The sequence below is a fragment of the Okeania sp. SIO3I5 genome, assembly GCF_010672085.1.
Lineage (GTDB): Bacteria > Cyanobacteriota > Cyanobacteriia > Cyanobacteriales > Microcoleaceae > Trichodesmium.
In genome coordinates, this window is record NZ_JAAHHT010000052.1 from 1 (window position 1) to 46117 (window position 46117).

Sequence of the window (46117 nt, forward strand, 5' to 3'; positions counted from 1 at the left end):
TCTGTTAGTTTTCAGTATAGTAGGGGTTTGGTTACCAAACCCCTACTTATATCAAATTAATCCAACAATTTTACAAATAACGAGCTAAGATTAGAAACTCTAAGAAAGAGATAATTTCTGAATAATAATGCTATTTTTGATTGCCATCTCCCCATCTCCCCATCTCCATACTCCCTAATCTAAAGAAAATTTAGCCAGACTTTTGAGATTTGGTATTAGTTTAATAAACTAACTCTTGCTTGATAATCTTCTACAGATAATATTTGCCAATTAGCATTACCTGTTAATTCTAAAACTTGGTGATGATATTTTAACAAACTTAAACGATGTCCGACACTAATAAATGTGGTTTTAGTTGTTTGTAATTGTTGATAAAGTTCAGCTTCATTTTCTAAGTCTAAGGCACTTGTTGCTTCATCTAAAACCGCATAAGATGGTTGAGTCAATAATAGTCTGGCAAAAGCTAAACGTTGTTGTTCTCCTAAAGATAAAACATTTTCCCATTGTAACTCTACATCAAAACCACCTAATCTATCTGGTAAATCTTCTAAGTTAACAACTTTCAAAATTTTTCTTAATTCACACTCATCAAACTCCTGATTAATTTTAGGGTATAACAACTGTTGTCTTAAACTTCCTAAAATCATATAAGGGCGCTGAGGCAAAAATAACATTTCCTCCAAATTAGGGCGCATTAAACAACCTGTACCCGATTTCCATAAACCTGCTATTGCTCTTAATAAAGAACTTTTACCAACTCCACTTTTACCAACAATTAATAATCCTTGACTAGGTTGTAATGCTACCGATAAATCTCTCACCAGAGTCTTTTGATTTTCATTTATATCTTCATAATTTAGGGGAGTATTGAGAGTAATATTTTCTAGTGCCAGTCGAGAATTTTCTCTAATATCAATTTCCCTACTTTCTATTTCAGGTAATTTTTGCGTATCTTTTAATGTGTCTCTAAATTTAGACAAACGATTAATACCAGCAGCAAAAGCAGTTAAATTGTCGATTTGACTAACTACTAAAGAAAAAGCTCCTAAAACTTGACTAAAAGCAAAACCTGCTTGAGTAATATCTCCATATTTAATATCACCTGCAAAGTAAATAGGAGCCATTATTAAAGAAGGCAAAATTATGACTGCATATCGATAACTAGTAGTAAAGTAATCTACATTTCTCTGCCAACCAATGAGCAAATTAAAATTGCTAAAAACCCGAGCAAATCTTTGCTTAATTTGTAATGATTCTTGTTCTTCTCCTTGGTAAAAAGCAATTGATTCAGCATTGTCACGAATATGTACTAATCCATAACGAAAATCTGCTTCTCGTCTAAGTTGGTTGAAATTTAAAGTAATTAATTTCTTCCCAAAAATTACTGCTATTAGTGTTCCTGTAACAGCATAAAAAATTAGAAATATTGAGAGTAATTTTGATATAGACCACAGAATTCCGGTGAAAGAAATCACATCAATTACTGAATTAAGAATTGTCAGCAGAAAAGACAAACTTTGGTTAGTGAAAGATTTAATATCTTCTGCAATTCTTTGGTCTGGGTTATCAATTTTTCCCTCTGAGTTTATTTGATAATAAGACCTATTTTGTAAGTAGTTTTCGAGAAACTTATTTGTCATCCAATCTCGCCAATATAGTGCTAATTTTTGGCGTGTATAGGTGTAAACTACAACAATTGGAGTACCAAAAATAAACACTCCCGCATAAACAAATAGAAATCGCCAAAATGTGGATTGATCTTTTTCTGCTAGGGCAGTAGTAAAAAAGTTACCAACATAGCTAATAATTACATTTAAACCACTAACTGATAGAGATAATAATAAAAGTAAACTTAATAGTGCCCAAGGTTGCCAACGAGGTATAATTCGTCTTCTGCAGTACCAAAAAGCACTACCAGGAATAACTATCATTAAAATAATTAAAAATATCCAGCGTGAATTAATTATATTTTTAATTGTATTGACTAAACCCGGAGCAATACTATTGAATGATTCGCCAAATATCGCTTCACTACCTAAGCAGACTAAGCTAACAATTATAAAAACAGCAGCAAATAAAAATATTAAAAGTAGGAATAACAATCCTAAGAAAACTTTACTACCACCTCCTTCTAAAGGATAAAAATATGGTTGGGCAATCTGCAAAAAACTATGCCAAAGTTTTTGATTCAATTTATTCATTTTGATTTTTATAAAAATTCACAGTTTCGATAATAACCTATGTTTTTATATCTGTAAATATACAATAATTTTAGATATTAAAAAGCATGGTTCTTTATTACTAATTTACATAACTTTGCCTAGACTATAGTAATTCCCATACTGGTGAGATACAAAATTCGTAATTTTTAGGGAGTAGAAACGTTGCATACAATTTACCTACTGAATAGGGAATAGTAATTCGGCTTTGGTGGGAATACCAAACAAAAAAAATAACTCTACTTCAGTAATTTGAGAAACCCTATATTATGATAAAGTTTAATACTAATATTTATTCCCTTTTTTACTATAGAGTTTTCCAAAAATTCCTCAAAGTTTGTAGTTCATCAACTGAAAAACTTATGTAAACTATAGATATTTTCTAAGATTACATCCGTTTAATTGCACTACCTAATCTAACGATATAAAACGCAACGATTTTGGTTACGATTCATAGTTATTGCCGCCTTTTCATGTCGGCGACACCCATTTTCGCTGCGCGACATATTTGCGGAGGATTCCCTATACGAAAAAGCGGAAGCTCTGCGTTAGCAAAACCTACCCTACGCCTGGATTTAATATTCCTTTTACAAACAGTCTCCGATTTAGAATGAATAACCTAAGTATCATTAGACATCTCCAAAAATCAAAAATGAAATCAATTCAAGATATGAAATCAACAATTTCATTCCCTCACAGGAGTGCGCATTCCCTCACAGGAGTGCGCATTCCCTCACAGGAGTGCGCATCCCCTTGCGCCTGTCGGCGGCGCGGGGTCGCACCGCTTGCGACTATCGTCGTCGCGGGGTCGCACCGCTTGCGACTTGCCTCTTGCAGAGGAGCTTTGCTAAGGTCGTCGCGGGGTCGCACCGCTATTCCCTATTCCCTCACAACTGCCACGAAGTCTATTATTCACAGCTTTATTTTGGCAACATATTACTTGAGCAATAAAATTTTATCCAATAAATAATAATGGCTACAAAATTTACAAAAATTCTATTATCTTAGAAAAATTACAAACGGAAATTCATCATTACCGCAATCATCTAGACTATCTAGAAATTCGCCTCAAACAAAGTGAGATAACTACTATTTAATTCTGTGGTCTAAAGTTGAAAGTTAAATTCTGTTAATCGTCACTTTTCTTTTGCAGGTGGTATTCGCGCCCGCAATAAAGGAAGTTGGAGTTTCGTTACTTTCAACAATCTTTTAGAGCTATCAAATAGAACTCAAGAAGCAATTTCTCACACTAATTTAATCGGAAAAAAAACTACTCAACTAGCTCCTATTAGACCAGTCCAAGATTCTGTAAAAGTCAAATTAGGTCGCGCCCCCGTCCCATATCCTTAGAAGAAAAGCGACAATTAATTGAAAGTTATAATCAATTATTGTTAAATTTTGACACCCGAATTCAGACCACAAATATTACTTATTATGATCGCTTCACTATTACTTATTTTGTTAATTCCATCGGCAGTTGCATAGCACAGGAACGCCTAGACGTCAATGGCAAATTTAGAGCCATTGCCCGTGGAGAAGGGGATTTAGTTAAACAGGCAGTCCATTCTATCAGTTCTCGTTCTGATTATAACACCCTCTTTGACATCCTCCCCGGCGCTTAGGCACCGGGAAACAAACGAGCTGTAGCTCCGATGCGAGTTGACGTCTCACAGCCTGCTGCTATTCATTAATGGATAATGGATAATGGATAATTACCTCTCCCTAAAAGGGAGAGGTAAGACGCGGTAGGGAAAAAAATAAATTTTTTCCCCTTGAAAGGGGAGACTTTAAACCTGAATTATTTAATTATTTAATTATTTAATTATTTCGGTAAGGGTAGGAGTCAGGAGACTCGAGACTTGAGACTGGAGGAATGCGGTAGGGACGTTGCTTGAGCATTAATGCGTTTTCCTAAGGTCATGCTCCTATTCCATGTCGCGTAGCGTTAACGTTTGCGGAGCATGACAAACGGAAAGTTGTGCCCCAGCTAAACGTCCCTACAGGAGGCAGGAGTCATAATTATCCCTTGATTTTTCTTCCTAAGTCAACCCTTTCATCCTCACTTTATGCAGCTCTTGATTAAGGAAAACCTTGTACTTTTTCAAGACTTAAAAAAGCTAAAACCTTTAGAAAGTCAATGCTTTGAGATTTAATCAGTAAGCCCTATAGAAGCCCTAAGTGTATCTCTAGAAAAGAGGGAGTAGGGGAGTAGGGGAGTAGAGGAGTAGGGGAGTAGGGGAGCGCTTGTGTAGGCATTGCTCATTCATTGTCGGAGCTAGAATATTTACAACCCTACATTTTTTGAGTCCTGTACGGACTACACCTCCCAATAATAGATCCCAAATGGGTTCTATATAATAATACAGATTAATGGCCTAAAAACATAGACATTGTGTAGATATTTGTCTAGGATAGTCCATGTTTTTAAGCTGATTCAAGCAACATTAAAAAAAATACTGCTAGATTAACTTCTTGTAGTAGCTGGGGTGATGTGGGGAGAGGTATACCCAATCTCAAAAATCTTGCTATATCTGATTAGGTAGGGAAGTGGAGGGACAGATTAAGAGTAGAAGTAATAATTACTAACCGACTAACTAAATTGTCAAAAACAGAATTCTCTATTCTCATAAATTTAGTTTTCTACAGCAGGAGTAAATTCTTTTTTAAGGTACTGCAAGACAAAATCAATTGTTTCTTGTTGCAGCCATCCTTTTTGTACTGCCACCTCTCCAAAGCGTAAATTTGTTTGATGCTGTTCGATCAAAATAGAATATATTTGTTCTTCATTCAATAAATTTGCTAATTTCAGATATTCACCAACTGGTTTTTTATGATTATCTATTATTAGTTGAGGAAATATGTCTACAAAAAAATCTACCGTTTCTTGCTTAATTATTCTCCACATGACAGCAATTTCTCCAAATTTTAAGTGACGATTACCTACTTGATATTTTAATATTTCTTCCACCTGATTGTCTGTCATTAAACCAGCTTCTTGTAAAACCTCTCCTATGGGTTTGTGACACTGTTGCTCTTTTATCTGATTTTCTTGAGTTAATTCTCTTAAGTTAATAACCTTTTCTTCTTGGCTAATTCTTCTCATAATCCACAAAGGCCACAAAACAATAATTCCTAAATTTACTTGACTCGCTTGATTATTAACTACTTCTTTCTGTTTTTTAACATCTGCTTGATTTGCTAGGTAGCAAATTGAACCGGAAAAAAGATAAGACGTTGCTGAGTAGCACAGCATTATGAAAATTAGGGTAGTCATAGAATAGTATAACCATCTAGATTTTATACTATCTTACTCCGTATTTTTTGTGATGTCAACAAAAACTTTATTATTTAACCTTATAATTAACTGTAATTATACTTAAAATTGTATATTTTTCACCATTTACCATTTATTGACTAATATTGATTACTATATACTTACTCTATAAATATAGAAACTATGTAAGCATTCAGCATTCAGCTTTTCCTTTAGCTGATAGCTGACGGCTGAATGCTTACGAAACTATACATAAATTATTAAAGATTAAATAAATAATACTTAGATTCAATGAAAAACATTTCTACTCTACTTCCTGATTTTGTGAATCTTAACTTATACGAAAATATTACAAATTCAAATTTAACTTACATTAAACTTCAATAAAGATACTAGAATCAAAAAATGTAGCTTTTTTTTGAATTACTCTACTTTAGATATAGAAATAAAGATACACAATAAACTACATTTTTGACTTGTTGAACAAGTTTTGTATCAATTTTATAGTCAAAATTGTGAAAAAAAAAGGATACAAATAGCAAAATTTAAGTATGAAATCAGAGACTTAATTATGCTTTAATCTTTTACTATGTGCTATGGTATGGAAAAGTACATTTTAATAATCTAAAAGTACATTTTAATAATCTAATGGACAATAAATAAGTACTAACTTCTGTTGATGGAAAAATCTAGAAAAACTTAGGACACTATCTCTGTTTTTATTTCTCTTTCTATCTAGGAGTTAGATTTTTTTCCAGTATGAAAGTAAAGTTCAATAACTCCAGTAATTTACTTATATATATCTGACTTAAAGTGGTAAAAAAGTTAAAACATTAGATGAGAATAATCATTTTAATTAAGTTGCGGGTAGGTATAAACCCAGGGAGGTGATTAATAAAAAAATCAAACCACATCTACCAATCGTCATTTCAGTTATCAGTTATCAGTACCAACCGTTGAAGCTAGAAACTTGAAATACTGAAGTAGATTTTTATCATCCCCTGTTAAGGGGAGATTTGAGACTTGATTTTTTTATAAAATTCTAGGAAGTAGTTAAGTAAACAGATTAAAAACACATTTAATAATATTACTAATACTTCTTAATTAAAAGTCAAAAAAATATCAAGTAAATGAATTAAGAAAACTTGATTCATCAATTAAAATTGGGGTGCAGTCAGAAAAATTAATTTAGCTATCTCTAGATAGAGAAAAAGTTAAATAATTACGTTCTTAAAAACTGCGTAGTAGCCTCAACTGTTTGAAGAGATTAGTTATTTTTTTAATTAATAAAACAAGAAGGCTGAAAAAATGTCTAAAGAAATCTTGATTACTAGAGGAAAGGTAGTAATAGTCGATGAACAAGACTATGAAGAATTATCAAAATATAAATGGTATTTGATAGACGGGTTTGCTGCCAGAACAATCAAAAAAGATGACAAAAGAACCACTATCTATATGCACAGAGTTATAATGGATGCTCCTATGGGTGTATCTGTTTATCATATTAATCACAACAAACTAGATAATCAGAGAGAAAATTTACGTCTAGTCAAAGGAAGTGCGCGAATGCATAGGAGACCTAGTGTTAAACATTCATCTAAATACCGAGGAGTGTATTGGTGTAAAGATAAACGCAAATGGATAGCGGAAATTAAAGTATACAAAAAACAAATACGTTTAGGTCGTTTTGAGGTAGAAAAAGATGCAGCTATTGCTTACGATGAAGCAGCAAGAAAGTATTATGGTTCTCTAGCTAGAACAAATTTTACTACAAACAATGTAGAAATAATAGAAGAACCTTCCCTGGAAGTTAATAGAGATTATTGAGGATGATGCAATATCGGCGCTTTGGACGAACAGAATTATCAATGCCAGTATTTTCCTGTGGTGGAATGAGGTATCAATACCAATGGCAAGATGTTCCTAAAAATCAAATCCCACTAGACTATCAACAAAACTTAGAAAATACAATTCGTCGCTCCCTCGAATGTGGCATTAACCACATAGAAACTGCTCGTGGTTATGGCACATCTGAAATGCAACTAGGAGAAATTTTACCTAAACTACCACGGGAAAAACTTATTGTCCAAACAAAAGTTGGTCCAAGCGCCGACGCCCAAGCATTCCAAAGTAAGTTTGAGCAGTCTCTCCAATTTTTACAATTAGAACATATTGATTTGCTAGGCATACATGGGATTAACACATTAGAACTGTTAGACTACTCTCTTAGATCGGGAGGTTGTTTAGATGTAGCTAGAAAATTACAACGACAGGGAAAAGTCAGATTTATTGGTTTTTCTACTCATGGTCCTACTGATCTGATAATTAAAACTATAGAAACAAATCAATTTGACTATGTTAACCTACACTGGTACTACATTAATCAAGGTAATTGGCGAGCAATAGAAGTTGCTAAAGACTTTGATATGGGAGTATTTATTATTAGTCCTTCTGATAAGGGTGGTAAACTGTATCAACCACCACAGAAATTAATAGATTTATGCTATCCACTTAGCCCTATGGTGTTTAACAATCTATTTTGTTTGAGTCATCCCGAAGTCCATACATTAAGTTTGGGAGCATCAAAACCGACAGATTTTGATGAACACTTAAAAACATTAGAATTTTTAGATAAGGCTGATGAGATTCTATCACCCATATTAATCGGACTAGAGCAAGAAGCGATCGCTCAACTAGGAGAAATTTGGTGCAAAACTTGGCATATTGGTTTGCCTACTCTAGAAAATACTCCTGGTAATATTAATATTCCGGTAATATTATGGTTAAGAAATTTAGCGATCGCTTACGATATGTGGGAATATGCTAAAGGGCGCTATAATTTATTGGGTAATGGTAGTCATTGGTTTCCTGGTGCAAATGCTGAACAGGTAGAAAAATATGATTTGAGTAAATGTCTTGCTAAGAGTCCCCATGCTGATGAAATTCCAGATATTCTCCGAGATACTCATCAATTACTAGGAGGAATACCAGTGGAACGTTTGTCTAAAAGTTAATCTGTTTATAGTATTTTTTTGATTGAATGAGTTAACTACTTCCAGCTTATTTACAAGCAAGAGAAAATAGTAAATATTCTCTAAAATGCTAATTAACTCCTAGGAGGAAGACCTGTGAAACGTTTGTCTAAAAATTAATCTCTATTATAGCATTTTCTTGATTGGATAAGTTGACTACTTCCAGCTTATTTACAAGTAAGGGAAAATTCTAAATATTCTCCAAGATACTCATCAATTACTAGGAGGAAAACCAGTGGAATGTTGGTCTAAAAGTTAATCTGTTTAGAGCATTTTTTTGAATTGTGATGAGTTAACTATTTCCAGCTTATTTACAAGCAAAGGAAAATTTTAAGATTATAAGATACAAGTTAATAAATTCAGATACTTTTATTTCTTTCCCTAGGGAGTAAAAAATATATTTACAGGTAACAAAAAATTGGTATGAAATTTAACTTATTGCTTTGCCTACTCAAGAAAATGCTCTGATAAATATTAATATTCTTGTGATTTTATGGTTAAAAAATTTAGCGATCGCCTAAAATAGTTTATTGGCTAATTATAGTCATTGATTTACTTTTTTAGAGTTAGATACTTTTAATAAACAGCTTAACTAGGAATAAGAAATAGATCAAAGAAATTAATTTGAAATTAAAAAATACAGCCTGGTTATTTCAGTTATCAGTTATCACTTATCACTTATCAGTTATCAGTACCTCTAGCTGTTTGCGTAGCATTCCGTAGGAAAACTTCGGCATTGACATAAGGAATATTCTCTTTTTTTATCCCCTTAAAAAGAGAGGCTTTAAACCACAATCTTTCGGTAAGAATATTTATAATAAGTATTGTAGTTATTTTTGAGATAAATTTTAAGGATTACATACACAAAATAGTAAAAGTAGATTAAAATCTAAAGTGAGTTTTTATATTTTGCTGAAAAACATATTGCTCTCAACCAAGTTTTGTATAAAAATTTTGGCTTTAAGCAACACCTTAACTGACAAAATGAGAAGATAAAGATTTGACTGATATAAAAATAGGATAAATTTCTGAATTAACTATTTTATATAGAGTAGTGCTAATTTATCCCTAGGTTTAAAATTAGTAAAAGTAGAGATTTTGGCTTATATAAAATAAAGGAGGAAAGATAGTTGATTATTAAAAATAATTTAATGTTATAGAAAAATTTATTTCTAACCTTTCATTTTGAAAATACCAATTAAAAATACCAAAATGAAATAGATGTAGATAATTTATCTAGTTAATTTATTCTGACTTATTTCTTTAAAATTGTTGCTTAAATTAAAATTTCATAGCTGCAAAAAAAAATCTATGTCTTATGAAAATATTTTCAATAGTAAAGTAAAATGTTCTGAGAAACTAACCCCCAATGAAGCCATATTTGCTATTGGTTTAATGGTTATGGCAGTTGATGGTGATATTGATATGAACGAAGTAGAAATTATTGAGGGTTTTTTACTAAAAAAAGGATTCACTGCTCAAGAAGTAGATGCAGCTAGAAAAAAGGTTTTAAGAATTATTACTCAAGAAAAAAATGAAGCATTATTTTATGCAGCTAAACAGGTGCTTCAAAATGAGAAAGAAATAGAAACTGCTTTTGATTTGGCTGTTGAAGTAGCTATGGCAGATGATAAATTAACAGAAGAAGAAGATAGTTTTGTTATGGGTTTGGCTAAAACTTTAAAAATTAGTCAACAAAAGGTTGAGCAAAAATTTGCAGATGCCACAAAATATTGCCGTAATTCGGAAAGGTTAATTGAAAAAATTGAAGAAATTTTATTAAAATTACCTATAGGTTCTAAATATGAAGGATATATTAATACTACTACAGGCTTAAGGTCTTTAAATCTTAAAATTCGTACTCCCAAAGATGAATTGGTAATACTTAATATTGATGAAACTGGAGATATTAATCAAATAGAAATGGAATTAGAGTCAGCTCCACCATGGATGTCATAAATGGGATGATGGGGAGTGTGGGAGGTCTGGGAGGTCTGGGAGGTGTGGGGAGTGTGGGGAGTGTGGGGAGAAGTCCGCTTTTGATTAAAGACAGACAATTAAAAGCCATTAATACCTTTTATAATAAACAGCGCTCTTGTTGACAATCTCAATTAAAAACCAACCATAATCAAAGTAATTCTCCGAAGTGAAAAAAATTAACTCACAAACGAAATTGTCAAGTAGAAAATTATCTCCATACAGCAAGTAAAAGATTAATAGATTGGTATGTTAACCATGAAATAGGAACCTTAATTATTGGGGAGAATCAGACTGGGAAACAAGAGATAAAATTAGGGAAAAAGAACAATCAACAATTTGTGAATATCCCTCATTTTGTGAATATCCCTCATTATAGGTTAATAGAGATGTTGAGGTATAGAGCAAAACTAAGAGAAATAAAAATAATAATTACAGAAGAATCTTATATGTCTCAATAGAGCTGCTTTAGATGGGGATAATTTCCCAAAATATGGATAAAAAAACCGAATTTTAGCAGAAAAAGAGTAAGAAGAGGGTTGTATAAAACAAGGGAAAATAAATTATTAATGCAGATTTCATTAATAAATAATGGATAATGAAAACTATCTCTAATTATCAATTATCCATTATCCATTGGTTAAAGATGTCTTTTCCCCTGGGAATAAAGGGTTTACCGTTTAACCCTGTGGTGGTTAATCCACTTGCGTTTAGCTGAAATTTCAGGTTTTCTCGTTCAGTTTGAGTAAGTTTAGTTGAGCGGTAATGGAGTAATTGATTTAAGTATAGATAGATAGAATTATAAACATATTTTTGAGGTAACTAATAATGAATATTAATCGCCGTAATTTCTTGATTTCACTAAGTACAACTTTGGGGGTTATGACTCTAAATGGTTGTCAAATATCGGAAGATAATTCTTCTTCTTCAGTAACTCCATCTACTTCACCAAATGATACTAAATTAGCTGAAAATTTAGGGGGGTTTCAACTAACACCTTTACCTTATGAATATGACGCATTGGAACCTTATATTGATCAGGAAACTATGCAGTTTCATTATGGTAAGCATTATGCTGGTTATATTAAAAATTTGAATGGGGCGATCGCTAAGTATCCTGAACTGAAAGATAAGAGTGCTGAGGATTTATTGGGTAGTTTGAATACTTTACCAAATGATATTCGTACTGCTGTACAAAATAATGGTGGTGGTTATGTTAACCACAAAATGTTTTGGGAAATTATGACTCCTAATGGTGGGGGTAAACCTGAAGGGAAAATAGCTACTGCTATTGATGAAAGTTTTGGTAATTTTGATAGTTTTAAGGAAAATTTTAATGCTGCTGGTGGTAGTCGTTTTGGTAGTGGTTGGGTTTGGTTGGCTTTGGGTAAAGATAGAAAGTTAAAGGTTATTAGTACTGCTAATCAAGATAGTCCTTTTTTGACTGGAGATTATCCGATTATGGGTAATGATGTTTGGGAACACGCTTATTATTTGAATTATCAAAATCGTCGTGGTGATTATTTGAATGCTTGGTGGAATGTTGTTAATTGGCCGGAAGTTAATCGCAGATATGAGCAGGCGGTTCGCTAATGGTTAATAGTTGGTAGTTATAGTTATTTCAAATAAGGATGAGAACTTTTCTTTGAACGCAAGGAACACTTCCTTAAAGTAAACTGAAATGACTATATTACTTTCATTGCATTGACCTTTTTGATTAGTTTTATTGAATAAAAAGTCATGCGTATAGACGAGCAACCCCAGCTAATCTTGATGATATCAGAATTTTTGTAGGAATGCAAGGGAAAATTCTTCGACGCGCGATTTTTTTTTCGGGAGCTTCAGAGAATGAAAATGTTAGTGCTTTTCTACTGAGGAGGGATAGATGGAAAGATTTTTGAAAAAACAGAGACATTATTTATAGGAAGCTCTCATAAAATGGAAATGTTTCTGCTATTGCTCCTGGGGAAAATTCTTAAATATTCGATTGTCTTTGAGCCAGAAAATTTAGTTGAATAAAAAGTCATGTGTATAGACGAGCGACTCCAGCTAATCTTTAGCTTATCAGAATTTTTGCGGGAATGCAAGGGGAAATTTTTCGACGCGCGATTTTTTTCGGGAGCTTCAAAGAATGAAAATGTTAGTGCTTTTCTACTGAGGAGGAAAGGATGGAGAGATTTTTGAAAAAACAGAGACATTATTTATGGGAAGTTCTCATAAAATGGAAATGTTTCTGCTATTGTTCCTGGGGAAAATTCCTAAATATTTGATTGTCTTTGAGCTAGAAAAATTAGTTGAATAAAAAGTCAGGCGTATAGACGAACAACCCCAGTTAATCTTGATAATATCAGAATTTTTGTAGGAATGCAAGGGAAAATTCTTTGACGCGCGATTTTTTCGGGAGCTTTAGAGAATGAAAATGTTTGTGTTTTTTTACTGGTGAGCGATGGATTTTAGGGATATCTAAGTAGCAATGTACCTAACTAATTGAAAGCTTATGGAATCAAACGGAAATACTTACAACCAAAAAGGCTTAGTTGGAATAGGCAATCAAAGCATTGGTACTGTTAAAGGCAATGCTAAAGTTGCAGGGGTAATTTATGAAGCTAAAGACCAAAATTTAGCTGAGGCACTGGCACAAGTTCAACAAATTTTACAACAGCTTTCTCAAAGCTATCCTACTAATACAACTACCGAACAAATGATTGTCGCGACAGAGACTATTAAAAAGATAGAAAATGACCCTAATTTAAAACAAAAATTAATTAGTGCAGCTACATCAGGTGGGTTAGCAGCTTTTGAAAAAGCTTTGGATAATCCAGTAGGTGCTCTTGTTTTTGGTGCGATTAAAGGGTGGCAAGAAGCTAGTTAGAGTTAGAAGTAGGGGTGAATGGCTATTCGCCCTTACGCTTTTGCTGCAAATAAATTTGACAGTTTGAGAATATTCTAACTATTCTGGTGACTGTATAGATTAAGTTAGAAGTTAAATTTTTAAGGTATAGTTAGCTAGTAAGGTTAACTATACTTTTTGGTTGAAATGGAGAAATTTTGAACTAACTATGGGAAATAAAGATAAGTATCAAAATGATTCAGCTAAAATTGATCGTCAAAATATTAGGGATGTTAAAGATCACGGTAAAGTTGCAGCTATTATCAATGAAAATGTAAATGTTAATAATTTTAATTTTGCCGATTTTATTCAAGGTTTTCTGAATTTTTTTCGTCCGGAAGATCGGGAGGCAAAAGTTAGGTCAGAACTTCTGAAAGGAATTAAGGTTGAAGTTGTTCAACGACTGGAAGATTCTCTACAGCAAAATCAATTATTGGTAAATCAATATTTAGAATTACCGATGTTTTCCCAGAATGAAGCTGTTGGTAGATTTGAGAGAAAAAAGATAATTTCTCTACCTCCTGAAACTAAGATTATTGATGTTTTTTATAGGCGGGATGTGGCGGGTAAGTTATTAATTCTGGGTAAACCTGGGGCGGGAAAAACTACTACTTTATTGAGGTTGGCAAAGGAGTTAATTGAGGAGGCGGAAAATAATGTTGATGCTCCTGTTCCTGTGATTTTTGAATTGTCTAATTGGCAGCAGGATAATTTATCTATTGGAGATTGGTTGATTGAGTATTTAAAAGATTTTTATGGGATGAGCGATCGCCGATTTAATAGAAGTTTTTTAAGTGGGAGAAAAATTCTGCCGTTGTTGGATGGTTTGGATGAGTTGGGATTAGTTCGGCAGCGACTTTGTATTGAGAAGATTAATAATTTTATTGGGGAGGATATTGGGACTTGTTTGGTTGTTTGTTGTCGGGATGAGGAATATCAAGAGGGAAATTTTAGGTTGGAAAAGTTGAATGGTGCTTATTGTTTGCAGTCTCCTGAAGAGGAGGAAATTTATCGTTATTTGGAAGGTTTGGGTAAGGTTGATTTGTGGGAAGTGATTCAAAATAATTCTCAAATGTGGGAGTTGGCAAATATTCCTTTGTTTTTGAATATTATGGTTACTGTTTATCAGGGGGAGCCTATTTATAATGAGGAACAATTATTTGCAGCTTATATTGAAGAATGTTTACAACGAATGCCTACTGATGTGGAAAAACGTGAAAAGTTTTTCTCTTCTTATACTCAAGAGCAAACTTCTTATACTCAAGAGCAAACTAGGCATTGGTTAACTTTTTTAGCGAGGCAGTTAGAAGCTGAAAATAAAACTGAGTTTCTGATTGAAAATATGCAGCCTAGTTGGTTAGAAAACAATGTTCAAAAGCTGGCTTACAGAATTATTTTTGGGCTGGTTGTTGGACTGATTTTTGGGTTGATTTTTGGGTTGATTTTTGGGTTGATTTATGGGCTAATTTTTGGGTTGATTTTTGGGTTGATTTATGGGCTAATTTTTAGGGTAGAAAAAATTGAACCTAAACAAGCTTTCAGCTTTTCCTGGCAAAAAATTAAGAAAAATCTGATTTTACGGCTGATTGATGGGTTGATTGATGGGCTGACTTTTGGGTTGATTTTTGGGCTAATTTTTGGGCTAATTTCTGGGCTAATAGAGACACTGCTTTTCGGAATAATTGGTATTCTGATTGACGATCTGACTAATTTGCTGATTGATGGGCTGATTTTAGGACTTATTAGTGGGCTAATTTTAGGCTTAATTTATGGATTAAATACAGACATTAAATTAAAACATACTCCCAACCAAGGAATTAAAGAATCTCTAAAAAATTCTCTATCTATTTCTATAATAACTACTCCGTTTTTTTTACTAATTTTCTACTTTTACAGTTTATTAGATACAGGTCTAGGCATAAAACTTGCGCTAGATGAACCAGAATTTAGCTTATTTTTAGGAATAATAATAGGTTTACACAGTGGGGGCTTACCATCTATTAAACACTTCAGCTTAAGACTGATTCTCTGGCAAAATAGATTAATCCCTTGGAACTATGCAAAATTTTTGAAATATTCTGCTCAGAGAAGATTAACTCAACAAGTTGGAGGTCGTTTTCGCTTTATCCATGATTCTCTGCGTAAACATTTTACTGGCAATAAACCAGTAACTTCTTTATCTCCTCAGCTAGACAAAAATTACTCGCTAAGAATTATTATTTTTTTGATTATTTTGACCATATTTATAAACATCACATCATGTATTTATCCAATCACTCCACAAGCAAAAATATTTACTCCAGCTATACAAACAAACAACCTGGTTTTCAGTGATATAATTACTCACAAATGGCGTAACTTAGAAAGAGGCAATCTAATAGATTTTTGGGGTAACGAAGAAGAAGGTTTTCAACCTTACTGTACTTACATAATGCCAATTATTGCACTACCAGGAGAAACTTTAGAAATTCAGGAGGGAAAAGTTTTCATTAACAACCAACCTTTTACAGCAGATTATATTGCCGACTTGCCGACTCAAGATTACGACGAAATAAAAGTAGAAGTACCAGAAAATTATTATCTAGTTTTAGCCAGACATCCAGACAAAAATAACCAGTTACTCCGAGGCTTAATTCATAAAAAAGAAATTATCGGGCAAGTATTGTTCAAGATTTGGTAAATCACATATTAAATGATTAACAAAAGCCGAATAAACTTTTTGATAACTATTAGCTAGTTAGTGTTTATTATTTATGTTTGACCGAAAAATTCAGATGTAAAGTCTCTCCATTTATGGATAAAAAAGAAAAAAAGAATCTTTTGAAAAAATCCTCTTAATCATAAAGAAGAGGTAATTATTCATTATTCATTATTCATTATTCATTAAATTTCATCCCAAGATTTCATCCACTTGAATATTAATATCTGGAAACCGTTGAACAGACAAAATTTCACCACGCTCGAACTTTTTTACTTCCTTATAACCACCACCAATAGGTTGTCGATGCACCTCCAAACATTCCTCATTAATATCTACCAACCAAACCTCAATTACATTATTTTCTGCATAAAGAGGAACCTTAACTTCACGGTCAAACTTAATCGTACTATCCGCAACTTCAACTATCAAAAATAAATCCTCAGACTGGGGATGTCCGGACTTGTAAAAATCTGCCTTTAACTCCAACAAAGCTATATCTGGTTCTGGTTCAGAATAATCATTTAATTCAACCGGGTTTTGAACACTAACTAAAACTCGATCGCCTAACTTTTGAGAAAAAAGTCTAGTTAAACAGTTCACGCAAGCTGCATGGAGACGACCTACTGGGGACATTTTGAAAATTTCTCCTTGGATTAGTTCTACTCGCTCATCTTCTTTTAGGATGCCTACTTCAGGCATTTTGTTATATTCTTTGACGTTGAATTGTCGTTTTAGCAGTTGGAATGACATGGCGCAAATTTATGAAAATCCTGAGATACATTGCTTATATGAGTCTCTGTTTCTCGCTCTCTACTGGAAGCGGAAGGTCGTCCTATCGCCCTGGAAACTCAACTTTTTTGGGTTGAATAAAAAGTCATGCGTATAGGCGAACGACTCCAGCTAAACTTTAGCTTATCACAAAAATTTTGAGGATGCAACCCAAAATTCTTTGACGCGCGGAATTTTTTAGGTGCTTCAGAGAATGACAATATTGGGAATTTTTCAGTGGGGAGAGTATAGATAGAAAGATTTGGGAAAAGTCAGTCGAGGTTTTGGGTGCTTCAGGCGATGAAAATATTTTGCCGTTCCTTCTAGGGAAAATTCGGGAAAATCTTTCAGCGCGCCGAACTTTCTGAGGCGCTTGCTGAAAATAGAAATCTTGGAGATTTTCCACTCAGGAGAGATAAATAGAAAGATTTGGGAAAAGTCAGTCGAGGTTTCGGGTGCTTCAGGCGATGAAAATATTTTGCCGTTCCTTCTAGGGAAAATTCGGGAAAATCTTTCGGCGCGCCGAACTTTCTGAGGCGCTTGCTGAAAATAGAAATCTTGGAGATTTTCCACTCAGGAGAATATAGATAGAAAGATTTGGGAAAAGTTAGCCGACCTTTCGGGTGCTTCGCGAGATGAAAAGATTCTGCCATTGCTTCTGGGGAAAATTTCTGAGAAAAATTCGACGCGCCGAGTTGTCCGGCAGCTCTCGGAGAATCAAAATATTGAGAATTTTTCACTCGGAGGAATAGATAGAAAGATTTTCGGAAAAACCAGCCTCTGTTTCTGTGGGTGCTTCGCAAAATGAAAATATCTCTGCCATTGTTTCTTACGAAAATTTCTGAGAAAAATTCGACGCGCCAAGTTTTCCGGCAGCTCTGAGAGAATCAGAATATTGGTAATTTTTCACTGGGAGAAATAGATGGAAAAGTTTTCAGAAAAACCAGCCGATCTTTCTGGGTGCTTCGCAAGATGAAAATTTCTCTGCCATTGCTCCTGGGGAAAATTTCTGAAAATCCTTGGACGCGCCGAGTTTTCCGGTAGCTCTCGGAGAATCAAAATATTGAGAATTTTTCACTCGGAGGAATAGATGGAAAGATTTTCGGAAAAACCAGCCGATCTTTCTGGGTGCTTCGCAAAATGAAAATTTCTCTGCCATTGCTCCTGGGGAAAATTTCTGAAAATCCTTGGACGCGCCGAATTTTTTAGGTGCTTCAGAGAATGAAAAAGTTGGTAATTTTTCACTGCCGAGAGATAGTGAGAAAAAATTTGGCAGTTATCTATAATTTTTGAATTTTTGAGAAGTGGGAAAATTAGCTAATTTTTGGGAGGATGAGGAGCGATCGCCTCAACAAAGTCAGAAGTCAGAAGTTAAAAGTAAGAAGTTAGAAGTCAGATAGGGGGGAACTGTTGGATTAGCGACGTATGTTTTTGTAACCGGGATTAGAGCAACGCGACAAAAACATTTCCCCTTAAAAGGCGGGGTTTTAGACCCAATCCTGTTTGATAAAAAGAAACTTGAGCAATAAGCAATGGCACTACAAATTTTGCTGATGACCGATAATTGATAACTGATAACTCATAACTCATAACTAAAATGACCAGTCCTGAAAATACCATCCGCATCCGAGGAGCAAGACAACATAACCTCAAAAACATCGACCTAGAACTCCCACGCGATCGCCTCATAGTCTTCACAGGAGTTTCTGGCTCCGGCAAATCCTCCCTCGCCTTCGACACAATCTTCGCCGAAGGGCAACGTCGCTACGTCGAATCCCTCAGCGCCTATGCCCGACAATTTCTCGGACAACTCGACAAACCAGACGTAGACTCCATCGAAGGATTAAGCCCCGCCATATCCATCGACCAAAAATCCACATCCCATAATCCCCGCTCCACAGTCGGCACCGTCACCGAAATTTACGACTATCTGAGATTACTATTTGGTAGAGCAGGAGAACCCCATTGCCCAATTTGCCACCATAATATTGCCCCTCAAACCATTGATGAAATGTGCGACAGAATTATGGCTCTTCCAGACCGGAGCAAATTTCATATCCTAGCTCCCGTGGTTCGAGGCAAAAAAGGGACTCATCAGAAACTTTTATCTAGTTTAGCTGCTCAAGGATTTGTTCGTTTGAGAGTTGATGGAGAGGTTGTAGAAATTGCTGAAAAAATCAAATTAGATAAAAATCGTACACATACTATAGAAATTGTTATTGACAGACTTATAAAAAAGCCAGGAATAGAGGAACGTTTAGCAGATTCTCTAAATACTTGTCTACGTCAATCTACTGGAATTGCTTTAATTAACGTATTAAATGACACATCGGTAAAGATAGGGGCAGTGCCTACAAAAAATAAGTATAACCTAACTCCGGCAAAAATAGCAACTTCAGCTAATTCTAAATCTGACAATAATTCAGCTAATTCCAGTCAGGAACTAGAAGTAGAACTGGAAAATTCTCAGACTCAAATAGTCTTTTCCGAAAATTTTGCCTGTCCGGAACATGGAGCAGTAATGGAAGAATTGTCGCCCCGGCTCTTTTCTTTCAACTCCCCCTACGGTGCTTGTCCGACTTGTCACGGCTTGGGTAGTCTCAAACAATTTTCCCCAGAATTAATAGTACCCGACCCCAATGCACCCTTATATTCAGCGATCGCTCCTTGGTCGAACAAGGAAAATCCCTATTATTTTTCTCTGCTTTATAGTTTGGCTGAAGCTTATGACTTTGAGATAGAAACTCCCTGGAATAAATTGAGCAAGAAAGAACAAAAGTTAGTGCTAGAAGGTAGCGACGAACCTATCTGGATGGAAACGAAAAATGGAGAAGGAGATTATCGTTACTATCCTGGAGTTATCCCCATTTTGGAAAAGCAATATGAGGAAACAGGTTCAGATTTAATCAAACAAAAATTAGAACAATATTTAGTCAATCAAACCTGCGAAACTTGTCAAGGAAAAAGATTAAAACCAGAAGCACTTGCCGTAGAAGTAGGGAAATATAAAATTACCGATTTTACAGAAGTTTCAATTCGAGAATGTTTGGAGAAAATTGATAATTTAGAATTGAGCGATCGCCAGGCAAAAATAGCAGAATTAGTATTGAGAGAAATTCGTGCAAGACTAAATTTTCTTTTGGATGTTGGCTTAGATTATCTAACATTAGACCGAGCAACAATGACACTTTCTGGAGGAGAAGCACAAAGAATTAGATTAGCAACACAAATTGGTTCTGGTCTAACAGGAGTTCTCTACGTTTTAGACGAACCAAGTATCGGTTTACATCAGAGAGATAACAATCGCCTCTTGCAAACTTTAACCAAACTTCGCGACTTAGGAAATACATTAATAGTTGTAGAACATGACGAAGAAACTATTAGAAAAGCCGACCATATTATTGATATAGGTTCGGGAGCAGGAGTGCATGGCGGACGAATAATTTATCAGGGAAATTTCCAGACATTATTAGCAACAAAAGAATCACTAACAGGTGCTTACTTATCCGGCAAAAAAATTATAGCAACCCCATCAGAAAGAAGAACAGGAAACGGCAAATCTCTACTACTCAAAAATTGTCATCGAAACAATCTCAAAAATATAGATATAGAAATTCCTTTAGGAAAACTTGTCTGTATTACCGGCGTTTCTGGTTCAGGAAAATCAACCTTAATGAACGAATTACTTTATCCAGCTTTGCAACATTATCTCAGTCGTAATATTCCCTTTCCCAAAAACTTAGAAAAAATCAAAGGATTAAAAGCAATAGACAAAGTAATCGTAATCGACCAATCACCTATTGGCAGAACACCCCGTTCCAATCCAGCAACTTATACAGGAGTATTTGATGTAATCCGAGGAATATTTGCCGAAACCATAGAAGCAAAAGCCAGAGGTTATAAACCAGGGCAATTTTCTTTTAATGTCAAAGGCGGCAGATGTGAAGCTTGTAGCGGACAAGGTGTAAATGTAATAGAAATGAACTTTCTCCCAGATGTTTATGTGCAATGTGAAGTTTGTAAAGGTGCAAGATATAGCAGAGAAACTTTGCAGGTCAAATATAAAGATCGGTCAATTGCTGATGTTTTGAATATGACTGTAGAAGAAAGTTTAGAAGTATTTAAAAATATTCCCAGAGCAGCCAATAGATTACAAACTTTAGTAGATGTAGGCTTAGGTTATATCAAATTAGGTCAATCCGCACCGACACTTTCCGGTGGAGAAGCACAAAGAGTAAAACTAGCTTCCGAATTGTCTAAGCGAGCAACAGGAAAAACTATTTATTTAATAGATGAACCAACAACAGGTTTATCATTTTACGACGTTCATCAATTATTGAATGTTTTGCAAAGATTAGTAGACAAAGGAAATTCCATTGTAGTAATTGAGCATAATTTAGATGTAATTCGTTGTGCCGACTGGGTAATAGATTTAGGTCCGGAAGGAGGAGATAAAGGAGGAGAAATAATTGTTTGTGGAACGCCCGAAGAAGTGGCAGAAAATTTAGAGTCTTATACTGGGAAATATTTATGGGAAGTATTAGAGAAATATCCGCCGAAAATTGAAGAAAATTGAAGTAAAGGAAGAAGGAAGAAGAAAGAAGGAAGAAGAAAGAAGGAAGAGGGAAGAAGGAAAAAAAGCACATGAATCTATAGTATTAATAGTAAAGCGATCACCTCTTACCTCCCCTCAACTTTTTACCAGTTCTTCTCAGAGATAAAAATTGACAAAATAAATAACTTCTCACTACAATAGTAATCAAATAATTCTAACTAAGAATTATCTAAATCCATTCTACAAAGGTTTTGAGTATGAAAAAGTTATTAACAACATCCTTCTTAGCAGTTGGAATGATTGTTTTTGGGTCTAACACAGCTTATGGAATGACTTGCGGAGAAGCTATTTCTGTAGCAATGAGACAAATTTCTTCTAAGCAAAAAGCTTTTTTCTGGGCACAATCTAGTCAATTAGGTGGTCCAGCTTTCCGGGAAAGGCATGAGTTAAATCTGGCAATACAATTTGGTGAACGTGTTTTATACGACAAAAATTGTGGTAGACTAGCAAACCAAACAAATCTTCCTCCAATAATTGAAAGCGCAAAGTATACACTAGGTAATGTTCGTAAACCTGCGAGTTTTCATCAACCTGAACCAATTATCACTCCTATACCCGCCCCCCGCTAATGGAATTTACAGAGTAACAAGTTAACAAGTTAGCTATAAGGCATAAGACTAGAGGAGTTACCATTTAGTGTCAAGTAACTTTAGTAATCCTTTTACAGTCAGGACTTACGCAGAAACATTTCAAACAAGATTTATAAACTATAAAATGTGTAATCTGTTAATAACAGAAGGCTCTGCAAATAGCCTTCTGTTTTTTTAGGCAAAAGCGCTGATAATTTTTAATTTTTAATTGTGTTTAACCATTTCCCAAATAGAATAAAACCTATTGAAATTAGATAGCCGAAAATTTGCTAGAAACTTTTCCCAGATATTTGTTATACCTAGAAGGAAGTAGATATTTTCTGAAGTTGAGGAAATGCCTCTTGCCTCCTCTCGACTTTTTGCCAGTTTTATGAGCAGATGAAAATTTCACTTATCTATATAGATAGTCGAAAATTTATCAGAGACTTTTTCCAGATATCTCCTCTACCCAGAAGTAAGTAGATATTTTCTGAAGTAGAGCGATCGCCTCTTACTCCTCCTCAACTTTTTACCAGCTTTTCTCAGAGATAAAAATTTCACTTCTATATATAGGTAGCCGAAAATTTTTCAGAGACTTTTCCCAGATATCTGCTCTTTCTAGAGATAAGTAGATATTTTTTAAAGAGGAGCGATCGCCTCTTGTCTCCCCTCAACTTTTTGCCAGTTCTCTGAGGAAATGAAAATTTCACTTCTATATATAGGTAGCCGAAAATTTTTCAGAGACTTTTCCCAGATATCTGCTCTTTCTAGAGATAAGTAGATATTTTTTAAAGAGGAGCGATCGTCTCTTGTCTCCCCTCAACTTTTTGCCAGTTTTCTGAGGAGGTGAAAATTTCACTTATCTATATAGATAGCCGAAAATTTTTCAGAGACTTTTCCCAGATATCTGCTCTTTCTAGAGATAAGTAGATATTTTTTAAAGAGGAGCGATCGTCTCTTGTCTCCCCTCAACTTTTTGCCAGTTTTCTGAGGAGGTGAAAATTTCACTTATCTATATAGATAGCCGAAAATTTTTCAGAGACTTTTCCCAGATATCTGCTCTTTCTAGAGATAAATAGATATTTTCTGAAGTGGAGCGATCGTCTCTTGTCTCCCCTCAACTTTTTGCCAGTTTTCTGAGGAGGTGAAAATTTCACTTATCTATATAGATAGCCGAAAATTTTTCAGAGACTTTTCCCAGATATCTCCTCTACCTAGAAGGAAGTAGATATTTTTTGAAGTGGAGCGATCGCCTCTTGTCTCCCCCCGACTTTTTGCCAGTTCTCTGAGGAGATAAAAATTATATATATAGATAGCCGAAAATTTGCCAGAGAATTTCCCAGATATCTGCTGTTTCTACAGATAAGTAGATATTTTATGAAGTTGAGGAAATCCCTCTTGCCTCCTCTCGACTTTTTGCCATTTTTCTGAGGAAGTAAAAATTTCACTTTCATATATAGGCAGTAGAAAATTTCTCAGAGACTTTTCCCAGATATCTCCTCTACCTAGAAGGAAATAGATATTTTATGAAGTTGAGGAAATCCCTCTTGTCTCCCCCCGACTTTTTGGCAGTTCTCTGAGGAGATAAAAATTTCACTCTTATATATATAGATAGCCGAAAATTTGCCAGAGAATTTCCCAGATATCTGCTGTTTCTAGAGATAAGTAGATATTTTATATAGTCTTTATATTAGATTTAACTCTGGAGAGTAAAGTCGTTGAAATAAAAAAATTATATTGTCAGGAATTGACATATTTAAACATTGAAGTAGAGGTCAATTATCTAATTGAATAATATACAAATAATAGGGATATTTTTCCGCAAATATCTCCAAATATTTTTCCGTAGATACCCCATATAAATGACTAAATTCATAGAAAAAACAATCTCAGTGTTTGGGGTTATATCAAACCATAAATCCATAAATAATTAAACAACCATTCCTGTTTTCCTTGCTTGTTTAATACCCATTCCTGTTAATAATCTACCTGTAATAGTTTTGATTCCAATTCTTATTTTCCTACGGAATGCTACGCAAACATCTTCACACCAGTATCTAACTTGATAATATATTAACTCTTGTTTTTCCTTAGAACAAAGTTCTATTGATAATTATCCAAACATAATATAAGCGATCGCTCCTCAACTAACGAAGATAAGCGATCGCCCTTCTTAAAATCCCTAATTAAAAAGGAAATTATGGGTAAAATTAATCCACCCTTTCTAATTGCCAGAGAAGTTAAACTAAGCAATTCTATCACCAGAACTACTCGTCTTCAAAACCGGACATGAGACTTTCACCTCATCCGGCTCCTCAGCGATTTGGTCCTAATTAAAAGAGTACCTCTGCTGCTATTATTAGCAGTTTTCATATCATAGTAATGTCCATAAATTGCAGTGAGCACCTTGTATTTTTTAGGACTTAAACAGAAACCAAATAGATCCACTAAATTTCGTGAAAGCGAAAAATAATAATCAGAACAATAAACCCGGTTTCTTATTTAGTTAAGTAAGTCCTATTTTTATCTTTTGAGTGAGTTGAATATTTAGTACCCTTTGTTTGCTCCATTGACATCCTCCCGACACTGCTCTAGGAGACAGCGGGGGATTCCCATCTATCATTCAAACAGACTGTAGTGGCGATTCGCGAATCGTCCCTACACTGAAGGACTCAGGGCGGTTTGACACCTCACTGGAAAATGCTGGCTTACCAGTCTAACGCTTCCTCCGTGTCCGATAAATAATCGACCAGTGCCCCTCGGCGACTTGATTTACTTGATTAAAAAGCGATATTACTTGATTAAAAAGCGATATTAGTTTCAACCTTGGTTTTTGGTTGAGTAACATTAGCATTTTAACATACTTATCTGTAAAACCGCAAGATTGATTGGTTTTCCCATAAGATGCTCCCATACGGGAGAGCGCGGGTCTTCAACCAAAGTTTTGATAAATCCAGTTGGCGTGCCTCAATAGTCTAACTTGATTACCATACTTGTCACCAGTAGAAAATACCCTCTTCTTTTCCCCTCTAGTTTGCCAATATCTTTGGCAAATCCAACGATTATTTTTATTTGGGTGTCTTCTTTTTGCCCAACTCCAGAGTTTTTGGAATATCAAACTATCCAAATCCTGGAAAATTTTCTGATTCACCACTCCTGAGTAATAATTTACCCAAATTTTAATCAAAGAGTTAAGTTTTCTAATTAAGGCAACTTGTGGTGCAGACTTATGTCGATCTATCACCTCAGAAATTTGAGAATAATGACTTCTGATACTCTCCAAACTTGGTTTAATATTCGTTTTAAAACCTAGCTTACTTTGATTTTTACTCACCTCATATTGTCTAATATTAAATCCCAAAAAATCAAAACCAAGTTCTTCTTCACCACATATATATAATGTGTGAGAAATTCTAATTTGACTTGGTTTTAATTCCAGAAATAACTCAGATAAAAACCCTGTAATTATATCTTGGCATTTTTGAACTACCTCAATATCTTCGTGAGCGATCGCCAAGTCACCTGCATAACGAATCAAACTTAAACCTTGACATTTTTCATTAAATGTTTCAGCGTAATGTTTGATTTGTGCTTCTATTTCATAGAAAACTATATTTGCCAGTAGTGGAAAAATTAATTCTTGTCTTAGGAACAACTCTTTTCCATCCATCAGACCATCCTTTAACCAAACTCGAATTTGTTTACCTAAGTTTGGATAAGTATCTAATTGTTTTAAAAATTGTTCATAGTCGAGACAGTCAAAGCATTTAGTTATGTCAGCTTTAAGTACATATTTAGGCTGAAACTTAACACAATTAACAATTGCTTTTATAGCATCCCGACATGATTCCCCTAGTCTAAACCCGTAACCATAAAGTTCAAACTTAGCTTCCCATTGTTTTTCTAGAGCTATCTTGACAAGTATTTGCAAAGCAAAGTCTTCAAAAGAGCTTTTTATAGGTTTAACCTTGCTATTTAGTTTTAATCCTTTAGCCAAGGCAAAACATTTTTCTGGAGACAATGATTGAACATCAATTATTCCTGCTGTTTTCTCACCCTGGTTACTTTGACTAACCCTACGCACCGCCAATAACCTTCCATACCAGGATTTTATCAACGTTTTTTGGAGCTTACGAACTGCAATAACATCACCACGTTGAGAGGCCATGTAGATTCTTTTCCGTAACTTGAAGACCCGACGCTCAACTTTTAACCAGTTAATCTCGCGCCATTCCTTCCATTCCCCCGTAGTCTTTAAACTCGTATTAGACATCTATATTACTTACTCAAACTCTACATTCCAAATCACCGTGTGTCCGTCTGCATATCCCATTAAATTAACTAACGGGCCTTTGCTTCTGACACAATCCCTCCCAATCAAACATACGGTTAGCACCTACTTTTCAGTTAACAGTTATCAGTTATCAGTTATCAGCTTTTTCAGTTATTAGTTATCAGTACCTCTTACTTTTAGATAGAGTAGACAGAGGCTTATGAAACTCTCAGGTCTCTCAAATATAGTCAAAAGAAGAATTTAACTTCTGACTCCTGACTCCTGACTCCTGACTCCTGACTCCTGACTCCTGATTTCTATTCAAGAGTTTTTCATGGGTTACTTCGTTCCAAATGACCTTATTTATATACCTTTAGGATGATGCTTTACGCCGGGTTTACGGGAAGTGCTTGTTAGTCGAACCAAATCTCGCTAACTCCCTATCCTTTGCCTTTTGGCCCCAGTGTCACAGCTTATTTCACTGGCTGAACGTGACGACGCTTCACTCACATCTTCGCACTATAGCTATCCAATGGGTATTTTGCTCAATGGAAACCAACTTAAGCTGCTAGTTTTACCACCTTTTCACCCCGCTTTACGGATTGATGGCTAGTCGCTACCGTAGGGGTGATGCTGTCAACCCTGCACCTGGGTGGAAGGAATCTCACCTCCAAGGTCATTTAGTTATAAGGCTAATGGCCTTACTCTGCTCACATTTTGGCACTATAGCACTACCTGCAAGTCAAAATTCAAAATTCAAAATTCAAAATTCAAAAATAATCTCTGACTAAGTTTGAGGATTTATAAATGTCCTAACCTATTTTCGTAGCGCTATATGACCCTAACTTTTAGCAGAAACGAATCGCACTTTGGTTCCCTTCACGACGGACTCTAGATACAACCCAGTTGCGCCATACCCAATGATCTCCACGGCTAGTAACTGCACTGGCATTGATATCCATTAAATCTGCCAGTTCAGAGCTAGTAATCAGATAGCCTTTACTGGCCACTTCATCAGCTATGTGCAAAGTTTCAATTAAGTTACGCAGTTGCCCAACTCTTTGCTCCCTGGGCATATTTTCTAGTAATTCGTTGGTTGTGTCATTCATAGTAATTTTCAGATTATATGGTTAGATACTACGGCTTATGATTCTATCGTTTTATCACAAATCTTGCTTAATTGGTTTTGTATATTATGGGCTAACTCTGGTTGAGAATTGCCGTTAGAAGTGAAAGATTGTTTTCTCCTCATACATTTTTTTAAGCTTAAGAGTGGTTGAGATAGAGTATAAATTTATGTCTATAAATACAAGATGATTGTTCCTTTAAATTTATAAATATTAAGGTAAGTGCTATAGATTTTTACTTCTATATATCGTGTAGAACTTTATTTTGCTGTAAATATGTCCACATTTTTGTATTTACTCTATTTTGTAGATATTCTCTACAGGTCTTGAGAGTCAAAGGATGTTTGGCCTTTATTTGTTAGTTTCCCTAACTACAGCTAAAATGTCTGATTTAGATGGAGACTGCACTCAACAACTTTGTTCAAAAAAGTATTGTAAAGTTTTGCCGAATCAATAGAAAGATCTAGAGAAAGATCTAGAAATCTATCAACTTTTATCCATCTTTGACAAAGAAAAGGTTTATTAGATATAATAGTGCCTTACGGGTGTAAAACATAAACTTGCCAACAGCCATTGACCTAATTTTAAATGGGTGAAAATCCTTTCTAGCGGAGGAAGACATAAGTCTATAGCCTCCCTCGTAGTTAAACCTATAAATCTAGAAAAGCAGAAGTAAAATTAGCGAGGTAATAACATTCGGCAGATCGTAAAGTAGTCCCAAACCCTATTAGCAATGGGATAGAGGGTGTTGTAGTTCATCCAAGATTAATTAATTTGGTCTGAACTGAATATTAGAATATTTTTCTATATATTTAGAAACTATAGTTACACTAAAATCGTCGGCAAAATAATTCATTAAGATATTTCCAATCTACGGCTCCACCTAAGCTAAGACCTATTCAAAATGCCTCTTAGGAAGTCAGAAGTTCAGAATTAATAAGGGTTTTCCTTTTAATGAGGCACACATAAAATCATACTAAATCTCAAAAATCTTGCTATATCTGATTGGGTGGAGAAGTGTGGGAAGAAAAAGAGGTACGGAAAGGTAGAAAGATTTTGCAATGATACTTATCTAGAACATTTTTTCATACTGGAGCCGAAGAGATTTGATATTAAAAGTAGTAATAATAATTAATTACTGACCGACCAATAATTTAATTATCAAAAACATACTTTAAATCTTGGTAACTATTTGACTGTTGGAGTATCACATTAAGATATATAAATTGGTATTAGTTGTTTAAAGGTATTATAGATTACTAAATAGCAATAAAATTAGTATAATAGTATTTCATAAAATTTATATTTTCTTGAATGAGTAGATATATGGATAACGGAGAGTAAAAACTATCTGTTAAATACTTGAAAAAAATTAATTTAGAACAGTTTTGATTGATATAAATTACCGAAAAATCAAGGTTTAAAGCCTCTTCTTTCAAGGATAAAAAAGCGGTCGTTTCGGCTGTCGCCGACATGAAAAGCGGAGCTTCCCGAAGGGTGGGATGGCGAGGTCTCCTTCCCTCCGGGACGCTACGCGTTTTCCTGACGGAATGCTCCGCAAACATGTCGCGTAGCGTTAACGTAGTTTTGCGCTAGCTAAACGCCATATCCAATCGACTAAGAGAAGAAAAAAATTTCCTTTTTAACCAATCCTATTCTTTTCAAGAAGAGGTAATCATTAATAATTAACAATTAATAATTAACAATTAATAATTAATAATTAATAATTGAAAAGAGATGTATTTTTGACGAATTCGATAAGTTATGAAGTAACAATGACTAAGAAGTTATTCCCATACGACTCCTGAGTCCTGTACGTCGCCAATCCAACGACTCCCCTACCTGAAGACTAAAAAATCCCCTAACTATTTGTAGCAAACATTTATCAAACTGATATTAGATAGAATCCGGTTATACAGTATATGTTGATAATTCTATAATTTTCAGTATTCAATCTCCCCTACTCCCCTACTCCCCTACTCCCAACTATACAATAACTATTCAACCGGATTTGATATTACTACTCCCTCCGACTTCCGACCTAAAAATTAGGAATGTACATACCTCACGCTTTTTGCAAATTGCTATAAAAGTTTAATACTATACTAATGATTGAGGATTGTTATATGAGCTAAAATAACAAAAATCAAGTCAAATAGAAGAAATTTCGTAGCAATTTTTGGCAACAATAATTTATGTTGCATATTTTACTGATAAATGAGGGAAACTATGGTGAAATTCCAAGGCTGTGCGGCAACTGTAAATCGATAAAAATAGCAAAGAGAAAAAATTAATAACTACTTGCTAATTCAAAAAAATATTGATGAGCCAGAACACCTAATTATCAGTTGTAAACCCTAATTTTCTGCCTGACACAGGAAAAGTATAATTAATGAAATATTCAACTAAAAACTCAGAAATAAAAACACAAGAAAATCTAACTTCAACAACAGAAAAAAGTCATTTATATACAAACTATAACTTACAGCCATTACCCCTACAAAGACCTTTGTTGTTGATAGGTCATGGTACAAGAGATGCTGAAGGAAAACAAACTTTCTTAGACTTTGTTGCAGCTTATCAAAATTTAGATAAATCTCGACCTGTAATACCTTGTTTTTTGGAATTAACAGGACCAACTATTCAAGAGGGAGTAGATAAATGTGTAGAACAAGGTTACACAGAATTATCTGCTTTGCCAATTTTGTTATTTGCAGCTCGCCACAATAAATTTGATATTACTAATGAATTAGACCGAGCAAAGCAACGACATCCTCAAATAAAATTCTATTATGGGCGACATTTTGGTATTACTCCAAAAATTATAGAATTGTGGCGATCGCGTCTTACAAAATTAGACGAAACTAACTTTAAACGCTCCGAAACAGTCTTATTATTTGTAGGGCGAGGTTCGAGCGACCCCGATGCGAATGGAGATGTTTATAAACTAGCTCGAATGTTATGGGAAGGCAGTAATTATTTAACAGTTGAAGCCTGTTTTATTGGCATTACTCATCCTCGTTTAGAAGAAGGTTTTCGGCGAGCAAGGTTATATCAACCGAAGCGAATTATTGTTTTGCCATACTTTTTATTTACTGGAGTTTTAGTCAAGAAAATATTTGATATTACTGCTCAACAACAAGAACAATATCCAGATATTTCTATGACTTGTTTGCCAGAAATGGGAGCGCATCCAATATTATTAGAATTATTGCGAGAAAGAGAAATAGAGACACAATTAGCAGAAGTAAAAATGAACTGTGAAATGTGTAAGTTTCGGTTAGCTGTTGTTAGTAATGGAGAACATTCTCATAGTCATCACGAACATTTTCACTCCCATCATCATCATAGTCACAACCATAATCATTCTGTGGTTGATCCTTATGCTGAACCAGAACAATATCATCAACGTATTTGGCAAGTTCCTTAATGATAATAAAAGCTAACTACTGAATATTTACTTTTAACTATTGCTATTATTTTGAAGGGGGAATATTAGGATTAATATTTTAGGGAAAACATTAATATTCCCCTTGGTAATTTTAATTGGTATTAGCCAGACAAATATATTAGGAACCTCTTGTTAATTTTAATTGGTATTAGCCAGACAAATATATTAGGGACTTCCAAATCAAAAAATATACAATTACCCTGAATTTAGGTAGTATGGAGTAGGGAGTAGGAAAATTAGGCAGCGAAACTTTCCAGATTTAGTTTAAAAATTGGATAATTTATTTTTTTCTATTGCCTTATTTAATTTTTCTGGTTTGATAATCAATTAATCAAGATAAATTCAAAGTTTTATAGAGTAGTAGTGAAATGTCTTTTGATTCTACAAATCTCAACTTTTATAATGACAATTCATGGCTTAAAGTCAAGATATATCAGTTATTATGCTACTTATACCCCTACGATATTTCTCCAGTTCACGAACAGAGAAAATCATTGCTTGACTTAATCAAAATTTTTTTTGTTTATGTTGAATTTCAGGAAATTGCAGATAGATTAGGTATAGAAAAAGAATTTATAAAAAGACAGGAAAAATATAAACGCGATCCCTACAAAAGTATAACATTAGCAGATTTGTTACTTTTGCTTATTTCTGTTATTGTGGCTTTTATTCTTGCTCTATCATCTGCTCTTTTAATATTTTTTTCATACTCACTAATAAAAATTTTAATCCCTTTGATTCCAGAAAACACAACCTATGCTAATTTACTTTTTAATTCAATATCTTTGAGATTTTTAATATTATTGATATTTTTGATAATTACAGCAGTAATATACCCTGTATATTTTTTTATATATTATAAATATTTAGTCAGTTTTGCAAACAATATAAACTATACATATTTTACATCTATTGGTAGATTGTCTTTTATGATTATAATTACAATAATATATCTTTTAGTAGAATTAAATCATGCTCAAGCTTTAGAAGATATGAATTTAAGGATTAATATTCTTCAGCGTATGAAAAACTTAGTGCGACTTAATCGACTTTTATCAATAAAGATATCTAACCAAAATACAAGTTATCAAGAATGGATAAAAGAACATTTTAGAAAAATAGAGTTTTTTCTTTGGGAAAGAAGTCGATGGGCTATTGTTCCAATATCTTCTACTAGGGAAACCTTAGAAAAAGACTTTCGCTATTTGCTAAACATTTATTTAACAGGTAGATATGGTGATTTTGTGTGGTCAGGAGATATTCCAAACAACTTTAATTCAGGAAACAAAATAGAAGAAAAATCTAGCAAAGATAGTTTATTCAATAAAATTGTAAATTTTGTGCTAGCAATTACACCTCTGATTATATTGTTGATTTTATTTATATTGATTGAAATAGAAATTATAAAGAGTAGAGATATCCCACAAGATGTTATTTTTTTAATTGCTATATCTTGGCTTTTGCTTCTCATTGACAGAATTCTAAAACTGGGAATTATTGATTCGATAGTTAAGATTGCTCAAGGAATAAACGGTTTGAATAAGTAATTTAGTAATTTAGGAAATAGTATTTCCAAGATAATTTCATCAGCAGTAACCATATACTATCTCAAGATTTTTGATAAATTTAATGCTTATTATGATGGGGAAATTTCATATAAAAACAAACAATGATTCAGGAATTAGAAGATTTAAAAAATAGTATTTTAGAGCAACGCCACGAAGATCCTTTAGCTTTAATATATGAATTAGATGGAATGAGTCGGCAAACAAAAATTAATGCCATAGAATCTTTTGTAATTAGAATGTTAATACACCTGATTAAAAATCAATTAGAGCAAAGGTTAACAAATTCTTGGGCAGCTTCTATTCGTGGTTCACTAATAGAAATTAAAAAAATTAATCTTCAGGATCATCGAAAATCTTATTACATTCAGCAAAACCAATGGCAATAAATATTAGAATAAACGATATAAATTGCAAGCTGAAAACTTGCTAAAATTAACTTTTAATTACTCTAAAAAAGAATTACCAAAAGTTATTGATGATTTTTTAATTGAGTTACCTAGTGGGGAAGACTGGAGGCAGGGATAGGAGTGTGGGAAGTGTGGTTTGTGAGTTAATTAGCAAGTCTAAATATTACAATAGTAATAGCAATGATTCAGGAATTATAAGATTTAAAAAATAGTATTTTAGAACAACGCCACGAAGATCCTTTAGCTTTAATATATGAATTAGATGGAATGAGTCGGCAAACAAAAATTTATGCCATTGAATCTTTTGTAATTAGAATGTTAATACACCTGATTAAAAATCAATTAGAGCAAAGGTTAACAAATTCTTGGGCAGCTTCTATTCGTGGTTCACTAATAGAAATTAAAAAAATCAATCTTCAGGATAATCTTCTATTCGTAGTTCACTAATAGAAATTAAAAAAATTAATCTTCAGGATAATCGAAAATCTTATTATATAAAGCAAGACCAATGGCAAACCATCTTAGAAGAAACGATAGAAATTGCAATTAGTGATGCTAGTGTAGAGGTATTTGATGGAACCTATACACCTTTTCAACTTTTAGATATGGTTGATAAAAATCAAGTAATAACAATAGCTCAAAATCTACTGGCACTCACTTATAACTACTCTAAAAAAGAATTACCTACAATAGTTAATAACTTTTTGACTGAGTTGCCTGGTGGATAAAATTGGAGATTAGGAAAATAATTAGGGTTTGCTAAATAATTAATAATTAATAATTAATAATGGCTTTGTTGCATGAAATTAGCCTTCTTAACATCCATTCTACAGATTAATCAATCTTTTTCGCGATTATTGATTTTCTATTTATTGCTCTGCTGATTAAATCTGAAAGTGTTTACATTCTCAAGCTTTTAACCTTTTTCAATATTGAAAAAGTGGGAGATTTTGAGTTGAAAAGGCTCAAAATGTTATTATTTTAGACCCATAGTTGGACAGAGAAATTGAGGAACAATTCTAACTCCTAGCTCCTCTGAATTCCTATTTCTACTGACTACTGACTACTACAAAGAGTAAAAATACTTTTTCAGCAAACCCTATTTATTTATTGTCCAATAGTTATTGCTCTGCTGAGAGAGCGTTTTTGCGCTCCGCAAAGCATTCTGAAGGAAAGTTATCTGGAGCGCAAAACGGCTAAGAGCTGACATAAAACGCAGAGCGACAGGTCAAGAGTCCCATTCCCTATATGAAAAGGCTCGCCTAGCGACAGCTTAATCACTCTCTTTCATGATTATTGATATCCTATTTACTATTGTCCAATAGTTATTGCTCTACCGATCGACTCTCAAAACCTTTACAGGCAAAAGTTTCAACCTTTTGATTTCAAAGATTTATGTTCTATTTATCTATTGTCCAATAGTTAGAGCAGTTTCAGCGCGTTATTGTTGTAGATATGGGTCCCAAGTGTGGCAGCTATATACTTTCGTGCAACAAAGCCATTAATAATTAGGGCTTGCTGATTAATTATCAAAGCATTTATAGGTAAAGATTTGAGCCTTTTTTGATTCCCAAAAAGTGCGCTTGTTTCAACTCTTCACGCTCAAAAAGTTAGTATTTTGGGCAAACTAAGGACAGAAAAATTGGTGGACAATTCTTACTTCTACTTCCTCTAAATTCCCTATTTCTCCTGTAGGGGCGAGCAAGCGAATCGCCCCTACTACTCCTGACTCCTGACTCCTACCCCTACTAAAAGACTTTATTCAGCAGAGCAATAATTAATAATTAGGGTTTGGAGACCAAACCCCTACAGTTTTTTTCACAAATCATTGCAGAAAAATCGTAAGAGTGATTTTTCCTCCTACCTCCTCTATGATTCCCATTTTTTCCGACTCCTGACTCCTGACTCCTGACTCCTGACTCCTACCCTAAACCCTAAACCCTAAACCCTAATTATCTTCCGCCTTTGACTTTGTAGACTTCCTACCACGACCAGACTTTTTACTACTAGCCTTAGCCTGCAAAAGTTCCAGAGCCTTCTCCAAAGTCACATCCTCAACAGACATATCCTTCGGCAAAGAAGCATTTACCTTACCATGCTTTACATAAGGTCCATAGCGACCATCATAAATACCCACTGCTTCCCCATCCTCAGGATGTTTACCCAAATCTTTCAGTGGAGGTGCAGCCTTAGCACTACCCCGTCTTGATTTTTTAGGTTGAGCCAATAACTCCAAAGCACGTTCCAAAGTAATAGTCACAGGATCATCCCCAGCTTTCAAAGAACGATAATCCTTACCACCCTCCTTTCCCTGGTCGTGAACAACGTAGGGACCAAAACGTCCCAAATTACTTTGAATTTTACAACCTGTTTCTGGGTGAACCCCCAAAGTACGAGGCAGAGATAATAACCCGATCGCCATATCCAAAGTTACATCCTCCATATTTACACCCTTCGGCAAAGAGGCTCGCTTTGGCTTCTTCTTACTACCTTCAGACTCATCACCCAACTGCACATAAGGACCATAACGACCAGTCATTATATAGATAGGTTTATCTTCTTCTGGATGGATTCCTAACTCCTCCGGACCTTCTGTTTTTTGCTTAAGAATTTTCTCTATTTGTTCTGGGTCTAAATCTGATGGGGTTAAATCTTCAGGAATAGAAGCTTTAACTATACCTTCATCATTTTCTGCCTCAATATAAGCACCAAACTTACCGACACAGATACGATAATTCATATCTGAATCAGTATTCAAATTTTCTAATTCAATAGTACGAGCTAACTTGGGGTCAATATACTCTTCCTGTTCCTTAATTTGAGTATCAAGCCCAGTTTCTCCAGAATAAAATTCTCGTAAATATGGCAACCATTGAGCTTCACCCGTAGAAATATCATCCAGAGTCTGTTCCATACGAGCCGTAAACTTAACATCCACAAATTCTGGAAAGTGCTTTTCCAATAGACTTGTCACGCCAAAAGCAGTAAAAGTAGGAATCAAAGCATTACTCTGAAGTTTGCCATAACCACGGTCAACAATAGTACCAATAACAGTAGCATAGGTACTCGGACGACCAATACCTTCACTTTCCAAAGTTTTTACCAGAGACGCTTCCGTAAACCTAGCAGGTGGCTGAGTTTCATGCCCCACTACATCTATTTCTGTGCAAGTAGGATGGTCTCCCTGTTTCAGAGGAGGCAAAGGTACTTCTTGATTTTCCAAAGCGGCCTCTGGGTCATCAGAACCTTCAACATAAGCCCGGAGGAACCCAGGAAAATCTATCCGTTTCCCATTAGAACGAAAACCTGCATCTTCCACTTGTAAATTAACCGTAATATGAGTTTGGCGAGAGTCAGCCATTTGACAAGCAACCGTTCTTTTCCATATCAAATCATAAAGAGCAAATTCTTGATCCTTCAATCCTGTTTCCTGGGGAGTGCGGAAAGTTTTACCCGCAGGACGAATAGCTTCGTGAGCCTCCTGAGCCCCTTTACTTTTAGTAGTGTATTGTCTAGGTTCAGGACTTAGATATTCCGAGCCATACATTTTCTCAACACAACTCCGAGCAGCAGCGATCGCTTCATCGGACAAATGTACTGAGTCAGTCCGCATATAGGTAATAAAACCCTGTTCATATAAACTTTGGGCAGTCCGCATAGTTTGCCTAGCACCCATTCGTAATTTGCGGTTAGATTCCTGTTGTAAAGTAGAAGTAGTAAAAGGTGGAGATGGTTTACGTCTAACAGCCCGTTCATCAACACTATTAACAGTCCAAGGTTTATCTTCTAGTCGTTCTTTGAGAGCTTCTGCCTGAGCTTCATCTAACAAAATAACATTACGACCCTCAGCTATTTTGCCCGTATTTTCATCAAAGTCACTACCAGTAGCTATTTTTGTACCCCCAAGGGTGACAAGTTTAGACTCAAAGGGAGTTTTTTCTTGTTCTAAACTGGCCTTTAAATCCCAATAACCCCCTTGTTTAAAAGCCTGACGTTGACGTTCTCGCTGAACTAATAGTCTGACTGCTACTGACTGTACTCTACCTGCAGAAAGACCCCAGGCAATTTTTTTCCAAAGTACAGGAGAGAGAGTATAACCATAGAGTCGGTCTAAAATCCGACGAGTTTCTTGCGCCCTAACTAACTGTTCATCTATATTTCGACAATTTGCAATTGCCTTGCGGATAGCTTCAGGAGTAATTTCATGGAATACCATCCGTTTAGTAGGAACTTTCGGCTTTAGTAGTTGCAATAAATGCCAACTTATGCTTTCCCCTTCCCGGTCTTCATCTGTAGCCAATACTAATTCATCAGCTTCTTTCAGAGCATCTTTAAGTTCTTTAACAGTTTTCTTTTTGTCTTTAGGGACAACATAGATTGGTTCAAAATCGGATTCTACATTTACACCTAGATGTGCCCACTTTTCTCCTTTGAATTTTTCTGGTATTTCCTCGGCAGAAGGTGGTAGGTCACGGACGTGACCCATGGATGCCTCCACGCGGTAGTCGGAGGGTAGATAATTGCGAATAGTACGGGCTTTAGTCGGAGATTCAACAATAACAAGAGTTGACATAAGACCTTATATTAGGATTATACAAACTGCAATTTTTGTATGTTAGATAGATAAATAGTTCAGGGGGGCGAGTTGTTAAACTAAGCCAGTTTGTTACCAAACTGACTCGTCTTCAGAACCGGACGTGAGACTTTCACCTCATCAACGGCTCCTATCCTAAACGTCCTTTGTCATAGGTACATCCTGTTTCAGAGTTAACATATCGTCAATCCATACATAATTATCAGGTAAATCCTGGGGTTTAAATTTTGGATATGTCCTTTTGTCTTTCGCAGTTTTCGTGTCGTGGCAATGTCGGTGCAACAGTTGTTTGTTCTTTAGTGTGTTGTCACCACCAAATGACCGTGGTTTTATATGGTCTACTGACCTAAGGTCTGTCGGTCTAAAGGTTAGTCCGCAAAATGCGCATTTATTCTTTTGTCGCTTTAAGAGCGTTGTGACTTCTTTCCTTACGCCTGGATATTTACCGATTCTATTGCTCCAATAAGTCCAGTTGCCGTCATAGGGGGATTTATTACCTTTAACTTTGATGTGCCTTATAATAGGTACATCTGAGTGTAGGTTTAGTATATATCCATTGTCGTTAAGTTCCCATTTTCTGGTATTCTTAATTGTGGGGAAATACTTTTTCTTTACCCATTTAGCCGATTTATTTGGATGCTTTCTACTTGCCCATCTCCATAATCTCTTATATAAAAGCATATCCAACTTACTGAATATCTTTTTACTTACTACAGTGGAAAAGTAGTTAGCCCATCCCCTAATTACCGGATTTAATTTAGCTATTAGAGCCTTTGTAGAGGCGGTTTTGTTTTTATTACATATATCCGCCAATTTCCGATAATGAGTCTTGATACTCTTAGAGGACGGTTTAATCAGCGTTTTAAATCCTTGTCCGGTTGACTTGGCCTCATATTGCCTAACATTAAATCCTAGAAAGTCAAATCCGGGTTTATTTCCTTCATATTCTTCCAAGGTGTGGGCAATTCTGGTTTTTTCAGGTTTTAGTTCTAATCCTACCTGGTTTAACCATTCCTGTATTACGGATTTTGCTTTTAACACTACTTTGATGTCTTCATGTAGGATAACAAAGTCGTCAGCATAGCGCACAAGGGATAATGCTTGTTTCTTATCACGCTTACTCCCTGGCAGGGTTTGCGCGAATTTATCTAAACACTTTTCCATACCGTGTAGGGCGATGTTTGCTAGTAAGGGTGATATGACCCCTCCCTGTGGTGTACCTTCCACAGTGTTTGAGAATTGTTTGTTGTCAAATACTCCAGACTTTAACCATTGTTTGATTAGTCGTCTGTAAGGTGATTGGCCAACTTTTCCCAACAGTGCCTCGTGGTTAATTCGGTCAAAACATTTTGATATATCAGCATCTAGCACATATTTTGGCTTTTTATTAATGCTGGCGTATATCGCTCCAACAGCATCATGTGTTGACCGCCCTGGTCTGAAACCATAGCTATTAGGTTCAAAGCGTGCCTCCCACTCTGGTTCCATACCCAACTTAACCAAGGCTTGTAAGGCTCTATCATACATAGTAGGTATGCCTAAAGGGCGTTTTTCATCCCTACCTGGTTTTGGTATCCAGACTCTACGGGTAGGACTTGCCTTGAGGTATCGCGTGTTTAATAAATCAACCAAGTTCAGTCTCTGCATTGGTGGTAAATTTTTAATACCATCCACACCAGCAGTTTTCTTACCCTGATTATCCTGAGTCACGCGCCTAACAGCTAGCAACCTTGCGTAATAACTTTTGGTCAGAAGTCTTTGGTATTTACGCATCTTACGGATTTCGCCACGGCTGGATGCTTTGTAAATTAACTTTTGCAACTTAAATACATTCTTCTCCACCCGTCTCCAGTTGATATCTCTCCATTTTAAATTTGGATTAATACTTACTGGATTTGGTATATCGTCTGTATCCCATGCCACGCTTAAAAAGCGAGTGCGTAATTCTGAGGTCTCCTCAGAATGTAAGACGCACTCAAGAGAGCGCTTTGGATTACCCAATCTTCTTTTTAGTGTTTTAGCTTTATTCATCGCTAATTATTACTTTACATTACGTCTAACAGTGGGTACGTCAGCAATGAATAATGAATAATGAACCATGAATAATTATTAGAGTTTAGGGAAAACTAAGCAATTCAGATACTGAATATTTACTCTTATTCGTCCGCTCTTAATTATTAATTATTAATTATTAATTATTAATTAGTATGCTTCTTACCCAATCCTACTCTCCCTAAGACCTGCAACCATAGTGCAGATTGACCTTGAATGGCTTGCCTTCGATTCGACCTATATTCTTGGGTGTCTTAGAGAGGTTTCCTCGTTCTCTTATTCCTTTATTACGGCTGATTTAGTGGGGTAAAATCTCCCGAAGGGTTCGGTATGGTTGTTGACAACCTCATATAGATAGGTTATCCATTGACCCTCTGACTTTCGTCCTACATCCCACAGTTACCTTTGGGATGGCTTACAATTACGAGAGTTTTATTACCTTCCTCTTCGTCCACTTGTCAGCCTTTGCTTGCGGTATCGTTCCTGGTAACTGGTATTGTCCCGCTTTTAAACCAGCTTCGGAGATTGATGTTCAGTCGCTACTCCGTGGTCTATGCTGTCAACCCAACAACAGGGCGGGTGGAATTTCACCACCAAGGTAATAAGAGTTTTCCGGTAGCCAGATGTTTAACCTCCTTTAAGATTAGCTACGGAAGGCCAGATATGCCTGCCTTTCAGCAGTTTTGACTAACCAACGAGTCGCACCTATATATTTGTAATGATATCTATGCTTTACAGCATAGAGTTTTTTTATTTCAGCCAATCTTAATTTTTTCTTTTTGACAAAATCTATGTTTGATGGACATTAACTTTATAGCTATCCTTATTAAGATTTGCTAGCATAATCAATCTTTAATGTCAATAGTATGGAAATATTGTTGCTCAAATCAAAATTTAGGAATATATTTATGGATATAATAGACGCAACTATTAACCAAAAATTGTTAAACCTATCCATTTCCTTGATTTTTGAGATTTTGAACGTTTCCTGCGGAATGCTGCGTAAACAAAAATAGTCCTAAATCTGGTATAATATAGGAAACGGTGCCTTTTGGAAACAGTTCGGTAGATTTTAGCTGCCAGGCGAAGTGAGCTAGGATACCAGCACTACTATCAGTGAAAACAATTCTTCTGTTATCACTCGTAGAAGAAAGGTAATAACACCCTAGTCCTTTAAGGATTAGCTTTGCTAGACTAGGCGAACAGCCTTTACCGTTATGGTAATGCCATACTATTATCAGGGATATTCAGTGATGAATAGATTTGATAAGGTTAAATGTTGCACTACTTTAACTATCTTAAAATTTTAAAAAAATATTTTTGCTTGAATGACAAAAATATTTTTTTAATTTTTGATTACACACTTTGTTATAATAGAGATATAAAAAAACTCAGACGTTATAGTTATGACTATCTCATATGTAAGTACAACAGAAGCGGCTTTTTTGTTAAATATTTCCACAGGTAGATTAAGAACCCTACTGAATCAAGACCGCGTTCGAGGCGCTCGTAAAATCAAAAGACTTTGGAAAATTCCGCTCAACCATCGAGGAATGCCAGGCATTAAACCAGGTCGTCGCGGTCCTCAAGGAACTTGGAATACATTTCAACGGGAAGCTAAGACTATAGTTCATGTTCTGCGAAAGACTATTGACTATAACCGAGACAATGGAACTTCTTATCCAGCAGTAGCCGTAAAAGTAGGCGGTAAAAAAGATTATTGCCACGCTTTGAAAATTCATGGTTTTTGTCAAATCGTTTATCAACCCCATCAACCGAATAAAAGTCAAGCCGGGGGTGCCCGTCTGTGGATTGAAGTGGAACCTGGAAATAGAGTAGAACGAGTATACTTCAGTGATGGAGATTATGGTCCGCCACCAGAAGTGGTTCAGCAACGAGTCAAAAATAAAAAGCAAAGGTCAAAGATTAAAGGTTAGGATAAACACCGAGGAAAATGCTGTCTAAAACTTAACAGTTAGCTTGGAAAAAATAATTAGAGTAACAGTGCTTTTGTTCTGTTCTATCTTGAGCTGCCTATAAATCAATACAGTTCAGTTAAGTTTTTTTTGCAGTTTTGTAATTTCAAAGACTCATCTACATAATTCTACAGCTTATGAGTTTTAGTCTTATAGACATAGGCGTGAAAAAGATATAGACTTTTTGTAAAAGCAGGGAACAGGGAATAGGGAACACTTAACTGGGAAGATATTTTTACTGAAAAGGTACGGAAAATGATGTTTTGAGTAAATTTTACAACTCTAGTTTATAGTAAAAAAAGTGCAAATTTATTTTCAGGAGATGTCTTATATGAACCGTATTGTTCTATATCTATAATGATCAAGTAAATCAAGTCTAGTAAAGTTTCCATATTTTCATAAACCATAGATTGATAGTGGCAAAAAGCCGTCACTCTATAAAAAAATTACATTTCACTAAAAGATGCAGATAATAATCATGATAAAACTATTCAATCTTAAAAATCTTCAAACTTTAATAGTATCTCTACTATTACTAATTTTGGCCACTATCATCCCAGTATCCTCTACATTTGCAACTGGAGTTTATCAAATGCCCAGTCTAGTGGCAGGCGATCGTACATTTATTGTTGATGATGCAGATATTCTCAGTCGGGTTACCAAAAGTAAACTAAACAAGACTTTAGAAAATTTGGTTAATTTGACTGGGAATGAAGTTAGATTCGTTACTATCCGTCGCCTAGATTATGGTGAGACTATCGATAGTTTTACTGAAAAATTATTTGACAAATGGTTCCCCACTCCAGAAGCAAAAACTCATCAAACTTTATTGGTACTAGATACTCTCACCAATAATGATGCAATTCGTATCGGTGATGCAGTTAAAGAGCTTATGTCTAATGAGATTACTCAGAGTTTAGTTGATGAAACTATTCAAGTACCTATTAAAGATGGCAATAAATATAATCAAGCTTTCTTGGCAGCTAGCGATCGCCTAACTGCTGTATTATCTGGAGAACCCGATCCAGGTCCTCCGGAAGTTAAAGATGAGCTTTCAGCACAAGTAGCAGCTACTTTTAAATCAGCAGAGGAAACTGACGATCAAAGTGCAACTATTTTAGTGGTTGTATTATTAGTTATTGCTACAATTGTACCCATGGCTACTTATTTCTGGTATCAAAGCTTTTCTGGCTAGTAATTCAAGAAAATAGCATAAATTTTATTTCTAGTTCCATTTGTTAATTGAATTAATCTTGAATATATTCTTTGCCATTTAATAAGGCAATTTCAGCACGTACAAATTCCCGTCCTAAATAAGCAGCATGATCTAACATTGTGACGTGACAAGGATGGGTTTCTTCAAATATTTTGACACACATTTCTTTGGCGGTTCTCGCAGTAAATGTTGTAGTTTCCTGACGTTCTACTTTACCTTTAGCAGGAATAGGTTTTCCTGTTTCTGGATCGATAGCTAAACCTCGGTCATCAATAATATTAGTAAAGTGTTTTGCAAAAATAAGACCTGCTTCTGGGTCAATAAAAATAATAAAATAACCATTAGGATCAAGGTCTATGTGACGTTTAGAAAGCTTTTCATCAATTGTGGTTAGTTCTTCAAATGTGATATTCATAGTTCAAATAAAGAAATTGCCTGTATTTTATTCTACATTTTTCTTGGTTGTTTAACTGACATATTGTATCTGAAAATTTCTACATAAGCATTCAGCGGTCAGCTATCAGCTATCAGCTTCATTACCCTTAAAAGAGGAAAAAGCAGTTGATATGTTTCAAAGAATTAAAAGTTACTGTAAAAGTCTATCAGCTAATCTTAATAAGTCTAGTCTATCGAACCAAATTGTTTATTAAAAAGCTGAGAGCTGACTGCTAATAGCTGAATGCTTACAATAGTTAAATGAGAGAAATTAACCTTATAAGCATTCAGCGGAGAGAAATCAATTTTTGTCCTTTTTGGTCAATCCTCCCCCTAAAATGGAGAAGTAATTATTAATTAGGGCTTGCTGATTAAATATCAAAGAATTTACAGATAAAGGTTTTAGGCTTTTTAGAGTGAAAAAAAGGTGCGACTTTTTAAGCTTGAGTAAGCAAAAAATTTGGGACAGTGGCAGAATAATTGCAGAAAAATCAAGGGATAAAATATCTAACTACCTTCTCTAAATTCCCAGTTTCTCCTGACTCCTGACTCCTGACTTCTGACTCCTCCCGAAGCCACGCATACTTTTTCAGCAAGCCCTAATTATTAATTATTAATTATTAATTGCTGAAAAATACATCTACCAAAAATCGGACGAGAAGTATATTTACTTAGCTAAGACCTGAGCGATCGCCTCTTCTAAGTCTTCTTGACTTAAACTCGTTAACATAAACACTTCTTGAACAGTCTTTCCCTGTCTAGCGATAAGTTTAAAACCACCGCGAATAGGAACTGATATTTTTAGCTTCATCTGGGGAATATGACTTCTGGAGTTGCCTATTTCCCCTGGAGTAACAGTTTCAATACCCTGATGTTGGGTTAGTTTCTCTAAAATTGGGATTAAACCTTTGATATGGGTTGAATGATTCCAAACCAGACGACCTTTAGATTTAGATGATTTTTTCATGTTTATTTTCTCCTTCTCTACATACCCAGTCTACTTGAAGGGAAAGACTAGAGGAAAAAATGGCTTGTTACGGGAGTAAGGAAAAAAGAAAACCTAAGTTGGAATAAGGTCTAATATCGAATCTAGTAATATTGGTATAATTCATACTTAGTAAGGGTTTAGTGACTCAAGCTGAATCCTACGCTTAAGTTTTTACCTCTGGAATGAATATCCCAACTCTCAAGTAAGCGGACATAAATGATATGAAAGAAGGAAAAATCTTAAACATATAGTAGATATTTCCTCAGATTTTATAGGAGACTATACCAATGGACATGATATGAGCTGCCTTCAATAATTAATAATTAATAATTAATAATTAACAATTAACAATTAATAATTACCTCTTCTTTATTTATAAGAAGAGGATTGGTTTAAAAGGAATTTTTTTCTTCTCAAGGGAAGATTGGATATGCTTAGGTAACCTATCCATCCCAACCTAGGTCATGGTCTGCTTGCCGACCGCTTTTTTCTCCATGAATGGAGAGGCTTTATATAGCAATGAGCGCTGGTGTGTTTACATGGTACAAGCACTACATCAGTAGTATGCCTGAAAATGTTGATAATGGCAGTAGAATTTTACACTACATTAATTACAAGAGTAGTATGTAAATATGCAAGCGCTCATTGCTATACCTTAATTTTTAGGTAAAAAAGACATTGAAATAAGGTTTTTTAACTAGCTATAAACTAAAAAAATCTGTTTAGAGACTTTGTAGAAAAGTCCGTCTCTGAAAGTTCGGTTGCACTGACTGGAGTAGCCGGGAGATATCTTGTTAGTATGTAACTAATCTTAAATAACTCTACTTATCGGAGGTAAATATTATGAATAATCTTCCTGGCAATCCTTCTGAAAACTTTGCCAACAAATCAAATAGTAATAATTTACTGTGGCAATATGTTCAATCTATGAATCCAGAAACTGTTGCTCAACTTTCTAAACCAGATCCAGAAGTAGCTCAAATTATGGAACAAAATTTAAGAGGTATGTTGGGAAATTTACCACCAGAACATTTTTCTGTGGCGATAACTACTAACAGAGAAAACCTTGGTCAACTTCTGGCTTCTGCAATGATGAGCGGTTACTTTTTAAATCAAGCTAAACAAAGAATGGAACTTGACAAATCTCTTCATTCTTTACATTAAGGGTGAGGATAGATAAATCTTTACTTAATAGTGATGATTATCTCAATTTTAATTTTGGTATGAATAGAGACTTACTTAGTTGAAAACTTACCTCATAAAGCGTTATTATGTAATAATTTTTCAAAGTAAGAAAGTGTTCAATAATTAATAATTAATAATTACCTCTTCTGTAATAGAAGAATTGGTTAAAAGGAATTTTTTCTTCTCAAGGGAAGATTGGATATGGTGTTTTGCGTTCCGCAAAACTTTCCTAGGTCATGCGAGCAAACATTAATGCTTTGGGATATGAAAAGCGGAGCGACTCTGCAAAAGCGAGAAACTTCGCCATCTCACCCTTCGAGAAACTTTCCTTACCGAAATAATTAATAATTAAACAATTAAATAATTAGTGAATTCAGGTTTAAAGCCTCCCCAATAAAGCTATCCCTTATAAGGAACTTCTGAAAATCTTGTGGGGAGGGTGAGGAGGATGGGGAGGATGGGGAGGATGGGGAGGTGTGGGGAGTGTGGGGAGCAAGAATCTTCAAAAAAACATCTAAATTCAATACACTTTTCTGATGAAAAAGTCTCTTAAACGACTTATCCATAACTTCTCATTTTTGTCAATTTTTATGTTAAGAAAAATGTTTATAAAGCATAGCCAATAAAGGGGAAAAAAATAAGTTTTTTCCTTTTAGCCAATCCTCTCCCTAAAAGGGAGAGGTAATTATCCATTAATTAATGAAGGAATGCTATCGCAAAGGTTAACGACCGCTTTTCCTCCTGGAAAGGAGAGGCTTTAAACCTTCTTTTTTCGGTAAAAATCTTATTGGAGATTTCAA

30 protein-coding genes are annotated in these 46117 nt (G+C 34.9%); 18 read left to right on the forward strand and 12 right to left on the reverse strand.

The features are described from left to right. Window positions 1-215: 215 nt before the first annotated feature. Window positions 216-2201, reverse strand: coding sequence for an ABC transporter ATP-binding protein/permease (locus tag F6K40_RS14405; RefSeq protein ID WP_293136943.1), 1986 nt, complete (start codon window positions 2199-2201; stop codon window positions 216-218). 1358 nt (window positions 2202-3559) lie between these two features. Here F6K40_RS14405 and F6K40_RS14410 point away from each other — a divergent pair. Next, window positions 3560-3841: a hypothetical protein gene (locus F6K40_RS14410; RefSeq protein ID WP_293136987.1), complete on the forward strand. Its 282-nt coding sequence runs from the start codon at window positions 3560-3562 to the stop codon at window positions 3839-3841. A gap of 1010 nt (window positions 3842-4851) precedes the next feature. On the opposite strand, the gene F6K40_RS14415 is transcribed toward F6K40_RS14410, so the two are convergent. Continuing rightward, window positions 4852-5493: a hypothetical protein gene (locus F6K40_RS14415; protein WP_293136945.1), complete on the reverse strand. Its 642-nt coding sequence runs from the start codon at window positions 5491-5493 to the stop codon at window positions 4852-4854. Between the two features lie 1308 nt (window positions 5494-6801). On the opposite strand from F6K40_RS14415, the gene F6K40_RS14420 reads away from it, so the two are divergent. The 7 genes from F6K40_RS14420 (at window position 6802) to lepB (ending at window position 16072) form a co-directional block, all read left to right on the forward strand. After that, window positions 6802-7320: an AP2 domain-containing protein gene (locus F6K40_RS14420; RefSeq protein ID WP_293136947.1), complete on the forward strand. Its 519-nt coding sequence runs from the start codon at window positions 6802-6804 to the stop codon at window positions 7318-7320. Between the two features lie 5 nt (window positions 7321-7325). Next, window positions 7326-8507 carry an aldo/keto reductase gene (locus F6K40_RS14425; RefSeq protein ID WP_293136989.1) on the forward strand — a complete coding sequence of 394 codons (1182 nt, stop codon included), beginning with the start codon at window positions 7326-7328 and terminating at the stop codon, window positions 8505-8507. A gap of 1329 nt (window positions 8508-9836) precedes the next feature. Continuing rightward, the gene (locus F6K40_RS14430) at window positions 9837-10484 is read left to right on the forward strand and encodes a tellurite resistance TerB family protein (protein WP_293136949.1); all 648 of its coding nucleotides are present in this window, start codon (window positions 9837-9839) and stop codon (window positions 10482-10484) included. Continuing rightward, window positions 10472-10627 carry a hypothetical protein gene (locus F6K40_RS14435; protein ID WP_293136951.1) on the forward strand — a complete coding sequence of 52 codons (156 nt, stop codon included), beginning with the start codon at window positions 10472-10474 and terminating at the stop codon, window positions 10625-10627. The genes F6K40_RS14430 and F6K40_RS14435 overlap by 13 nt, the downstream gene beginning before the upstream one ends. Window positions 10628-11330: 703 nt before the next feature. Then, window positions 11331-12095 carry a superoxide dismutase gene (locus F6K40_RS14440; protein ID WP_293136953.1) on the forward strand — a complete coding sequence of 255 codons (765 nt, stop codon included), beginning with the start codon at window positions 11331-11333 and terminating at the stop codon, window positions 12093-12095. A gap of 904 nt (window positions 12096-12999) precedes the next feature. Then, window positions 13000-13374 carry a hypothetical protein gene (locus F6K40_RS14445; protein ID WP_293136955.1) on the forward strand — a complete coding sequence of 125 codons (375 nt, stop codon included), beginning with the start codon at window positions 13000-13002 and terminating at the stop codon, window positions 13372-13374. A gap of 187 nt (window positions 13375-13561) precedes the next feature. Continuing rightward, window positions 13562-16072 (forward strand): signal peptidase I, encoded by a 2511-nt coding sequence (gene lepB / locus F6K40_RS14450; protein ID WP_293136957.1) that lies wholly within the window; start codon window positions 13562-13564, stop codon window positions 16070-16072. 210 nt (window positions 16073-16282) lie between these two features. Here the strand turns inward: lepB and F6K40_RS14455 are convergent, their stop codons facing one another. Together F6K40_RS14455 and F6K40_RS14460 are read right to left on the reverse strand one after the other, a co-directional pair. Continuing rightward, complete coding sequence (locus F6K40_RS14455) at window positions 16283-16843, reverse strand: Uma2 family endonuclease (RefSeq protein ID WP_293136958.1); 561 nt, start codon at window positions 16841-16843, stop codon at window positions 16283-16285. 365 nt (window positions 16844-17208) lie between these two features. Next, window positions 17209-17601, reverse strand: coding sequence for a hypothetical protein (locus F6K40_RS14460; RefSeq protein WP_293136959.1), 393 nt, complete (start codon window positions 17599-17601; stop codon window positions 17209-17211). Window positions 17602-18458: 857 nt separating this feature from the next. Between F6K40_RS14460 and uvrA the strand changes: the two genes are divergently transcribed. Together uvrA and F6K40_RS14470 are read left to right on the forward strand one after the other, a co-directional pair. Further along, a complete protein-coding gene (gene uvrA, locus F6K40_RS14465; RefSeq protein ID WP_293136960.1) occupies window positions 18459-21437 on the forward strand; it encodes an excinuclease ABC subunit UvrA in 2979 nt (992 codons plus the stop codon). Between the two features lie 236 nt (window positions 21438-21673). Further along, window positions 21674-22045 (forward strand): hypothetical protein, encoded by a 372-nt coding sequence (locus tag F6K40_RS14470; RefSeq protein WP_293136961.1) that lies wholly within the window; start codon window positions 21674-21676, stop codon window positions 22043-22045. A 1214-nt stretch (window positions 22046-23259) separates the two neighbouring features. Here F6K40_RS14470 and F6K40_RS14475 read toward each other — a convergent pair. The 4 genes from F6K40_RS14475 to F6K40_RS14490 form a co-directional block, all read right to left on the reverse strand. After that, window positions 23260-23499: a hypothetical protein gene (locus tag F6K40_RS14475; RefSeq protein ID WP_293136962.1), complete on the reverse strand. Its 240-nt coding sequence runs from the start codon at window positions 23497-23499 to the stop codon at window positions 23260-23262. 649 nt (window positions 23500-24148) lie between these two features. Beyond that, a complete protein-coding gene (locus F6K40_RS14480; protein ID WP_293136963.1) occupies window positions 24149-24298 on the reverse strand; it encodes a hypothetical protein in 150 nt (49 codons plus the stop codon). 679 nt (window positions 24299-24977) lie between these two features. Then, entirely contained in the window at window positions 24978-26318 is a 1341-nt protein-coding gene (locus F6K40_RS14485) for a reverse transcriptase N-terminal domain-containing protein (RefSeq protein WP_293136964.1), read from the reverse strand. A gap of 848 nt (window positions 26319-27166) precedes the next feature. Next, a complete protein-coding gene (locus tag F6K40_RS14490; RefSeq protein ID WP_124147250.1) occupies window positions 27167-27427 on the reverse strand; it encodes a hypothetical protein in 261 nt (86 codons plus the stop codon). Window positions 27428-29837: 2410 nt separating this feature from the next. Here F6K40_RS14490 and F6K40_RS14495 point away from each other — a divergent pair. From F6K40_RS14495 to F6K40_RS40860, 5 genes are all read left to right on the forward strand, one after another. Then, entirely contained in the window at window positions 29838-30875 is a 1038-nt protein-coding gene (locus F6K40_RS14495) for a sirohydrochlorin chelatase (RefSeq protein ID WP_293136967.1), read from the forward strand. A gap of 389 nt (window positions 30876-31264) precedes the next feature. After that, window positions 31265-32443, forward strand: coding sequence for a hypothetical protein (locus F6K40_RS14500; RefSeq protein WP_293136969.1), 1179 nt, complete (start codon window positions 31265-31267; stop codon window positions 32441-32443). A gap of 122 nt (window positions 32444-32565) precedes the next feature. Continuing rightward, a complete protein-coding gene (locus F6K40_RS14505) occupies window positions 32566-32850 on the forward strand; it encodes a DUF29 family protein (protein ID WP_293136971.1) in 285 nt (94 codons plus the stop codon). Between the two features lie 288 nt (window positions 32851-33138). After that, window positions 33139-33318 carry a hypothetical protein gene (locus tag F6K40_RS40855; RefSeq protein WP_365671456.1) on the forward strand — a complete coding sequence of 60 codons (180 nt, stop codon included), beginning with the start codon at window positions 33139-33141 and terminating at the stop codon, window positions 33316-33318. Between the two features lie 158 nt (window positions 33319-33476). After that, complete coding sequence (locus F6K40_RS40860; RefSeq protein ID WP_365671458.1) at window positions 33477-33599, forward strand: hypothetical protein; 123 nt, start codon at window positions 33477-33479, stop codon at window positions 33597-33599. A gap of 1220 nt (window positions 33600-34819) precedes the next feature. On the opposite strand, the gene topA is transcribed toward F6K40_RS40860, so the two are convergent. Then, window positions 34820-37444 (reverse strand): type I DNA topoisomerase, encoded by a 2625-nt coding sequence (topA, locus tag F6K40_RS14515; protein WP_293136973.1) that lies wholly within the window; start codon window positions 37442-37444, stop codon window positions 34820-34822. 156 nt (window positions 37445-37600) lie between these two features. Next, the gene (gene ltrA / locus F6K40_RS14520; protein ID WP_293136975.1) at window positions 37601-39496 is read right to left on the reverse strand and encodes a group II intron reverse transcriptase/maturase; all 1896 of its coding nucleotides are present in this window, start codon (window positions 39494-39496) and stop codon (window positions 37601-37603) included. A gap of 1427 nt (window positions 39497-40923) precedes the next feature. Here ltrA and F6K40_RS14525 point away from each other — a divergent pair. Together F6K40_RS14525 and psb32 are read left to right on the forward strand one after the other, a co-directional pair. Further along, on the forward strand, window positions 40924-41454 hold the full coding sequence (locus F6K40_RS14525) for a DNA-binding protein (protein ID WP_293136977.1): 531 nt from the start codon (window positions 40924-40926) through the stop codon (window positions 41452-41454). Window positions 41455-41971: 517 nt separating this feature from the next. Further along, window positions 41972-42688 (forward strand): photosystem II repair protein Psb32, encoded by a 717-nt coding sequence (gene psb32 / locus F6K40_RS14530; protein ID WP_293136979.1) that lies wholly within the window; start codon window positions 41972-41974, stop codon window positions 42686-42688. A 52-nt stretch (window positions 42689-42740) separates the two neighbouring features. Here the strand turns inward: psb32 and F6K40_RS14535 are convergent, their stop codons facing one another. Further along, window positions 42741-43124, reverse strand: coding sequence for a DUF4346 domain-containing protein (locus F6K40_RS14535; protein ID WP_293136981.1), 384 nt, complete (start codon window positions 43122-43124; stop codon window positions 42741-42743). A gap of 687 nt (window positions 43125-43811) precedes the next feature. Beyond that, window positions 43812-44111 (reverse strand): DUF2103 domain-containing protein, encoded by a 300-nt coding sequence (locus F6K40_RS14540; protein ID WP_293136983.1) that lies wholly within the window; start codon window positions 44109-44111, stop codon window positions 43812-43814. Window positions 44112-44975: 864 nt separating this feature from the next. On the opposite strand from F6K40_RS14540, the gene F6K40_RS14545 reads away from it, so the two are divergent. Further along, window positions 44976-45296: a DUF760 domain-containing protein gene (locus F6K40_RS14545; protein WP_293136985.1), complete on the forward strand. Its 321-nt coding sequence runs from the start codon at window positions 44976-44978 to the stop codon at window positions 45294-45296. Window positions 45297-46117: the final 821 nt, after the last annotated feature.

Excerpts from the sequence above, each read along its gene's own strand:
- F6K40_RS40860 (WP_365671458.1), top strand. The coding sequence starts at position 33,477 with ATGGTTGATAAAAATCAAGTAATAACAATAGCTCAAAATCTACTGGCA.
- F6K40_RS14470 (WP_293136961.1), top strand. The coding sequence starts at position 21,674 with ATGAAAAAGTTATTAACAACATCCTTCTTAGCAGTTGGAATGATTGTT.
- F6K40_RS14495 (WP_293136967.1), top strand. The coding sequence starts at position 29,838 with ATGAAATATTCAACTAAAAACTCAGAAATAAAAACACAAGAAAATCTA.
- F6K40_RS14455 (WP_293136958.1), bottom strand. The coding sequence starts at position 16,843 with ATGTCATTCCAACTGCTAAAACGACAATTCAACGTCAAAGAATATAAC.
- F6K40_RS40855 (WP_365671456.1), top strand. The coding sequence starts at position 33,139 with ATGAGTCGGCAAACAAAAATTTATGCCATTGAATCTTTTGTAATTAGA.
- F6K40_RS14475 (WP_293136962.1), bottom strand. The coding sequence starts at position 23,499 with ATGAAAGTGAAATTTTTACTTCCTCAGAAAAATGGCAAAAAGTCGAGA.
- F6K40_RS14545 (WP_293136985.1), top strand. The coding sequence starts at position 44,976 with ATGAATAATCTTCCTGGCAATCCTTCTGAAAACTTTGCCAACAAATCA.
- F6K40_RS14535 (WP_293136981.1), bottom strand. The coding sequence starts at position 43,124 with ATGAATATCACATTTGAAGAACTAACCACAATTGATGAAAAGCTTTCT.
- lepB (WP_293136957.1), top strand. The coding sequence starts at position 13,562 with ATGGGAAATAAAGATAAGTATCAAAATGATTCAGCTAAAATTGATCGT.
- F6K40_RS14540 (WP_293136983.1), bottom strand. The coding sequence starts at position 44,111 with ATGAAAAAATCATCTAAATCTAAAGGTCGTCTGGTTTGGAATCATTCA.
- F6K40_RS14485 (WP_293136964.1), bottom strand. The coding sequence starts at position 26,318 with ATGTCTAATACGAGTTTAAAGACTACGGGGGAATGGAAGGAATGGCGC.
- psb32 (WP_293136979.1), top strand. The coding sequence starts at position 41,972 with ATGATAAAACTATTCAATCTTAAAAATCTTCAAACTTTAATAGTATCT.
- uvrA (WP_293136960.1), top strand. The coding sequence starts at position 18,459 with ATGACCAGTCCTGAAAATACCATCCGCATCCGAGGAGCAAGACAACAT.
- F6K40_RS14525 (WP_293136977.1), top strand. The coding sequence starts at position 40,924 with ATGACTATCTCATATGTAAGTACAACAGAAGCGGCTTTTTTGTTAAAT.
- F6K40_RS14500 (WP_293136969.1), top strand. The coding sequence starts at position 31,265 with ATGTCTTTTGATTCTACAAATCTCAACTTTTATAATGACAATTCATGG.
- F6K40_RS14435 (WP_293136951.1), top strand. The coding sequence starts at position 10,472 with ATGGATGTCATAAATGGGATGATGGGGAGTGTGGGAGGTCTGGGAGGT.
- F6K40_RS14440 (WP_293136953.1), top strand. The coding sequence starts at position 11,331 with ATGAATATTAATCGCCGTAATTTCTTGATTTCACTAAGTACAACTTTG.
- topA (WP_293136973.1), bottom strand. The coding sequence starts at position 37,444 with ATGTCAACTCTTGTTATTGTTGAATCTCCGACTAAAGCCCGTACTATT.
- F6K40_RS14425 (WP_293136989.1), top strand. The coding sequence starts at position 7,326 with ATGCAATATCGGCGCTTTGGACGAACAGAATTATCAATGCCAGTATTT.
- ltrA (WP_293136975.1), bottom strand. The coding sequence starts at position 39,496 with ATGAATAAAGCTAAAACACTAAAAAGAAGATTGGGTAATCCAAAGCGC.
- F6K40_RS14420 (WP_293136947.1), top strand. The coding sequence starts at position 6,802 with ATGTCTAAAGAAATCTTGATTACTAGAGGAAAGGTAGTAATAGTCGAT.
- F6K40_RS14415 (WP_293136945.1), bottom strand. The coding sequence starts at position 5,493 with ATGACTACCCTAATTTTCATAATGCTGTGCTACTCAGCAACGTCTTAT.
- F6K40_RS14505 (WP_293136971.1), top strand. The coding sequence starts at position 32,566 with ATGATTCAGGAATTAGAAGATTTAAAAAATAGTATTTTAGAGCAACGC.
- F6K40_RS14430 (WP_293136949.1), top strand. The coding sequence starts at position 9,837 with ATGTCTTATGAAAATATTTTCAATAGTAAAGTAAAATGTTCTGAGAAA.
- F6K40_RS14445 (WP_293136955.1), top strand. The coding sequence starts at position 13,000 with ATGGAATCAAACGGAAATACTTACAACCAAAAAGGCTTAGTTGGAATA.
- F6K40_RS14405 (WP_293136943.1), bottom strand. The coding sequence starts at position 2,201 with ATGAATAAATTGAATCAAAAACTTTGGCATAGTTTTTTGCAGATTGCC.
- F6K40_RS14490 (WP_124147250.1), bottom strand. The coding sequence starts at position 27,427 with ATGAATGACACAACCAACGAATTACTAGAAAATATGCCCAGGGAGCAA.